Annotated in this window: 52 protein-coding genes (1 of these 52 cut by a window edge); 36 read left to right on the top strand and 16 right to left on the bottom strand. The window is 70.6% G+C overall.

The annotated features are described in order from the left end of the window. Window positions 1–219 precede the first annotated feature (219 nt). The 8 genes from RGI145_RS19055 to RGI145_RS19090 all read left to right on the top strand — a co-directional run bounded on the left by RGI145_RS19055 (window position 220) and on the right by RGI145_RS19090 (window position 7,334). Window positions 220–1,305, top strand: coding sequence for a flagellar motor protein MotB (locus RGI145_RS19055; protein WP_075799618.1), 1,086 nt, complete (start codon window positions 220–222; stop codon window positions 1,303–1,305). Then, window positions 1,302–2,168, top strand: a complete 867-nt coding sequence (gene motA / locus RGI145_RS19060; protein WP_075799619.1) for a flagellar motor stator protein MotA — start codon at window positions 1,302–1,304, stop codon at window positions 2,166–2,168. The genes RGI145_RS19055 and motA overlap by 4 nt, the downstream gene beginning before the upstream one ends. 67 nt (window positions 2,169–2,235) lie before the next feature. Next, the gene (locus tag RGI145_RS19065) at window positions 2,236–2,670 is read left to right on the top strand and encodes a PaaI family thioesterase (RefSeq protein ID WP_075799620.1); all 435 of its coding nucleotides are present in this window, start codon (window positions 2,236–2,238) and stop codon (window positions 2,668–2,670) included. A 404-nt stretch (window positions 2,671–3,074) separates the two neighbouring features. Next, a complete protein-coding gene (locus RGI145_RS19070; RefSeq protein WP_075799621.1) occupies window positions 3,075–4,142 on the top strand; it encodes a methionine ABC transporter ATP-binding protein in 1,068 nt (355 codons plus the stop codon). Further along, window positions 4,142–4,816, top strand: coding sequence for a methionine ABC transporter permease (locus tag RGI145_RS19075; RefSeq protein ID WP_037225605.1), 675 nt, complete (start codon window positions 4,142–4,144; stop codon window positions 4,814–4,816). Before RGI145_RS19070 ends, RGI145_RS19075 begins: the two co-directional genes overlap by 1 nt. A 35-nt stretch (window positions 4,817–4,851) precedes the next feature. Further along, a complete protein-coding gene (locus RGI145_RS19080; RefSeq protein ID WP_156878606.1) occupies window positions 4,852–5,667 on the top strand; it encodes a MetQ/NlpA family ABC transporter substrate-binding protein in 816 nt (271 codons plus the stop codon). Window positions 5,668–5,677: 10 nt separating this feature from the next. Next, window positions 5,678–6,508: a MetQ/NlpA family ABC transporter substrate-binding protein gene (locus RGI145_RS19085; RefSeq protein ID WP_075799622.1), complete on the top strand. Its 831-nt coding sequence runs from the start codon at window positions 5,678–5,680 to the stop codon at window positions 6,506–6,508. Between the two features lie 13 nt (window positions 6,509–6,521). After that, on the top strand, window positions 6,522–7,334 hold the full coding sequence (locus tag RGI145_RS19090; protein ID WP_075799623.1) for a MetQ/NlpA family ABC transporter substrate-binding protein: 813 nt from the start codon (window positions 6,522–6,524) through the stop codon (window positions 7,332–7,334). Between the two features lie 301 nt (window positions 7,335–7,635). Here the strand turns inward: RGI145_RS19090 and RGI145_RS19095 are convergent, their stop codons facing one another. After that, on the bottom strand, window positions 7,636–7,836 hold the full coding sequence (locus RGI145_RS19095) for a DUF1674 domain-containing protein (protein WP_083670965.1): 201 nt from the start codon (window positions 7,834–7,836) through the stop codon (window positions 7,636–7,638). 41 nt (window positions 7,837–7,877) lie between these two features. On the opposite strand from RGI145_RS19095, the gene htpX reads away from it, so the two are divergent. From htpX to RGI145_RS19150, 11 genes are all read left to right on the top strand, one after another. Further along, window positions 7,878–8,864: a zinc metalloprotease HtpX gene (gene htpX / locus RGI145_RS19100; RefSeq protein WP_075799625.1), complete on the top strand. Its 987-nt coding sequence runs from the start codon at window positions 7,878–7,880 to the stop codon at window positions 8,862–8,864. A gap of 320 nt (window positions 8,865–9,184) precedes the next feature. After that, window positions 9,185–10,735, top strand: a complete 1,551-nt coding sequence (locus RGI145_RS19105) for an ABC transporter substrate-binding protein (RefSeq protein ID WP_075799626.1) — start codon at window positions 9,185–9,187, stop codon at window positions 10,733–10,735. Next, window positions 10,735–11,685, top strand: a complete 951-nt coding sequence (locus RGI145_RS19110; protein WP_075799627.1) for an ABC transporter permease — start codon at window positions 10,735–10,737, stop codon at window positions 11,683–11,685. The genes RGI145_RS19105 and RGI145_RS19110 overlap by 1 nt, the downstream gene beginning before the upstream one ends. 4 nt (window positions 11,686–11,689) lie before the next feature. Then, entirely contained in the window at window positions 11,690–13,552 is a 1,863-nt protein-coding gene (locus RGI145_RS19115; RefSeq protein ID WP_237183137.1) for a dipeptide/oligopeptide/nickel ABC transporter permease/ATP-binding protein, read from the top strand. Continuing rightward, the gene (locus RGI145_RS19120; RefSeq protein WP_075799628.1) at window positions 13,549–14,532 is read left to right on the top strand and encodes an ABC transporter ATP-binding protein; all 984 of its coding nucleotides are present in this window, start codon (window positions 13,549–13,551) and stop codon (window positions 14,530–14,532) included. Before RGI145_RS19115 ends, RGI145_RS19120 begins: the two co-directional genes overlap by 4 nt. 61 nt (window positions 14,533–14,593) lie before the next feature. Further along, window positions 14,594–15,418 (top strand): creatininase family protein, encoded by an 825-nt coding sequence (locus RGI145_RS19125; RefSeq protein WP_083670967.1) that lies wholly within the window; start codon window positions 14,594–14,596, stop codon window positions 15,416–15,418. A 253-nt stretch (window positions 15,419–15,671) separates the two neighbouring features. Next, window positions 15,672–17,126, top strand: a complete 1,455-nt coding sequence (hydA, locus tag RGI145_RS19130) for a dihydropyrimidinase (protein ID WP_075799629.1) — start codon at window positions 15,672–15,674, stop codon at window positions 17,124–17,126. A gap of 142 nt (window positions 17,127–17,268) precedes the next feature. After that, window positions 17,269–18,231 carry a GAF domain-containing protein gene (locus RGI145_RS19135; RefSeq protein WP_075799630.1) on the top strand — a complete coding sequence of 321 codons (963 nt, stop codon included), beginning with the start codon at window positions 17,269–17,271 and terminating at the stop codon, window positions 18,229–18,231. Window positions 18,232–18,363: 132 nt separating this feature from the next. Continuing rightward, on the top strand, window positions 18,364–19,881 hold the full coding sequence (adh, locus tag RGI145_RS19140; RefSeq protein WP_075799631.1) for an aldehyde dehydrogenase: 1,518 nt from the start codon (window positions 18,364–18,366) through the stop codon (window positions 19,879–19,881). Between the two features lie 87 nt (window positions 19,882–19,968). Further along, window positions 19,969–21,000, top strand: coding sequence for an alcohol dehydrogenase AdhP (gene adhP, locus RGI145_RS19145; RefSeq protein WP_075799632.1), 1,032 nt, complete (start codon window positions 19,969–19,971; stop codon window positions 20,998–21,000). Window positions 21,001–21,052: 52 nt separating this feature from the next. Beyond that, window positions 21,053–21,415 carry a DUF779 domain-containing protein gene (locus tag RGI145_RS19150; protein ID WP_075799633.1) on the top strand — a complete coding sequence of 121 codons (363 nt, stop codon included), beginning with the start codon at window positions 21,053–21,055 and terminating at the stop codon, window positions 21,413–21,415. Between the two features lie 376 nt (window positions 21,416–21,791). On the opposite strand, the gene RGI145_RS19155 is transcribed toward RGI145_RS19150, so the two are convergent. The 7 genes from RGI145_RS19155 to RGI145_RS19185 form a co-directional block, all read right to left on the bottom strand. Beyond that, window positions 21,792–23,306 carry an MBOAT family O-acyltransferase gene (locus tag RGI145_RS19155; RefSeq protein WP_075799634.1) on the bottom strand — a complete coding sequence of 505 codons (1,515 nt, stop codon included), beginning with the start codon at window positions 23,304–23,306 and terminating at the stop codon, window positions 21,792–21,794. A 6-nt stretch (window positions 23,307–23,312) separates the two neighbouring features. Then, window positions 23,313–24,350 carry a hypothetical protein gene (locus RGI145_RS19160; protein ID WP_156878607.1) on the bottom strand — a complete coding sequence of 346 codons (1,038 nt, stop codon included), beginning with the start codon at window positions 24,348–24,350 and terminating at the stop codon, window positions 23,313–23,315. A 353-nt stretch (window positions 24,351–24,703) separates the two neighbouring features. Next, window positions 24,704–25,654: a LysR family transcriptional regulator gene (locus tag RGI145_RS19165; protein WP_075799636.1), complete on the bottom strand. Its 951-nt coding sequence runs from the start codon at window positions 25,652–25,654 to the stop codon at window positions 24,704–24,706. A gap of 129 nt (window positions 25,655–25,783) precedes the next feature. Then, the gene (locus RGI145_RS19170) at window positions 25,784–26,167 is read right to left on the bottom strand and encodes a hypothetical protein (protein ID WP_075799637.1); all 384 of its coding nucleotides are present in this window, start codon (window positions 26,165–26,167) and stop codon (window positions 25,784–25,786) included. An 8-nt stretch (window positions 26,168–26,175) separates the two neighbouring features. Continuing rightward, window positions 26,176–26,973: a GNAT family N-acetyltransferase gene (locus tag RGI145_RS19175; protein ID WP_075800216.1), complete on the bottom strand. Its 798-nt coding sequence runs from the start codon at window positions 26,971–26,973 to the stop codon at window positions 26,176–26,178. A 47-nt stretch (window positions 26,974–27,020) separates the two neighbouring features. Beyond that, window positions 27,021–27,488, bottom strand: a complete 468-nt coding sequence (locus tag RGI145_RS19180; RefSeq protein WP_051004856.1) for a Fur family transcriptional regulator — start codon at window positions 27,486–27,488, stop codon at window positions 27,021–27,023. Between the two features lie 120 nt (window positions 27,489–27,608). Beyond that, window positions 27,609–28,052 (bottom strand): Ros/MucR family transcriptional regulator, encoded by a 444-nt coding sequence (locus tag RGI145_RS19185; protein WP_027282479.1) that lies wholly within the window; start codon window positions 28,050–28,052, stop codon window positions 27,609–27,611. Between the two features lie 116 nt (window positions 28,053–28,168). Here RGI145_RS19185 and RGI145_RS19190 point away from each other — a divergent pair, with 116 nt between their 5' ends. Next, on the top strand, window positions 28,169–28,429 hold the full coding sequence (locus RGI145_RS19190; protein ID WP_075799638.1) for a sulfurtransferase TusA family protein: 261 nt from the start codon (window positions 28,169–28,171) through the stop codon (window positions 28,427–28,429). A gap of 413 nt (window positions 28,430–28,842) precedes the next feature. On the opposite strand, the gene trpA is transcribed toward RGI145_RS19190, so the two are convergent. The 4 genes from trpA to RGI145_RS19210 all read right to left on the bottom strand — a co-directional run bounded on the left by trpA (window position 28,843) and on the right by RGI145_RS19210 (window position 33,038). Then, window positions 28,843–29,718 (bottom strand): tryptophan synthase subunit alpha, encoded by an 876-nt coding sequence (trpA, locus tag RGI145_RS19195; protein WP_075799639.1) that lies wholly within the window; start codon window positions 29,716–29,718, stop codon window positions 28,843–28,845. Beyond that, entirely contained in the window at window positions 29,718–30,935 is a 1,218-nt protein-coding gene (trpB, locus tag RGI145_RS19200) for a tryptophan synthase subunit beta (RefSeq protein WP_075799640.1), read from the bottom strand. Before trpB ends, trpA begins: the two co-directional genes overlap by 1 nt. A 523-nt stretch (window positions 30,936–31,458) precedes the next feature. Beyond that, window positions 31,459–32,148 (bottom strand): TVP38/TMEM64 family protein, encoded by a 690-nt coding sequence (locus RGI145_RS19205; RefSeq protein WP_075799641.1) that lies wholly within the window; start codon window positions 32,146–32,148, stop codon window positions 31,459–31,461. Beyond that, window positions 32,145–33,038 (bottom strand): glycosyltransferase family 2 protein, encoded by an 894-nt coding sequence (locus tag RGI145_RS19210; protein WP_472509237.1) that lies wholly within the window; start codon window positions 33,036–33,038, stop codon window positions 32,145–32,147. The genes RGI145_RS19205 and RGI145_RS19210 overlap by 4 nt, the downstream gene beginning before the upstream one ends. A gap of 51 nt (window positions 33,039–33,089) precedes the next feature. On the opposite strand from RGI145_RS19210, the gene RGI145_RS19215 reads away from it, so the two are divergent. The 6 genes from RGI145_RS19215 (at window position 33,090) to RGI145_RS19240 (ending at window position 42,319) form a co-directional block, all read left to right on the top strand. Further along, window positions 33,090–34,223 carry a COX15/CtaA family protein gene (locus tag RGI145_RS19215; RefSeq protein WP_075799643.1) on the top strand — a complete coding sequence of 378 codons (1,134 nt, stop codon included), beginning with the start codon at window positions 33,090–33,092 and terminating at the stop codon, window positions 34,221–34,223. A 26-nt stretch (window positions 34,224–34,249) separates the two neighbouring features. Beyond that, window positions 34,250–36,712, top strand: a complete 2,463-nt coding sequence (locus RGI145_RS26135; protein ID WP_167668314.1) for a sensor histidine kinase — start codon at window positions 34,250–34,252, stop codon at window positions 36,710–36,712. Further along, window positions 36,709–38,148: a metalloprotease TldD gene (gene tldD / locus RGI145_RS19225; protein ID WP_075799645.1), complete on the top strand. Its 1,440-nt coding sequence runs from the start codon at window positions 36,709–36,711 to the stop codon at window positions 38,146–38,148. The genes RGI145_RS26135 and tldD overlap by 4 nt, the downstream gene beginning before the upstream one ends. Window positions 38,149–38,589: 441 nt before the next feature. Beyond that, entirely contained in the window at window positions 38,590–40,920 is a 2,331-nt protein-coding gene (locus tag RGI145_RS19230) for an FdhF/YdeP family oxidoreductase (protein WP_075800217.1), read from the top strand. A 43-nt stretch (window positions 40,921–40,963) separates the two neighbouring features. Beyond that, window positions 40,964–41,425: a GNAT family N-acetyltransferase gene (locus RGI145_RS19235; protein WP_075799646.1), complete on the top strand. Its 462-nt coding sequence runs from the start codon at window positions 40,964–40,966 to the stop codon at window positions 41,423–41,425. A 69-nt stretch (window positions 41,426–41,494) separates the two neighbouring features. Beyond that, on the top strand, window positions 41,495–42,319 hold the full coding sequence (locus RGI145_RS19240) for an alpha/beta fold hydrolase (RefSeq protein ID WP_075799647.1): 825 nt from the start codon (window positions 41,495–41,497) through the stop codon (window positions 42,317–42,319). 154 nt (window positions 42,320–42,473) lie between these two features. On the opposite strand, the gene RGI145_RS19245 is transcribed toward RGI145_RS19240, so the two are convergent. Then, window positions 42,474–44,444 (bottom strand): AI-2E family transporter, encoded by a 1,971-nt coding sequence (locus RGI145_RS19245; RefSeq protein WP_075799648.1) that lies wholly within the window; start codon window positions 44,442–44,444, stop codon window positions 42,474–42,476. Between the two features lie 227 nt (window positions 44,445–44,671). Here RGI145_RS19245 and accD point away from each other — a divergent pair, with 227 nt between their 5' ends. Together accD and RGI145_RS19255 are read left to right on the top strand one after the other, a co-directional pair. Then, window positions 44,672–45,655 carry an acetyl-CoA carboxylase, carboxyltransferase subunit beta gene (gene accD / locus RGI145_RS19250; RefSeq protein WP_075799649.1) on the top strand — a complete coding sequence of 328 codons (984 nt, stop codon included), beginning with the start codon at window positions 44,672–44,674 and terminating at the stop codon, window positions 45,653–45,655. Between the two features lie 47 nt (window positions 45,656–45,702). Continuing rightward, on the top strand, window positions 45,703–47,046 hold the full coding sequence (locus tag RGI145_RS19255) for a bifunctional folylpolyglutamate synthase/dihydrofolate synthase (protein WP_156878687.1): 1,344 nt from the start codon (window positions 45,703–45,705) through the stop codon (window positions 47,044–47,046). 22 nt (window positions 47,047–47,068) lie between these two features. Here the strand turns inward: RGI145_RS19255 and RGI145_RS19260 are convergent, their stop codons facing one another. Next, window positions 47,069–47,281, bottom strand: a complete 213-nt coding sequence (locus tag RGI145_RS19260) for a hypothetical protein (protein ID WP_027282486.1) — start codon at window positions 47,279–47,281, stop codon at window positions 47,069–47,071. A 26-nt stretch (window positions 47,282–47,307) separates the two neighbouring features. Continuing rightward, window positions 47,308–47,637 (bottom strand): thioredoxin TrxA, encoded by a 330-nt coding sequence (trxA, locus tag RGI145_RS19265; protein WP_026033517.1) that lies wholly within the window; start codon window positions 47,635–47,637, stop codon window positions 47,308–47,310. Between the two features lie 203 nt (window positions 47,638–47,840). Between trxA and RGI145_RS19270 the strand changes: the two genes are divergently transcribed. The 5 genes from RGI145_RS19270 (at window position 47,841) to RGI145_RS25190 (ending at window position 52,024) form a co-directional block, all read left to right on the top strand. Continuing rightward, entirely contained in the window at window positions 47,841–48,194 is a 354-nt protein-coding gene (locus tag RGI145_RS19270; protein WP_037225985.1) for an ArsR/SmtB family transcription factor, read from the top strand. A gap of 169 nt (window positions 48,195–48,363) precedes the next feature. Beyond that, window positions 48,364–49,266 (top strand): cytochrome c oxidase subunit II, encoded by a 903-nt coding sequence (gene coxB / locus RGI145_RS19275; RefSeq protein ID WP_075799650.1) that lies wholly within the window; start codon window positions 48,364–48,366, stop codon window positions 49,264–49,266. Window positions 49,267–49,283: 17 nt separating this feature from the next. Further along, window positions 49,284–50,915: a cytochrome c oxidase subunit I gene (gene ctaD, locus RGI145_RS19280; RefSeq protein WP_075799651.1), complete on the top strand. Its 1,632-nt coding sequence runs from the start codon at window positions 49,284–49,286 to the stop codon at window positions 50,913–50,915. 10 nt (window positions 50,916–50,925) lie between these two features. Beyond that, window positions 50,926–51,876 (top strand): heme o synthase, encoded by a 951-nt coding sequence (locus RGI145_RS19285; protein ID WP_075799652.1) that lies wholly within the window; start codon window positions 50,926–50,928, stop codon window positions 51,874–51,876. After that, window positions 51,869–52,024 carry a hypothetical protein gene (locus RGI145_RS25190; protein ID WP_156878608.1) on the top strand — a complete coding sequence of 52 codons (156 nt, stop codon included), beginning with the start codon at window positions 51,869–51,871 and terminating at the stop codon, window positions 52,022–52,024. Before RGI145_RS19285 ends, RGI145_RS25190 begins: the two co-directional genes overlap by 8 nt. 322 nt (window positions 52,025–52,346) lie before the next feature. Here the strand turns inward: RGI145_RS25190 and RGI145_RS19290 are convergent, their stop codons facing one another. Next, entirely contained in the window at window positions 52,347–53,444 is a 1,098-nt protein-coding gene (locus RGI145_RS19290; protein ID WP_156878609.1) for an OmpA family protein, read from the bottom strand. Window positions 53,445–53,656: 212 nt separating this feature from the next. Here RGI145_RS19290 and RGI145_RS19295 point away from each other — a divergent pair, with 212 nt between their 5' ends. The 3 genes from RGI145_RS19295 to RGI145_RS19305 form a co-directional block, all read left to right on the top strand. Next, a complete protein-coding gene (locus RGI145_RS19295; protein WP_075799654.1) occupies window positions 53,657–54,304 on the top strand; it encodes a cytochrome c oxidase assembly protein in 648 nt (215 codons plus the stop codon). Window positions 54,305–54,430: 126 nt separating this feature from the next. After that, the gene (locus RGI145_RS19300; RefSeq protein ID WP_208863899.1) at window positions 54,431–55,303 is read left to right on the top strand and encodes a cytochrome c oxidase subunit 3; all 873 of its coding nucleotides are present in this window, start codon (window positions 54,431–54,433) and stop codon (window positions 55,301–55,303) included. Window positions 55,304–55,397: 94 nt separating this feature from the next. Continuing rightward, window positions 55,398–55,491: the 5' portion of a pyridoxamine 5'-phosphate oxidase family protein gene (locus tag RGI145_RS19305; RefSeq protein ID WP_075799655.1), read on the top strand. It continues 353 nt past the right edge of the window; only the first 94 of its 447 coding nucleotides appear in the window; the start codon lies at window positions 55,398–55,400; its stop codon lies off the right edge, out of view.

A 55,491-nucleotide genomic window follows, 5' to 3' on the forward strand; every position in this document is an offset into this window, starting at 1 on the left:
GCTGCCGGTGCGGCCCGATCCCTGGAAGTAGGTGGTAAATCCCTTGTCTGCGCTCGCGGCGACTGCCGGCGCCGACGGATGGGGCCAGGGCGTGGCATCCTGTGGATTGAGGGGCCAAAGGAAGTGCTGTGGGCGAGGGCGGAGGAACGCCCGCAGGTATTCCCGCGGCCTGACAAAGCCCCGGCCCACATAACCGCCGCTTAAGGAGTGCCGTGCAGGATGCGCGCCGACGGCAGCGCAGCATGGGGCACGGAGAGCGTGGCGAGAACCCGCAACCAGGGACCGACGATCGTCATCCGGCGGGAGGAAGGGGGCGAGGCGGGCCATCATGGCGGCGCCTGGAAGGTCGCCTATGCCGATTTCGTCACGGCCATGATGGCCTTCTTCCTGCTGATGTGGCTGCTCAACGCCACCACGGAGCAGCAGCGCAAGGGCATCGCCGACTACTTCGCGCCGACCAACCTGATGTCCCAGGCGACCTCCGGCAACGGCCAGCCCTTCGGCGGCAGCACGCCGCATTCCCCCGCCCAGCTTTCCACCGACACCAGCAGCCCGCGCATCGAGACCGGCCCCCGCCCGGTGCTGCAGGACATCGAGGTGGAGGACGAGACCGAGACCCCCGCCCAGCCGGTCGCGACGCGCGAGGCCCCGCCCGGCCCGGACGACGCTCCCGACGTGAAGCCCGGGCAGGCGGCGATCGCCGTTCCCGCCCCAGGAGATGGCGGGCCCGGCGCGGCCCGGCGCGATGCCGACCTCGCCGCCGCCTCGGAGGCCGCGCTGCGGCGGGAGCTGGAGAAGCGGGAGCGCGACGCGCTGGAGCAACTGGCCGGCCAGCTCCGCACCGCCGTGTCGGCCGACCCGGCCCTGGCGGAGCTGGCGCAGCAGTTCCGGGTGGAGCAGGTGGCGGAGGGGCTGCGGATCCAGCTCCTGGACTCGGAAGGCAAGCCGATGTTCATCTCCGGCGGCAACACGCTGAACGAGCGTTCCCGCGCCCTGGTCGCCAAGGTCGCCTCGGTGATCCGCCGCGTGCCCAACGCGGTGTCCATCACCGGCCACACCGACGCCACCCCCTTCCGCAACGATGCCCGCAGCAACTGGGACCTGTCGGCCGAGCGTGCCAATGCCACCCGCCGCCTGCTGGTGGAGAACGGGGTGGGCGAGAGCCGCCTGCGCAGCGTCGCCGGCCTGGCGGACCGCGAGCCGCTGTTGCCCGAGGCGCCGGAGGCCGCGGCCAACCGCCGCGTCTCCATCCTGCTGCTGCGCCAGGCGCCCCAGCCCCCCGCGACCGGAGTGACGCCGCGATGAACGCGATCCTGGGCCTCGTCGTGATGCTGGGCTGCGTCTTCGGCGGCTATGTGCTGGCTGGCGGCAAGTTCGACATCATCATGCATGCCCTGCCGCACGAGATGATGGTGATCGGCGGCGCCGCGCTGGGCACCTTCATCATGGCCAACAGCCTGAACGACATCAAGCACACGCTGGGCGGGCTGGTGAAGGTGCTCAAGGGCTCGCGCTTCCGCAAGGCACAGTATGTCAGCATGCTCAGCCTGCTGTTCTTCCTGGTGCGGCTGGCGCAGCAGAAGGGCAACATGGCGCTGGAGCCACATATCGAGAAGCCGGAGGAAAGCACCGCCTTCAACCACTTCCCCGACATCCAGAAGGACCACCACGCCGTCCTGCTGATCTGCGACTACCTGCGCATGGTTGGCATGAACGCCGACGATCCGCACCAGATCGAGGATGTGATGGCCCGCGAGCTGAAGAAGATGCGGGAGGAGGAGCTGCATCCCTCCCATGCCCTGCAGAGCATCGCGGACGCCCTGCCTGCGCTGGGCATCGTCGCGGCGGTGCTGGGCGTGATCAAGACCATGGCCAGCATCGACCAGCCCCCGACGGTGCTGGGCGGCATGATCGGCGGCGCGCTGGTCGGCACCTTCCTGGGCGTGCTGCTGGCCTATGGCATGGTGGCCCCCGTGGCCGCCCGGCTGAAAGGCGTGGTGGAGGAGGAGGCCAAGTTCTACGAGGTGATCCGCGCCGTGCTGATCGCCCATCTGCAGGGCAACGCCCCCCAGGTGGCGGTGGAGACCGGCCGCAAGATGGCGCCCAGCCAGCACATGCCGAGCTTCCAGGAGCTGGAGACGACCCTGCAGGAACTTCAGATCGCCTGAGGCCCCAGGGAAGCCGAGACTCCAGGGAACTTGACGCGAAGGCCGGGCTGCTGTCACCGCTTCCTGCATGAGCGAGATCCAAGAACGGGCCGGCGGCCTGCCCAACCACCTGGGCTTCGAGGTTGAGGAATGGCGCGACGGCTACGCCCGCGTCGGTTGCGAGGTGGTCCCGGAGCTCCTGAACTTTGCCGGGATCATGCATGGCGGGGCGATCATGGCCCTGGCCGACCAGGCGGCCGGCATGTCGGGCCTCTGGTGCTCGGTGCCGGGCAATGTCCGCTATGGCGTGACGGTGGACCTCAACTGCCGCTTCGCGAACCGGGTGCCCCCGGGGCGGGTGGTAGCGGAGGCCAAGGTGGTCTCGCAAGGCCGCAGCACCTATTTCGTGCAGTTCGAGATCTTCGACGCCCAGCGCAAGCTGGTGGCCTTCGGCTCCAGCACGCACCGGGTGCGCAAGGGCAGCGAGAGCCTGGAAGGTGTGCCTGGTCCGAGCCTGGAATAGCCTATAACACGTATTTTGATCGTGCATTCCTCTCATTTGCTTGACAGGGTGGGACAATCCACCTAACTCCGCCGCTGTCCCGCTGCCGGAACCATTCCGGGCGGGGCCGCGGGCGATTTGACGGATGCAGCTTGCGCCGCGTCACCAAGAGCTAAAGCGCCAGGAAGCGAATGCCGGCCTTTCCGGCCCTGCTTCGTGGGTCATCCGACGGTGTTGGAGGATCGCGATGCGCCGCATCATGCGTCTGGCCAGGACAGGCTGAGGCGGTCCGCCCCGGGCAGAGGGTCCGGCGGCGCAGATCGGATCTGCCGGATCGTCACGTGGCCCCCGTCGCCATTCATGCGACGCCGGGCCGGACCGGAGGCACGGACGCCTCCCAAGAAGCTTCCTGACCGGGTTTTCTCATGTCTTCACAAGAACAGGCACCGGCCGCCATCCGGCTCCGCGATCTGACACGCCGCTTCACCGCGCGCGGGGCGGAAACGCTGGCGCTGGATGGCGTGTCCCTCGATGTGGCGCCGGGCGAGGTCTATGGCATCGTCGGCCGCTCCGGCGCCGGCAAGTCCACGCTGATCCGCTGCGTCAACCTGCTGGAACGCCCGGATACGGGCCGGGTCGAGGTGCTGGGCCGCGACATGCTGGCACTGGACGAGGCCGGGCTGCGCCAGGCGCGGCGCGGCATCGGCATGGTCTTCCAGCATTTCAACCTGCTCTCCTCCGCCACGGTGGCGGAGAACATCGCCTTCCCCCTTTCCATCGCCGGCGCGGGGCGCGCGGAGCGCGAGGCGCGGGTGCGCGAGCTGCTGCCGCTGGTCGGGCTGGAGGGCAAGCGCGATGCCTATCCGGCGCAGCTCTCGGGCGGGCAGAAGCAGCGCGTGGGCATCGCCCGCGCCCTGGCTTCGGACCCGAAGGTGCTGCTCTGCGACGAGGCGACCAGCGCCCTCGACCCCGAGACCACCGCCGACATCCTGTCGCTGATCAAGTCGCTGCGCGACCGGCTGGACCTGACGGTGCTGCTGATCACCCATGAGATGGCGGTGGTGAAGGCGATCTGCGACCGCGTGGCGGTGATGCAGGCCGGGCGGATCGTGGAGCAGGGCCGGGTCTTCGATGTCTTCACCCGGCCGCAACAGCCCGTCACCCGCCTTTTCGTGGCGGAGGTGATCGGCCATGCCGTGCCGCCCGGCACGGTCGCCCGCCTGCCGGCGCCGCAGCCGGGTGAGGAGCGCCGGCTGCTCCAGGTGCTCTTCGCCGGGCCGCATTCCACCCGCGCCGTGGTCAGCGAGGCCTCGCGCCGCTTCGGGCTGGATCTCAACATCGTGTCCGGCCGCATCGACGAGATCGGCGGCGAGCCCTTCGGCCTGATGGCGCTGGCGGCCTATGGCGCGCCGGCGCAACTGGCCCAGGGCGTGGAATGGATGCGTTCGCTCGGCCTCGACGTGGCCGATGTGAAGGAAGGGGAGGACCACTGATGCCCAACCTGTTCCCCTGGCTGCCGCCCGCGCTGCAGGACCTGATGATCGACGCGGCCTGGGAGACCCTCGTGATGGTCTTCGTCTCCATCGCGGTGGCGGTGGCGATCGGCCTCCCCCTGGCGCTGCTGCTCTACAGCACGGGGCAGGGCGGGCTGCGTCCGAACGGCTGGATCAACCGGCCGCTCGGCCTGCTGATCAACGCGGTGCGCTCGACCCCCTTCATCATCCTGATGGTGGCCATCGTGCCCTTCACCCGCCTCGTCGCGGGCACCTCGATCGGCACCAGCGCCGCCATCGTGCCGCTGGCCCTGGCCGCCACCGCCTTCATCTCCCGCCTCTTCGAGGGCGCGCTGCGCGAGGTGGACCGGGGGGTGATCGAGGCCGCTCGCGCCATGGGCGCCACGCGGATGCAGATCCTGACCCGCGTCCTGGTGCCGGAGGCGATGCCCGGCATCATCGCCGCCATCACCGTCTCGCTGGTGAGCCTGGTGGGCTTCTCCGCCATGGCGGGCGCCATCGGTGGCGGCGGCCTCGGCGATCTCGGCATCCGCTTCGGCTACCAGCGCTTCATGCCGGAGGTGATGGCGACCGTGGTCGTCATCCTGATCCTCTTCGTCCAAGGGCTGCAATCGCTGGGCGACTGGCTGGTCCGCCGCGTCAGCCACCGCTGAACAACGAAACGCCACACAACACGGGAAAGAAGACCATGACCATCGCACGCCGCGCGACCCTCGCCGCCCTTCTCGCCACCCCGGCCCTCGCCACCGTGGCTCATGCCCAGGGCGCGGAGATCGGCACCGCCGCCCGCCCGCTGAAGATGGGCGTGACCGCCGGCCCGCATGCCCAGGTGATGGAGAAGGTGCGCGACATCGCCGCCAGGGACGGGCTGGTGATCCGCATCATCGAGTTCACCGACTACATCCAGCCCAACGTGGCGCTCGCCTCCGGCGACCTGGACGCGAACTCGTTCCAGACCCAGCCCTTCCTCGACCAGCAGGTGAAGGATCGCGGCCTCAAGCTGGTCTCGGTGGCCAAGACCCTGACCTTCCCGATGGGCATCTACTCCAAGAAGATCAAGTCGGTGGAGGCGCTGCCGCAGGGCGGCCGCATCGCCATCCCCAACGACCCGACCCAGGGCGGGCGCGGGCTGATGCTCTTCGCCCAGGCCGGCGCCATCAAGCTGCCGGCCAATGCCGATGTGCGCGTGACCGTCGCCGACATCACCGAGAACCCGAAGCGCCTGCGCATCGTGGAGCTGGAGGCGGCGCAGCTTCCCCGCGCGCTGGACGACGTGGACGCGGCGGCGATCAACACCAACTACGCCATCACCGCCGGGCTGCAACCGACCCGCGACGCCATCGCCATCGAGCGCAGCGATAGCCCGCATTCCAACCGCATCGTGGTGCGCCAGGGCGACGAGGAGAAGCCCTGGGTGAAGAAGCTGATCAATGCCTACCAGAACGACCAGGTGAAGGCCTTCGTGGCGGAGACCTTCTCCGGTTCCGTCATTCCGGCCTTCTGAGGACAGCGCCATGCAGCGTCGCCCCCTTCTTGCCGCCGGCCTTCTGGCCGGCGGCGCGCTTCTCCGCCCCGCCATCCTCCGCGCCCAAACGGGGAACCAGGCAGGGGAGATCGGCAGTGCCGCCCGCCCGCTGAAGATCGGCGTCACCGCCGGGCCGCATGCCCAGGTGACGGAGAAGGTGCGCGAGCTCGCTGCCCAGGACGGCTTCGCGCTCCGCATCGTCGAGTTCACGGACTTCATCCAGCCCAACGCGGCGCTCGCGGCGGGCGATCTCGACTGCAACTCCTACCAGCACCAGCCCTTCCTCGATCAGCAGGTGCGCGACCAGCGCCTGCCGCTGGTGGCCGTGGCCCGGACGCTGATCTTCCCGATGGGCGTCTATTCCCGGAAGCTGCGCGCGCTGTCCGACCTGCCACAGGGCGGGCGCATCGCCATTCCCAACGATCCCTCGAACGGCGGCCGCGCGCTGGTGCTGCTGGCGCAGGCCGGCCTGTTCAGGCTGACACCCGGCGCCGATTTCCGCGCCACCGTGGCCGATATCGTGGAGAACCCGAAGCGCCTGCGCATCGTGGAACTGGAAGCGGCGCAGGTTCCCCGCGCGTTGGACGACGTGGATGCGGCGGCGATCAACACCGACTATGCCATCATCGCCGGGCTGAACCCGGTGCGGGATTCGCTGGCGCGGGAAAGCGGCGAAAGCCCCTATGCCAATCTCATCGTGGTGCGGCAGCCCGACCGGGATGCTCCCTGGGTGAAGCGCCTCGTCGACACCTACCATCGCGACGAGATCCGCGACTTCGTGCGTGACACCTTCCATGGCAACGTCGTGGCGGCCTTCTGAGGAGACACGGAACATGCAGCGTCGCCCCCTCCTGCTGGCCGCGGCCGGCGGTCTCTTCCTCCCCGCCGTCCTGCGCGCGCAAGGCGCGGCGCAGATCGGCACGGCGGCGCGGCCCTGCCGCGTCGGCGTCACCAGCGGCGTGCACGCCCAGGTTCTGGAACAGGTGCGCGACGTGCTGGCGCGCGACGATTTCGCCGTGAGGATCACCGAGTTCGGCGACTTCATCCAGCCGAACGTGGCCCTGGCGGGCGGCGACATCGACGCCAACACCTACCAGCACCAGCCCTTCCTCGACGCGCAGAAGGCGCAGCGCGGCTACGACTTCGTGCCCGTGGGCAAGACCGTGCTGACGGTGATGGCGGTGTTCAGCCGCAAGCTGAAGTCGCTCGCCGACCTGCCGCAGGGCGGACGCGTGGCCATCCCCAACGATCCGACCAATGGCGGCCGCGCACTGCTGCTGCTGGCCCAGGGCGGCGCCATCAAGCTGGCCCCCGGCGTGGATTTCCGCGCCACCGTGGCGGATGTGGTGGAGAACCCCAAGCGCCTGCGCTTCGTGGAGCTGGAGGCGGCGCAGATCGCCCGCTCGCTGGACGACGTGGATGCCGCCGCCATCACCGGAAACTACGCCGTCCCCGCCGGGCTGAACCCGCTGAAGGACGGTCTGGTGAAGGAGGGCGCCGAGAGCGTCTATACCTGCCTCGTGGTGGTGCGGCGCCAGGATGCCGATGCCGCCTGGGCGAAGAAACTGGCCTCCGGCTATGCCACGCCGGAAGTCAGGCGCTTCGTCGAGGAGAAGTTCGGCGGCGCGGTGATCGTCGGCGCCTGAGACCAGGGGGTGGCGTCCGGCTCCTGGCCGGCCGTCGCCTCTGTCCGCGAAGGCGCCCGGAGAGCGACATGGTGGTGTGGCAGTCGTGCCGCACCACCCGTTTCCAAGCGCATTCGCGATTCGGTCCAGGAACCGATCAAGAACATCGGGGCAGGAAACCGGCGGGAAACAGCCGAATGGCCCGATTCGGCACCTGTCTCCGAAGCGCCAGGGACGACTCGGAGACCCTTCTAGATCTTGTGGCTCCCGTTCCGGGAAGCCCGGACACGGTTCGTGGCCTGTTCACCCCTTCGGGCGTGGCTCAGAAATCGCTGACCCGGCCCTTGCGCTCCCAGTCGCCATAGCGGGTCGGCTCCGGGCCGGTCGGCCCGCCGATCTCGGGCGGCAGGGCGCGCTCCTCCTGCTTCCCGCCATGGGGCGGGGGGCCGTCCGGCGCCGCAACCGGCGCCGGCTCGGCCGGCTTCTGCGTGACATTCGGGGGGGAGGCGGATTTTTCGCTCATATCCCCCATATGAGGCGGGACGGGGCCGGGAGAAATACCCGATGAACGGAACACTGCGGACGACGATCCTCCTGGCGGGGCTGATGGCCCTCTTTGCCGGGGTGGGCTTCTTGCTGGGGGGCAGGCAGGGAATGGTGGTCGCCCTGGTCATGGCCGGCGGCATGAACCTCTGGGCCTGGTGGAACAGCGACAAGGCCGTGCTCCGCATGCACAACGCCCAGCCCATCGGGCCGGGCGACGCGCCCCGCCTGCACGCCATGGTGCAGGAACTGGCCGCCCGCGCCGGCCTGCCCATGCCCGCCCTCTACCTGATTCACGAGGCCCAGCCCAACGCCTTTGCCACCGGCCGCGACCCACGGAACGCCGCGGTCGCCGTTACCTCCGGCCTGCTGGAGATGATGCCGGAGGAAGAGGTGGCCGGGGTGGTGGCGCATGAGCTGGCGCATATCCGCAACCGCGACACGCTGATCATGACCGTCACCGCCTGCCTCGCCGGCGCTATCGGATTCCTGGCGCATTTCGGTGGGCTGCTCGGGGGCGGGCGGGACAACCGCAACCCGCTGGGCTTCATCGGCGTGCTGGTGATGATCGTGGTGGCCCCGCTGATGGCCATGCTGGTGCAGATGGCCATCAGCCGTGCCCGGGAATACGAGGCCGACCGCCTCGGCGCCCAGATCGCCGGCGGGCCGCAGGGCCTGGCCCAGGCCCTGCTGCGGCTGGAGGGGGCCCGCCATGCCATCCTCAACCGTTCCGCCGAGGCGCATCCCGAAAGTGCCCCCCTCTTCATCGTGAACCCGCTCTCCGGGCAGGGGATGGACAACCTCTTCTCCACCCATCCCAGCACCGAGAACCGGGTCCGTGCCCTGATGGGCCACGACACCACGGCCGCGCCCCCGATGGGCGGGCCCCAAGGGGGAGGCCAAGGGAGAGGCCAGGGGAGAGTCCGGGGCGGCACCGCGTCCCGCGGGCCCTGGAGCGGCGGCTCGGTACCGCCGACCGCCGGGCGCCGCCGGGGTCCCTGGGGATAGCGCAACGCCGGGACCGGAGATGCGGACCGGTCCCCTGATGGCGAAAGAGGCGGCCGTTTCCGCGACAGGGGGCCGCCAGCCGGACAGGCTTTCCCGCCCGGGCTGCCTCATTCCCGGGCAGGCCGCGAGGGCCAGCGCTGCCACCGCCTGCGAAACTGCCATGGCACGGTGATTGCTCCCGTTCACCGCGCTGACGGGGTTGCTGTTGCGCTGCGATCAGGCCGAGCATGCGGGGTGGGGAGGACGATCGCCACGCCGCCCGGCCCGCCGGTCCGCGCGCGATGGGGCCTGCCACGACAGCCCGAGACGGAGGCCTGCCGATGACGACCACCCGCCGCACCCTTCTGGCCCGCAGCCTTGCGGCGCCTGCCCTGGCCTCGCTGGCCGCGGGCGGCGCCCTGCCTTTCCTGGCGCGCCCCGGCCATGCCCAGGCGGCCAATGGCATCCTCCGCTTCGGCCTTTCCACCTTCCCGCCGAACCTGCAGCCCTGGGCCAGCGCCGGCGCCTCCGCCGGCACGGTGAAGATGCTGGTCCATCGCCGCCTGATCGCCTTCGACGAGAAGGGCGAGCTGAAAGGGGAACTGGCGGAATCCTGGGCGCATGAGGACGGCGCCTGGGTCTTCCGCCTGCGCCGGGACGCCATCTTCCAGAATGGCGAGCCGGTGACGTCCGAGGACGTGAAGTGGACGATCGAGCAGATCGCCGGCGAGAAATCCACCGCCTATATGCGCGCGCAGTTCCAGCAGGTGACGCGCATCGAGACGCCGGACGCGCAGACGCTGAAGCTCTACACCAAGGAGCCCGTCGCCACCGTTCCGAGCTGGTTCAGCAACTACAACATGGCGATCGTCTGGCGGAAATCCTCGGCCAACGAGCCGGTCGGCGCCGGTCCCTTTCGCATCTCCGGGCAGGAGCGTGGCACCTCCATCGACCTCGTCCCCTTCGACAAGTACCCGCGCCCCGGCTTTCCGAAGCTGAAAGGCGTGAAGTTCACCGTCTATGCGGACGAGAACCTGCGCGTCGCGGCGCTGCAGTCGGGCGACGTGGACCTGATCGAATACGTACCCTGGCAGTCGATGAGCGCCATCGAGGGCGATCCGCGCCTGAAGATGGAGACGCAGTACGGTCCCTTCATGGACATCCTGTTCAACGGCGCCAAGGGCCCCTTCGCCGATGCCCGGGTGCGCCGCGCCGTCGCCCATGCCGTGCGGCGGGAGGACATCGTGAAGGCCGCTTTCTTCGGCCGGGGCAAGGTGCTGGAGGGCGTGCCGATCGCCGAGGGCACTCCCTGGTACGACGAGACGCTCGCCCATGGCTGGAACTACGACCCGGCGCGCTCAAAGGCGCTGCTGGCGGAGGCGGGCGTGCCGGACGGCTTCCAGTCCACGCTGCTCTCCACCGCGCAGTACGGCATGCACAAGGACACGGCGGAGGTCGTGCAGCAGCACCTCGCCGCCGTCGGCATCCAGTGCGAGCTGCGCCTGCCCGACTGGTCCACCCGCGTCGCCCAGGGCATGCGCGGCCAGTACGAGATCGCCATCCACGGCGTGTCCAGCGACAACAACGACCCGGACGGGCTGTCGGTGGTGATGGACACCTCGCTCTCGCCTACCCATGGCCGCTCCTACATGCTCAAGGCGCCGCGCACGGTGGAGGCGCTGGCGCGCGGCCGCGCCGAGTTCGACCAGGCCAAGCGGGTCGAGATCTACAAGGACATGCAGCGCGCGGCGCTGGAGGAGGTGCCGCTGGTCGGCCTCGCCTGGCGCGCCCAGGGCTATGCGATGGACAAGAACGTCCAGGGCTTCACCAACCTGCCCGGCGCGCTCACCCTGCTCTCCGGCGCGACGCTGGAAGAGGTGAGCTTCGCCTGATGCTCTGGATCCTGCGCCGCGTCGGCATCTCGCTCGCCCTGGTCTGGGTGGTGGCCAGCATCGTCTTCATGGCCCTGCACCTCGTGCCGGGCGATCCGGCGGAGCTGCTGCTTTCCACCGGCGGCGTCTCGCCCGACCCGGCGGCGGTGGCGGAGCTGCGCGAGCGCCTGGGCCTCGACCTGCCGCTGATGACGCAGTACGGCAGCTTCCTCGCCGGGCTGCTGCGCGGCGACCTGGGCTCCTCCCTGGTCGATGACTATCCGGTGGCGCAGGAGATCGCGCTGCGCCTGCCGCGCACGCTGGAGCTGATCCTCGCCGGCACGCTGCTCGCCGTCGTCTTCGGCATGCCCGCCGGCACCTGGGCCGCGCTGCACCGGGGCGGGACCTTCGACCGCATCAGCTCCGGCATCGCCGCCTTCCTGCTGGCCCTGCCGGTCTTCGTGGTCGGCACGCTGCTGGTGCTGGTCTTCGCGCAGATGCTGCGGATCATGCCGGCGGGCGGCTACGTGCCCTTCGCGCAAAGCCCCGGCCAGCACCTGCTGCTGCTCACCCTGCCGGCCGTCGCCATCGGCAAGGGGTTGGCCGCGGTGGTCTTCCGCATGACCCGCGCCTCGGTGCTCGACGCGCTGAGCAAGGATTTCGTCCGCACCGCCCGCGCCAAGGGCCTCAGCCCGCGCCGCATCCTGGTGCACCACGTGGTACGCAACGCGCTGACGCCGGTGCTGACCGTGCTGGCGCTGCACATGGGCTCGCTGCTCGGCGGCACGGTGCTGGTGGAATACGTCTTCAACTGGCCCGGCCTTTCCACGCCGCTGCTGCGCGCGGTGGAGGCGCGGGACTATCCCATGGTGGTCGGCATCGTGCTGGTGATCTCGGCGCTGTTCCTGCTGATCAACCTGCTGACCGACCTGCTCTACGCCGCGCTCGATCCGCGCATCCGGACGGCCTGAATCCATGACCCCGACCATGAAGAAGCTCTGGATTCCCGGCGCGGCCGTCGCCGTCATCATCCTGCTGGCCCTTGCCGCGCCGCTGCTCGGTCTGCCCGATCCGGTCCGGCAGGACATCGCCCACCGCCTTTCCGGCCCCCTGGCCGGCAGCCCGCTGGGGCGCGACGAATTCGGCCGCGACGTGCTGTCCCGCCTGATCTGGGGCGCCCGTACCAGCCTGTCCGTCGCCTTCGCCTCTGCCATCGTCGCGGGCATCCTGGGCACGCTGCTCGGCCTGGTCGGCGGCTGGTTCCGCGGGTTGGGGGAAATGCTGGCGGTGCGCAGCATGGACATCATCCTCTGCTTCCCGCCCGTGCTGCTGGCGCTGCTGGTCGTCACGCTGATGGGGCCGGGGGCGGGGACACTGATCCTGGTCCTGTCCGTCCTCTACCTCCCCGGCTTCGCCCGCGTGACCTATGCCGAGGTCCTTTCGGCGCGGGAGCACGACTATGTGGAGGCCGTCCGCGCCCTCGGCGCCCCCACCGGCCGCATCCTGCTGCGCACCGTGCTGCCCAATGTCGCCGGGCCGATCCTGGTGCAGTTCTCGCTCGCCGTGGCCGCCGCCGTGGTGCTGGAAAGCGGCCTGTCCTTCCTGGGCCTGGGCGTGGTGCCGCCGGCGCCCTCCTGGGGCCTGATGATCCGCGGCGCCCGCGCCACGATGGAACAGGCGCCGCTGCTGCTGCTCTGGCCCTGTCTGGCGCTGACGCTGACCATCCTGGCGATGAACCTGCTCTGCGACGGGCTGCGCGACGCGGTGGACCCGCGCACCGGCGCCGGGCGGATGCGCCTGCGTGCGGTGGACCGCGTGCTGCCGGGCCTGCTGCCGCGCCGCGAGGAAGCGGCGGGCGCGGTGCTGGAGGTGCGGGACCTGACCGTGGAGATCGCCACCCCGCGCGGCACGATCCGCCCGGTGGAGGGCGTCTCCTTCTCGGTGAAGCCCGGCGAGACCCTGGCCGTGGTGGGCGAGAGCGGTTCCGGCAAGTCGGTCACCGTCACGGCGGTGATGGGCCTGCTGCCGCCCGTCGCACGCATCGCCCAGGGTGCCGCTTGGTTTGGCGAGCGCGACCTGCTGCGCCTGCCGGAGGAGGAGCTCCGCAGGCTGCGCGGCGGCCCGATGGCGATGATCTTCCAGGACCCGATGAGCAGTCTGAACCCCGTCCACCGCGTGGGCGACCAGGTGGCCGAGGCGATCCTGGCGCACCAGCCGAAGCTGGGCGGTGCCGAGGCGCAGCGGCGCGCCCTGGAACTCTTCCGCCGTGTCGGCATCGCCGATCCGGAACGGCGCATGCGCGTCTTCCCGCACGAGATGTCGGGCGGCATGCGCCAGCGCGTGATGATCGCCATGGCGCTGGCCAACCGCCCGCGCCTGTTGATCGCCGACGAGCCCACTACGGCGCTGGACGTCACGGTGCAGGCGCAGATCCTCGACCTGCTGGCCGATCTCCAGCGCGAGACGGGCATGGGCATGGTCTTCATCACCCACAGCCTGGGCGTGGTGGCGGAGATCGCCGACAGCGTGGCCGTCATGTATGCCGGGCAGGTGGTGGAGCGCGGCAGCGTCGAGGCGGTCTTCCGCGGCCCGCTGCACCCCTATACCCGCGCCCTGCTGGCGGCGGTGCCGGAGGGCGAGCACCAACCCGCCGGCATCCCCGGCGTGGTGCCGCCGCCGCATGCCTTTCCCGTGGGCTGCCGCTTCGCCCCCCGCTGCCCGCATGCCATCGCCGCCTGCGAGGCCGGCCCACCCCCGCTGGAGGAGGCCCGCCCCGGCCGCAGCACGCGCTGCATCCGCTGGGCCGAACTCGGCGCCCTGGAGGACCAGGCGGCATGACATCCTCGCCCCTTCCGCTGATCGAGGCCGACGCCCTCTCCAAGACCTTCCCCGCCAAGGGCGTCTTCCGCCGCGGCAAGCCGGTGCAGGCGGTGCGCCAGATCCATGCGCGGGTCGCGCGCGGCGAGGCGCTGGGCGTGGTGGGAGAGAGCGGCTCCGGCAAGAGCACGCTCGGCCGCATGATGCTGGGCCTGCTGCCCGCCACCTCCGGCAGCCTGCGCTTCGATGGCAAGGAGATGGAGGGCATCTCCCGCGCCGAGTGGCGGCGCCTGCGCCGGCGCATGCAGATCGTCTTCCAGGACCCCTTCTCCAGCCTCGATCCACGCCGCCGCATCGGCCCGCAGATCGCCGACGGCATGGACATCCACGGCCTCGCCTCAGGGGCGGAGCAGGCGCAGCGCGTGGGCGAACTGCTGGCCCGCGTCGGCCTCGACCCCGCCCATGCGCAGCGCTTCCCGCACGAGTTCTCCGGTGGCCAGCGCCAGCGCATCGGCATCGCCCGCGCCCTGGCGACGAAGCCGGACTTCCTGGTGGCGGACGAGCCGGTGAGCGCGCTGGACGTCTCGATCCAGGCGCAGGTGGTGCAGCTTCTCTCCGACCTGCGGCGCGACCTCGGCCTGGCGATGCTCTTCATCAGCCACGACCTGCCCGTGGTGCGGCATCTCTGCGACCGGGTGATGGTGATGTATCTCGGCCGCGTCATGGAGGAAGGGCCGGCCGAGACCGTCTTCAGCCGCCCGGCGCATCCCTATACCCGCGCCCTGCTCTCGGCCACGCCGCGCCTCGACCCGAAGCACCGGGTCAAGCGCATCCTGCTGGCCGGCGACCCGCCCAGCCCGTCCAACCCCCCTTCCGGCTGCGTCTTCCGCACCCGCTGCGCCCATGCGGTCGCGGCCTGCGCGGGCGACGTGCCGGCGCTGCGGCCCTTCGGCAATCCGGGACAGGCCGTTGCCTGCATCCGGGCCGAGGCGCTCGCCTGACGGCGCCCCCGGCACGCGCCGGGGGCCGTCCCTACCCAGAACTGTCCAGGAGTGCGTGAGAGTGGCCACCAAGACGACGCCCAAGGTGCATATGGGCACGCTGACCGGCGGCGAGGGGCGCGAAGCCTACGCGAAGAACCCGGTCATCCTGCTGCCCATGGGCAGCCATGAGGACCAGGGGCCGCACGCCCCGATGGGCGACTACCTGCTGGCCGAGAAGATCGCGGAACTCGCCGCGCTTCGCGCCACCGAGCTCGGCACGCCCACCTATGTCGCCCCGGTCCTGCCCTTCGGCGGCTCCGACTGGTTCGCGCCGATGATCGGCGGCATCGCCATCACCCAGGCGACGCTGACCAGCGTCATCACCGACATGGTGGAGAGCCTGCACCGCAACGGGCTGACGCGCATCGTCGTCGTCAACGGCCATGGCGGCAATGTCGGCCCGATCGCCGAGGTGGCGCGCCGCCTCTACGAGAAGGACAGGACCATCCTGCCGAGCCTCTACCTCTGGCGCATCGGCTACGGGCTGCTGCCCGGCATCATCGGAGCGGAGAAGGCCAGGGCGGTGTCCGGCCATGGCGCTGACCCGCTGACCAGCATCGGCCTGCACCTCTTCCCGGAGCTGATCCGTAAGGACATGGTCCCCGCCGCCGCGCCGCTGAAGAGCGATAGCGTCCTGGGCCTGCCCTTCACCGGCCTGGGCACGGCCAGCTTCGACGGCGCCGAGATCGGCATGCCCAACTCCTACGACGAGGTCTACCACGACGGCGTCGCCAAGGGCGATCCGAACCTCTCCTCCGCCGAGACCGGCGCCGCCCTGTCCGAGACGCTCACCGACATCGTCGCCCGCTTCGCCGTCCATTTCGCGTCGCGTGTCCCGGCCTGATCCGGCCGGGGCCAGGGAGGGCTCTGCCCTCCCTGGAACCCACCCGCCCAGGGACGTTGGTCCCTGGGAACCCTGTGAGCGCTCCGCGAGGAGGGGGCTTCGACCGCCGTTGCACCAGAAGCGACCGGTTTCCCAATCCCCCTCCTCGCGGAGCGCTCATGGCGGGGTCTCGGGGGCACACTGTGCCCCTGAGCGGAGGGTCCGGGAGGCAGAGCCTCCCGGTTCCCAGGCCCAATCCTAAGGCAGAGGAACGATGGCGGGATACGAGCTGGTGGTCCGGGGCGGCATGGTCGCGGCCGGGGGTGGCGTGCGGCGCTGCGACGTGGGCGTGCGGGGCGGGCGGATCGCGGCGGTCGGCGAGGAGCTGCCCGTGGAAGGCGCGCGGATCGTCGAAGCGGACGGGCTGCTGGTGCTGCCGGGCGGGGTGGACACGCACTGCCATATCGAAGAGCCGCAATCCGACGGCAGCATCCACGAGGAGAGTTTCACCACCGCCAGCCACTCGGCCTTCGCCGGCGGCACGACGACGCTGGTCTGCTTCACGCCGCAGTTCAAGGGCGGCGGCATCCTGGAGCAGCACCGCGCGAACCGGGAGCGCGCGGCGCGTGGCATGATCGACCACGGCTTCCACCAGGTGATCACCGACCCGACCCCGGCGGTGATGGACACCGAGTTGCCGCAGGTGGTGGCCGACGGGGTGGCCAGCCTGAAGGCCTTCCTCACCTACGACCCGTTGCACCTGACGGATGCGGAGTTCCTGCGGGTCCTGCTCGCCGCGCGGCGGCACGGGCTGATGGTGCATGTGCATTGCGAGAACCACGACGCCATCCACTGGCGGCAGCAGGCGCTGCTGGCAGCGGGGATGACGGCGCCGAAATACCATGCCTGGGCCCGGCCGCCGGTGGTGGAGCGCGAGGCCACGCACCGTGCCATCGCGCTGGCGGAGCTGGTGGACCAGCCGGTCCAGGTCTTCCACGTCTCCTGCGCCGAGGTGGCGGAGGAGATCGCCCACGCCCAGGCGCGGGGCCTCAAGGTCTGGGGCGAGACCTGCCCGCAATACCTGGTCCTGACCGCGGAGGACATGGACCGCCCGGGCTTCGAGGGGGCCAAGTTCATCTGCAGCCCGGCCCCCCGCCAGGCCGGGGAGCATGCGGGCACCTGGGAGATGCTGCGCCGGGGCACCCTCTCTGTGGTGTCGTCGGACCATTGCGGCTTCTCCTTCGGGGGGGACCGGGGCAAGGCGCGGAACGGGCGCGACGCCTCCTTCGACGCCATCCCCAACGGCATCCCGGGCCTCGCCGCCCGCCTGCCGATCCTGTTCTCCGAAGGTGTCTCGAAGGGGCGCATCGACCTCGCCCGCTTCGTCGCCCTCACCGCCACCGAGCCCGCCCGGATCGCCGGCCTGTCCCACCGCAAGGGCGCCATCGCCCCCGGGCTGGATGCCGACCTCGTGCTCTGGGACCCGGCGAAGGAGGTCACCCTCACCAACGCCCTGATGCAGCATGCCATCGACTACACCCCCTATGAGGGGCTGGCGGTGAAGGGCTGGCCGGTCATGACCATCGCCCGGGGGGAGGTGGCGATGGAACAGGGCAGGATGCTGGCCCCGCCCGGCTCCGGCCGCTGGCTGCCCCGCGACGCGAGCGAGACCGCCCGCCCCCTGGGCCGCCTGCCGGATGGCTTCGAGGCCGCACCTCCGCTGCCCTGAGGCCGCTACCCTGGAGCCTCCGGCGGCAGGGCAGGGTGGCCAGCCGCGCGCCCTGACAGAAATTTGCCCTTTCCTTCCCCGGGCGCGGCCATGGTAGGGCTCTGGTTCCAGAGCAAGGCCCACTTGCCCTAGGGAGGGAAGCATGTCCGGTTCTCCGGCACGCGCACATGCCGATCAGGTCCGCGCCGTCCTGCAGGATGGCGCGGCGGCGGCGCGCTCCGTGGTGGCGGCCTCCTGGCGCCGCTCGATGACCCAGTACGGGCTGGACCCGGAAAACCACCGCGCCCCCTGGCGGGTGACGGAATCCGAGCTGCGCGAGGCACGCGAGCGCATGGAGCCCTTGATCCAGCTCGCCCAGCCGAGCATGGACCGGCTGTTCCAGGCCGTGGGCGGCATCGGCTGCTGCGTGCTGCTGACCGATCGCCACGGCGTGCCGGTGGAGCGCCGTGGCGCCTCGGCGGACGACACGCAATTCCGCGACTGGGGCCTCTGGACGGGCACGGTCTGGAGCGAGGCGCAGGAGGGGACCAACGGCATCGGCACCTGCATCGCCGAGCAGCGCGCGCTCACCATCCATCGCGACCAGCACTTCCACACCCGCAATGCCGGGCTGAGCTGCAGCACCGTACCGATCTTCGACGAGGAAGGCCGCCTCGCCGCCGCGCTCGACGTTTCCTCCTGCCGCGCCGATCTCACGGAGGGCTTCACCGGCCTGATCGCCACCGCCACCGGCGAGGCCGCGCGCCGCATCGAGGAGCGCAACTTCCGCCGAGCCTTCCCACGCGCGCGCATCGTCCTGGCCGATGACCGGGCGCCCGGCGCGCTGCTCGCCATTGATGCGGACGACTTGGTGATCGGTGCGACGCGCGCCGCCCGCCTGGCGCTGAACATCACCCCCGAGAAGCTGCGCCAGGCCCTGCCGGCGGCCGACCTGCTGGGTTCCGGCGGCCCGGCCACGGATCTCCTCCAGGCCGAGCGCAGCGCGGTGCAGCATGCCCTGGCGCGTGCCGGCGGCAATGTGTCCGCCGCCGCCGAAGCGCTCGGCATCAGCCGCGCCACGCTGCACCGCAAACTGCGCCGCCTCGGCCTGCGCGGCGCGAACTGAACGGACCCCTGTCGCAGTTCTGCGACAGGACGCGGCTTCCACGCTTTCCGGGCAGGTGACAGGACGGGGGCGAAGGTTCCAGCTTACCCTCGACGCGATCGACAACGACGACGGATCGCGACGGAGGGAACCATGACCAAGCTCGACGCCCTGCGCGTGACGGATTCCCCGTTCAAGCGCCGCTACGGCAACTTCATCGGCGGCCAGTGGGTCGAACCCGCCAGCGGCCGCACCTTCGCCAACACCTCGCCCGTCAACGGCCGCATCCTCTGCGAGGTCGCGCGTTCCGACGCCACCGACATCGACCGCGCTCTGGATGCCGCGCATGCCGCCAAGGACGCCTGGGGCCGCACCAGCGTCGCCGAGCGCGCGAAGCTGCTGAACGCGATCGCGCAGCGTATGGAGGACAACCTCGACCTCCTCGCCCGCGCCGAGACGCTCGACAACGGCAAGCCGATCCGCGAGACCACCGCCGCCGACCTGCCGCTCGCCATCGACCATTTCCGCTACTTCGCCGGCTGCATCCGTGCGCAGGAAGGCACGCTGAGCGAGATCGACCACGACACCGTGGCCTATCACTTCCACGAGCCGCTGGGCGTCGTCGGCCAGATCATCCCGTGGAACTTCCCGATCCTGATGGCGTGCTGGAAGCTCGCCCCCGCGCTCGCCGCCGGCAACTGCGTGGTGCTGAAGCCCGCCGAGCAGACGCCGGCCTCGATCCTCGTGCTGGCCGACCTGATCGCCGACATCCTGCCGCCCGGCGTGCTCAACATCGTCAACGGCTTCGGGCTGGAGGCCGGCAAGCCGCTGGCGCTCAGCCCGCGCATCGCCAAGATCGCCTTCACCGGCGAAACGACGACGGGCCGGCTGATCATGCAGTATGCCAGCCAGAACCTGATCCCCGTCACGCTGGAGCTCGGCGGCAAGTCGCCCAACATCTTCTTCCAGGATGTCGGCGCCGAGGATGACGACTTCCTCGACAAGGCGATCGAGGGCTTCGTGATGTTCGCGCTGAACCAGGGCGAGGTCTGCACCTGCCCGTCCCGCGCGCTGATCCATGAGAGCCTCTACGACCGCTTCATGGAGAAGGCGCTGAAGCGCGTCGGGGACATCAAGCAGGGCGATCCGCTCGATCCCTCCACCATGATCGGCGCCCAGGCCTCCAGCGAGCAACTGGAGAAGATCCTGAGCTACATCGACATCGGAAAGCAGGAAGGCGCCGAGGTGCTGATCGGCGGCGAGCGCAACATCCTGTCCGGCGACCTCGCGGAAGGCTTCTACATGAAGCCCACCGTCTTCCGCGGCCACAACGGCATGCGCGTCTTCCAGGAGGAGATCTTCGGCCCCGTCGTGTCCGTCACCACCTTCAAGGATGACGAGGAGGCTCTCTCCATCGCCAACGACACGCTCTACGGCCTGGGCGCCGGCGTCTGGACGCGGGACGTGAACCGCGCCTACCGCTTCGGCCGCGCCATCCAGGCCGGGCGGGTCTGGACCAACTGCTACCACGCCTATCCGGCCCATGCGGCCTTCGGCGGGTACAAGCAATCGGGCATCGGGCGCGAGACGCACAGCATGATGCTCGACCACTACCAGCAGACCAAGAACATGCTGGTCAGCTACAGCCCGAAGAAGCTCGGCTTCTTCTGAAGGGCTGTGGGGGGCGGCGCGGGATGTCCACCCCGCGCCGCCCGGGAGCCACAAAACCCCGAAAACCCTGAGATTCGGAGAACGTCCATGGCCAGGACCATGAAGGCGGCGGTCGTCCGCGAATTCGGCAAGCCACTCACCATCGACGAGGTGCCCATCCCCGAGGCCGGGCCGGGGCAGATACAGGTCGCCATCCGCGCTTCCGGCGTCTGCCACACCGACCTGCACGCGGCGGAAGGCGACTGGCCGGTGAAGCCCAACCCGCCCTTCATCCCGGGGCACGAGGGCGTGGGCTATGTCTCCGCCGTCGGCGCGGGCGTGAAGAACGTCAAGGAAGGCGATCGCGTCGGCGTGCCCTGGCTCTACACCTCCTGCGGCCATTGCAGGCACTGCCTGGGCGGCTGGGAGACGCTGTGCGAGGCGCAGCTCAACACGGGCTATTCGGTCAATGGCGGCTTCGCGGAATACGTCGTGGCCGACCCGAACTATGTCGGCCACCTGCCGAAGAACGTGTCCTTCACCGAGATCGCGCCCGTGCTCTGCGCCGGCGTCACGGTCTACAAGGGCCTGAAGATGACCGAAGCCAGGCCGGGCGACTGGGTGGTGATCTCCGGCATCGGCGGCCTCGGCCATATGGCGGTGCAATATGCCAAGGCGATGGGCATGCATGTCGCGGCGGTGGATATCGACGACGCCAAGCTCGACCTGGCCCGTCGCCTTGGCGCCAGCCTGACGGTGAATGCGAAGCACGAGGACCCGGCCACGGCGGTGAAGAAGCACACCGGCGGCGGCGCTCAGGGCGTGCTGGTCACCGCCGTCTCGCCCAAGGCCTTCGAGCAGGCCCTCGGCGTGGTCGGGCGCGGCGGCACGGTGGCGCTGAACGGCCTGCCGCCCGGCGACTTCCCGCTGCCCATCTTCGACATGGTGCTGAACGGCATCACCGTGCGCGGCTCCATCGTCGGCACGCGGCTCGATCTGCAGGAATCCCTCGACTTCGCCGGCGAGGGTCTGGTCAAGGCGACGGTCAGCACCGAGCCGCTGGAGAAGGTCAACGAGATCTTCGACCGGATGCACAAGGGCCAGATCGAGGGGCGCGTCGTGCTCGATCTCGCGTCATGATGGGCGGGGAGGGGGCTGTCGCTTCCTCCCCACAACCCCGGAGGACCCTGGCATGGCCGAGACAGACACGAGGCCGGACCGCGTGCGCGCCACGCCCGCCGCGCTGGAGCTCCTGGCCGAGATCCAGGCGGATCACGGCCCGGTGCTGTTCCACCAGTCCGGCGGCTGCTGCGACGGCTCCTCGCCCATGTGCTATCCGCAGGGCGACTTCGTGATCGGCGAGCGCGACGTGCTGCTGGGCGAGATCGGCGGCACGCCCTTCTACATCGGCGCGGCGCAGTACGAGGCCTGGAAGCACACCGACCTGTTGATCGACGTGGTGCCCGGCCGCGGCGGCATGTTCTCGCTCGACAACGGGCGGGAGAAGCGCTTCCTCGTCCGCTCGTCCTGCAGCGTCCCGCCACGGAGGGGGTAATCCTGGCTGTTCGCCGGCGTCGCCCTTCCGGCCCGGGGGAAAGGCCCTGCCTTTCCCCCGATACCCCCTATCCGCCAGGACCCTGAGGGTCCTGGACCTCCCATTCCCTGCTCCCTGCCGCGGGCCGGATCGCGCCGGAGAGCATGGCTCTCCGGCGGTGGCCGCTGCCACGCGCGTGGACAGGGTGTCTTGTCTCTTCTCCGGTGCTTCCGGATCCGTCCGCGCCATGGGATCGGCGCTTTGGGCTGACGGTTGCCGAGGGTGCCAGCTCATCGGGTCCAGGGCGCGCAGCGTCCTGGCGGAGAGGGGGCCGGGGCGAGAGGCAGGGCCTCTCCCCCGGGGCGGGACGCAAGGCGCCACGCCAGAACACCACGGATCAGAACTGGAAGTAGACGAACTCCCGGACATTCGCCATCAGCATCATGGCGAGCAGCAGGGCCACCGCCGCCAGCCCGCCGCTGACCGGCCCCGGCCGGAAGCGCGGCAGGCGCGCCGGGCGGCGGGCCTCCCGGCCATCCGGCGTGCCGTCCACGATCTCCTGGGAATTCGGCGCTGCCAGCACCAGCACGCTGCCGGCCACGAGCACCATCAGGCCCCAGCCGGTGGAGATCAGGGCGCCGATCCCGCCCAGATGGTCGCGCAGCGCGGCGATTCCGCCATCCCGCAGCACCTCCAGCGCCGCCAGGGTTTCCGGCCGGACGAGACCACGCGCGCCTGCCATGCCGGACAGCACCCAACCGGCCTCGGCCAGCCCGGGCGCGGCGAAGAAGACCCAGGCGAACATCACCGCCAGCAGCGTCAGCGCCCGCGCCGCCAGTAGGGGCAGGCGCCGCCCCGTGCCGCTCCAGAGGTGGTTGACGACGAGGTAGCCGCCATGCAGCGCGCCCCAGACGAGGAAGGTCCAGCCGGCGCCGTGCCACAGCCCGCCCAGCAGCATGGTCAGCACGAGGTTCAGGTGCCGTCGCGCCGGCCCCTGCCGGTTGCCGCCCAGCGGGATGTAGACGTAGTCGCGCAGGAAGCGCGACAGCGTCATGTGCCAGCGGCGCCAGAAATCGCTGATGGAGAGCGCCTTGTAGGGCGAGTTGAAGTTGTACGGGAAGCGGATGCCGAAGATCCGCGCCAGCCCGATGGCCATGTCGGAATAGGCCGAGAAATCGAAGTACAGGCCGAGCGAGAAGGCCAGCACCGCCATCCAGGCTTCCGCCATCGCCGGCTGCGCCGCCCCGGCGAAGACCGGCGTCGCCAGCGCGCTCACCGGATCGGCCAGCAGCATCTTCTTCACCAGCCCGGTGACGAAGAGCGCGAGACCCGCCGCCGCGTCCTCGCTGCGGAAGCGGAAGGTCCGGGGCGCGCGGAACTGCGGGATCAACTCGTGATGATGGACGATCGGCCCCGCGATGAGATGCGGGAAGAAGGTGACGAAGAGCGCGTAGTCGAGCAGGCCATAGGCTTCGCCGCGGCCGCACCCGCAATCCACCAGATAGGCGATCTGCACGAAGGTGTAGAAGGAGATGGCGAGCGGCAGCACCACCGCGTCCAAGGCGAGGTCCAGCCCCGTCAGCGCGCCCAGGTTCTGCGCCAGGAAGCCGGCATACTTGTACCAGCCGAGCAGCAGCAGGTTGCCGCCGACGCCGAGCGCCACGAGCCATCGTGCCAGCCTGGGCCGGCCCTGCCGCACCCGCAGAATGGTCCGGCCGAGCATATGGTTGACCAGGATCGAGAGCAGCAGCAGCCCGAGGAACTCCACGCTCCACCAGCCATAGAAGACCAGCGAGGCCAGCAGCATCCAGAGCCGCGCGCCCTGCATCCCGGCGAAGCGTGCGCAGAGGAAGAAGCCCGCCGCCGTGGCCGGCAGGAAGCCCAGGATGAAGACATGCGAGTTGAACAGCATGGCCGGCTACTCCGCCGATCCGCCGACCAGGCCGCGTTCCGCCATGCGGCGCGCCAGGTGATCGGTGAAGTCGCGGTGGTTCGGGTAGAGCAGGTGCGCCGCATCGGCGAAGCGCGCATCGGGCCAGGGCAGGGCGCGACCGTCGATCACGCGCCGGGCATCGCCGCCCAGCGCTTCGGTCACCGCCTGCGTCCAGTCCCGCACCAGCCGGCCCTGCGGATCGTAGAGCCGGCTCCATTCCGGCTTGGCCGGCAGCGTCGCCACCACCAGCGTCACGCCTCTGTCCGCCAGCATCGCATCGAAGCTCCGCAGCGCGGCGAAGCAGTCGGGATCGAGCACCGGCGCCGGCTGGTAGGAAGCAGGCCGCACCAGGATGCTGGAGCCCAGCGGGTCGGTCATCGCGTCCTCGGGGGACAGCGAGGTGCCGCGCCAGCGGGTAAGCGCCTCCCGCGCCAGGTAGAGCGGGCGGAAGCCGGTGAGATAGGGCAGCCAACTCGGCACCTGCCCGGCGAGGTAGGCGCGGGCGAGATCCTCGTCCACGAAGGCGGAGTCCTGCGGGCCGCAGCTCTCGAAGTCGCGTGGCGCCATCACCGTGAGCACGGTGCGCAGACGCGGCGTGCGCTCCAGCAGCAGCCCGGTGAGGAAGGCTGTCTGGTCCACGTGCAGGAAGCAGGGCGCGGCATTGTAGGCCCGCACCCCCGGCAGCCGCCGCTCTAGCAGCCCCATGTCGAGATTGCGCCAAGTGACGGAGGAGCCGACCGCGATCAGCGTACGGTCCCCCAGCGGCGCATCCCTCAGCAGGGCGAGCTTGCCGTCGATGCAGTCGGTGGCCGCCAGCGGCGGGGGTGGCAGCAGCGCCCGGCGGGCCAGCGCCATGTGCAACCCGGCCAGGGCACCGATCCCGCCCAGGAAGAGGCCCAGGAAGACCAGCAGGAAGCGGCGCGCCGGGCGGTGGGCCTCACGCTCCATCTGGGGCGGATGTGCGGCCTCCCGATCGGGGCGGCCAAGGGAAGGGGACGACGGGGCGTAGCTGGTGTCGGCCATGGAAGGCCTCCAGTCGAGCGCCATGCCAGGCCGGAAGAGCCGAAGCAGACGGAATCGATGACGGTATGGTGCTTGTTCCCAAGCCCAGGACGGTGACGGCTCCCGCAATGCCCGCTCGCGGTCCCGCATCCAGGCCGTGCCATCCCCTCCCGGGGTGGCGAAACGGCATGGGCGGCAACCGGTCGGTCGCGCGGGGAGGCGGCAGCGGTCTAGGGCGGGCTGGTCATCGAGTCGTCTTCAATTCCAGGAAACGGTTCAGAATTGAGATTAGTCTGACCGGATGAGGAAGTGCCGCCCAGCCCCCTTCCCATCACATCATCATTTTGTGATCGAGGGCCCGAAGGAGCGCATCCTCATTCCTCTGGCCCGGCCGCCTCGCCACCCCTCGCCGCGCCGACCTCCCGCGCCACCGCCAGCAGCAGCCGGCGCAGCCAGGCATGTCCGCCATCCGCCTCGAAGCGCCGGTGGAAGATCATCGACAGCCGTGTGTGCTGGATCTCCACCGGCACCGGCCGCAGCACCAGCCCATGCGCCTCCGCCATGCGATGCGCGAGGCGGGCGGACAGCGTCATCACCATCCCGGTGCGCTTCAGGATCTCCGGCACCGCCGCCAGATGCGCCACCACCGCCCCCAGGCGGCGGGGATGCCCCGCCTTGCGTAGCGGCTCGTCCAGCGCCCCGTCGCGCGATCCGTTGGGCGAGTGCAGCAGGTGCGGGAAGGCGGTGAAGCGCTCCACCGTCAGTTCCCCCTCGCAGAGCGGGTGGTCCGGCCGCAGCAGCACGCAGAACTCCTCCGGCAGCAGCCGCAACCGCGTATAGAGGCTCGGCGGTTCCGGCAGCACGCCGATGGCCAGGTGCACCGCGCCGGCTTCCAGCAGCGCCTCGGCATTGGTGCGGTCGCCATGGCGGATCGCGAGCAGGCAGCCCGGTGCCTCCCGCGCCATCCGTTCCAGCAGCGGCGGCGCCAGGATCGCCTCGGCATACTCGCTCATCGCCACGGGAAAGACCCGCTCGGAGGTGGCGGGCTCGAAGGGCGCCTGCGCCGCCAGGGTCTCGCGCAGCTTCTCCAGCGTCTCGGCCACCGGCCCGGCGAGCGACATGGCCAGCGCCGTCGGCTCCACCCCGCCCGGGGCGCGCAGGAAGAGCTCGTCGCCCAGCATCGTCCGCAGCCGCGCCAGGGCGTTGGAAACGGCGGGCTGCGACAGGTTCAGCCGCGCCGCCGCCCGGGTGACGTGCCGCTCCCGCGCCACGGCGTCGAAGACGCGCAGCAGGTTGAGGTCGAGATTGCAGGGATCCGCTGTCATGGCTCCGGGGAGGTTGGGCGCTCGGCGCCGCCAGGGGAAGGGGCCCCGCCGCCGGGCAGGCCCCCGGAGGCAGGCGGTGCCCCGGGCGTCTGGCACCGGGCGGAGTCGTCCCCGGGGGAGCGCCCGCCCTCAGCTCCGCCGCAGGGCGCTGCCGTAGAACACCAGGATGCTGCGGTTGAGCAGGAGGATCTGCGCGCGCGACAGGGGAAGGGAGCCGCAGCGCGGGTCGAAGAGAGCGTGGCGCAGGTCCTCGTAGAGGGGGCGAAGCTCCTGGCGCATGGGCGGGCGGCGATAGGCGGGGCGGACGGCCAGCACGCGGCCCGAGGCATCCACCTGGATCTCGAATTCCAGCACGGCATCCGGCGGCACGGGCACGTCGCCGCGGCAGGGGGCGATGTGACGGATCAGCGTTCCGACGAGCTGCGCCGAGGAATCGTGCGGGGCGTCCTGCGCCCGGGCGGCGGGTGGGAGGAAAGGAAGCAGCGCCAGCAGGGCAAGGGCGCGGCGGCGCATGGCCGGTGCTATTCCGAGTTCCAGCCCGCCTTGCGCTCGTAATGCTTGAAGTACTTCTCGGTGACCTGGTCGGTCTTCACCACGACGCAGACATCGGTGGTGTTGAACTGGTGATCCACCACGGCGCCGTCGCCGACGAAGCCGCCGAGACGCAGATAGCCCTTCACCAGCGGCGGCAGGTCCGCCAGCGCGTGGCGGCCGACCTGCGACGGATCGAGCCGCACCATGCTCTCGTAGCGGTCGGGCAGGGCGCGGGGCCGCAGGTGCGGCGGCGCCATATGGTTGAGGGCGAGATAGGTCAGCGGCTCCGCCAGCGCGTCCAGGTCCGTGCCGGGCAGGGAGGCGCAGCCGAACATCACCTCGACCCGGTGCTTGTGCACATAGGCGGCGATGCCGCGCCAGAGGAGCTGCAGGCTGCCGCGCGTGCGGTGGTTCTCCCCGACGCAGGAACGGCCCAGTTCGAGGATCTGCCCCGGCAGGTCGAGCAGCGGGGTGAGGTCGTACTCGTCGGCGGAGTAGAAGCGGCCGATCAGCGACGCGGCCTCGCGCCGGATGAGGCGGTAGGTGCCGACCACCGATTCCGGGCCTTCGCCGAGGCTGTGGTCCACCACCAGCAGGTGGTCCGCCACCGCGTCATAGGCATCGACATCGCGGCCGGGGCGCATGTCCGGCGTGGGACGCGCGCCCATCTCCTCGTAGAAGACCTTCCAGCGCAGGGCCTGGGCGGCCTCGATCTCCCAGTCCCGTGCCGCGATCCGCACACCGAGCTCGCCGGCGCGCAGCTCTCCGAAGCCGGCATCGGTCATGGGAGGGGGGCCATGGAATTTGTCACGGATCACCCCCTGGACCACGCTCATCCTTCGCCGTCCGTATCCCGTTGCCGCGCCAGGGCCTCGCCCTTGGGCTTGCGGCCGAAGAGTTCCAGCCGCTGGCCGATCAGGGAGAAGCCGAGCCGCGCGGCGATCTCCTGCACCAGGCGCTCATGCGCGGCGTCCTCGAACTCGATCACCTTGCCCGAGTCGACATCGATCAGGTGGTAATGATGGCCATGGTCCGTCGGCTCATAGCGGGCGCGGCCGCCGCCGAAGTCATGGCGCTCCAGGATGCCCTTTTCCTCCAGCAGCCGGACGGTGCGGTAGACGGTGGCGATGGAGACCTTGGAGTCGATGGCGAGCGCCCTGCGGTACACCTCCTCGACATCCGGGTGGTCCTGGGCCTCGCTCAGCACGCGCGCGATCAGCCGGCGCTGGCCGGTCATCTTGAGCCCGCGCTCGACGCAGAGGCGCTCGATGCGGGAGGGGTCTGGGCGTGCTGCGTCCATGCGTCCGTTCTAGTCTTGTCCCCGGCGGAGCGGGAAGGGCCGTCCAGGCGGCACATTACCCACCCCTGGCCCTCCACGGCAAACATGACGGGTCGGCGACACCCGTCATGCTGTGGCGTCTCAGCCGCCCGCGCGGCGGCTCCGGCCCCGCGGGCGCGTTCCCAGGCCGATGCTCTTGGCCAGGGAGGAGCGGTGCTGGGCATAGTTCGCGGCGACCATCGGATAGTCCGGCGGCAGGCCCCAGCGCTCGCGGTACTGCTCGGGCGTCAGGTTGTAGTGCGTCATCAGGTGCCGCTTGAGCATCTTGAGCTTCTTGCCGTCCTCGAGACAGACGAGATAGTCGGGCGTGATGCTCTTCTTCACCGGCACGGCAGGTTCCGGGCGGGTCACCGGCGCCGGCTCGGCCGGCTTGCCAAGACCGAGGAGCGCGCGGTGGACTTCCGTGATCAGCCCGGGCAAGTCATTGTGCTGGACACTGTTGTTGGAGACGTGTGCTGCGACGATCTGAGCCGTCAGAGCCAGTACGTCGCCACGTGTCTCTTCCTGGGCCGGCGCATCGGCCATGTTGACTCTCCTTGAGATCATAGTCCCGGATCACCCGCACAATATCTCTGGAATTTGGCGGGAACCTGCACGAACCTAAATAGACGTGGCCGGGCAGAAAAACAACAGGAGGTTTCATGATCAGTTCAGGTGAAGAAGAGTTGCTCGACTATGATTCGCGTATCGACATCACACGCGACACTTGCCCCATGACCTTCGTCCGGACACGCCTCGCCCTGGATCGCATGGCGCCGGGACAGGTTCTTCTGGTGGAGATGCGCGGCGCCGAACCGGTGCGGAACGTGCCCCGCACGGCGGTGGAGCAGGGCCATGAGGTCCTGTCGCAGGACGAGGCGGGGGACGGGCTGGTACGGCTCTGGCTTCGCCGCGGGGGCTGACGGAGCAGTTCCGGCTTCGTGCGGCGCTGGCCACGCATCACATCTGGCGTCGCGCTGCCCCCCGGGGGGACAAGGCTCCGCCTTTTCCCCCCGGACCCCCCTTATCCGCCAGGATCCTGCGGACCCTGGACCCCATTCGTTGGCGCCTGCTGACGCCGGATCGCGCCGGAGAGCCAGGCTCTCCGGCGACTGCCGGTGCCGCCAGCAAGGAAATGGTGATTTCTTCTTCGGGAGCCCCGCTGACGGTTGCCACAGGCACCAACGAAAGCCCCGGGACCCGGGGACCGGCTTTTCGGTCCCCCACCATGGTCATGGGCGGTGTGGGGGTCTCGGGGGCGAGGCGGAGCCTCGCCCTCGGGGGTTGAACACCAAGTGCGCGGGCAGGAACGGTGGCGAAAAGCCGCCATGCCGGATCAGGCCGGGACGCGAGCCTCGTGGACGGCTTCGGCCAGGGCGCGCACATGGTCGTGCACCCTGCGCACCGTCTCCGGCCCGGCGCGGCCCTCCGAATCGAGCGTGGAGGCCAGGGTTTCGACCAGCGCCGTGCCCACCACCGCCGCATCGGCCACGCGCGCCGCCTCGGCCGCCTGTTCCGGCGTGCGGATGCCGAAGCCGATGCCGATCGGCAGCGCCGTCGCGGCGCGGATACGGCCGACATTGCGGCGCAGCTCCTCCGCCGCGGCGGAGCGTGTGCCGGTGATGCCGGTGATGGAGACATGGTAGACGAAGCCGCCCGCGCCATCGAGGGCATAGGGCAGGCGGGCGTCGTCCGTGGTGGGGGCGATCAGCCGGATCAGGTCCAGCCCCTGCGCCGTGGCGAAGGGCGCCAGCTCGTCCGCTTCCTCGGGCGGCATGTCCACCACGATCAGCCCGTCCACCCCGGCTGCCGCGGCATCGGCGCAGAAGCGCTCGGCGCCATAGGCCAGGATCGGGTTCAGGTAGCCCATCAGCACCACGGGCACCGCGTCCTCGGCGGCGCGGAAGCCGCGCACCATCTCCAGGACCCCCGCCAGGGTGGCGCCGGCCTTCAGCGCGCGCAGCCCGGCGCGCTGGATCGCGGGGCCGTCGGCCGCCGGGTCGGTGAAGGGCACGCCGAGCTCGATCAGATCCGCGCCCGCCGCCGGCAGGCCGGCCAGCAGGGCGCGGGAGGTGTCCAGGTCGGGGTCGTAGGCCTGCAGGTAGGGGATCATCGCCGCTTTGCCCTGCGCCTTCAGCGCGGCAAAGCGGGCGGCGATGCGGCCCGCGCGGTGATGATCCTGGCGCTGGTGGTCCTTGTGCTGCGCGGTCATCAGATCTCGGCCCCCAGGTGATGCGCCACGGTGAAGATGTCCTTATCGCCACGCCCGCTGAGGTTCAGCACGATGGTCTGGTCCTGACGCATGGTAGGCGCCAGCTTCATGACATGCGCCAGCCCATGCGCGGATTCGAGGGCGGGGATGATGCCTTCCAGCCGCGAGCAGAGCTGGAAGGCCTCCAGCGCCTCCGCATCGGTGGCGGAGACGTATTGCACGCGCCCGATCTCGTGCAGCCAGGAATGCTCCGGCCCGATGCCGGGATAGTCCAGCCCGGCGGAGATGGAATGCGCCTCGGTGATCTGGCCTTCCGGCGTCTGCAACAGGTAGGTGCGGTTGCCATGCAGCACACCGGGCTGGCCGCCGTTGATGGTCGCCGCGTGCTCGCCGCTCTCGATGCCGCGCCCTGCCGCCTCGACGCCGTAGATCTGCACGGATTCATCGTCGAGGAAGGGGTGGAACAGGCCCATGGCCGAGGAGCCGCCGCCCACGGCGCAGACCAGCGCGTCCGGCAGGCGGCCTTCCAGCGCCATGTGTTGCTCCCGCACCTCGTCGCCGATCACGCACTGGAAGTCGCGCACCATCTCCGGATAGGGGGCGGGGCCGGCCACCGTGCCGATGCAGAAATAGGTGTCGTGCACATGCGCGACCCAGTGGCGCAGCGCCTCGTTCATCGCGTCCTTCAGCGTCGCGGCGCCGGAGGTCACGGATTCCACTTCCGCGCCCAGCAGCTTCATGCGGAAGACGTTGGGCTTCTGCCGCTCCACATCCGTGGCGCCCATGAAAACGGTGCAGGGCAGGTCGAACAGGGCGCAGGCCGTGGCGGTGGCCACGCCGTGCTGCCCGGCGCCGGTCTCGGCGATCACACGGGTCTTGCCCATGCGCCTGGCCAGCAGCATTTGCCCGAGCACGGCATTGATCTTGTGCGCGCCGGTGTGGTTCAGCTCCTCGCGCTTCAGATAGACCTTGGCGCCGCCCAGGTGCTTCGTCAGCCGTTCCGCGAACCAGAGGGGCGAGGGCCGGCCCACATAGTCCTTCAGCAGCAGGCGCCACTCCGCCTCGAAGGACGGGTCCTTGCGCGCCGCGTCATAGGCGGCCTGGACCTCCAGGATGTTCGGCATCAGCGTCTCGGCCACGAAACGGCCGCCGAAGCCGCCGAAGCGGCCGCGGCTGTCGGGGCCGGAGCGCAGGCTGTTGGGCAGGGTCTCGTTCATCGGGGGCGTCCTCTGGTCCAGAGAGCAGATAGCGCGCGCGAACGGATTGCGACAGGGCAGGAAAGGTGGGGCTGGTGTGGCACCAGCCGGCACGCTTGCCGTCCGGCGTTGCGCTGTCCCCGGGGGGAAGGCTCTGCCTTCGCCCCCGGACCCCCCCATCCGCCAGGACGCTGCGCGCCCTGGACCCCATTCGCTGGCACCGGCTGTGGCCAGGTCGCGCCGGAGAGCATGGCTCTCCGGCGACTGCGGTCGCCACCAGCGCGGATCATGTATTTTTCTTCTCTTCGGGAGCCCCGCTGATCCACCTGCTCTCCGGGATCGGGCCGCGGGCTACGGCTGCCGCGGGAACCAACTCAAGCCCGAGGTCCGGGGACCGGCTTCGGTCCCCAGCGGAGAGGGTTCGGGAGAGGCAGCGCCTCTCCCGGGGCCCGCGAAGGGCGAGGCCGGAACGGAAGCCGTGTCAGGCTCTGGCAAAACGGGCCGCGCCCTGGCCGGCCCGGCGGGGGCGCCGTGCCATGCGGGTTCAGCCCTCGATCGCCCGGCCGGCCCGGTGGCGCCGCAGCAGCCACCAGCCGAGCAGGGCGGAAAGCGCGAAGAGCCCCACGCCCAGGGCGATCTGGGTGCCCTGGTTCACCGCCACGCCCTCGCCCAGCAGCACGAAGACCGCCGTCTGCGGGACGTAGCCGATGGCCGAGCCAAGCAGGAAGGGGCCCGCCGCGACGCCGGACAGGCCGGCCAGCAGGTTGAGGGCGAGATTGTTGCCGACGGGCAGCAGGCGCAGCGCCAGGGTGGCACCGAAGGGCGAGCCCGCGAGCACGTCGTGCACCGGCTTGAGGCGCCGGCCGAAGCGCCCGGCCAGCCGCCGTGCCGCCCATTCCCGCCCGATCACCCGGGCCCAGCCATAGCCCAGGGCGCAGCCCAGCACCTGGGCCAGCATGGAGAGGCCGCCCCCCGCCAGGGCGCCGAAGGCACTGCCGCCGAGGAAGGCCACGGCCTGGCGCGGGGCGCCGACGGCGGTGGCGACGGCACCGACCAGCACGAAGAGGGTTTCCGCCCAGAGGCCGCCGCCGCGCATCTGGGCGCTCATGAAGGCGATGCCGTGGTCCTCGCCCAGCTCGCGCAGCACCCAGCCGGCCAAAGCGAGGCCCAGGGCCAGCAGCAGCAGGCGGAAGACGGAGCGCAGCGGGCCGCGCGAGCGGTCGGGCAGTGTCACGGCTGCGCGGGGGCGGCCGGAGGCGGCGCGGGTTCCGCCGGCGTGGCGGGCAGCGGTGCTGCATGGGCCACCTGAGGGCGCTTCCAGCGCCGCTGCAGCCACATCACGCCCAGCAGGTCCACGATCCCCACCGCCAGCCGGTCCAGCGTGCCGTAGTTGGAGACGCCGCGCGTCCGGGGGCGGTGGTTCACCGGCTCGCTCACCACGCGGCCGCCCTGGCGGATGGTCAGGGCGGGCAGGAAGCGGTGCATGTGGTCGAAGGGCGGCAGCTCCAGGAAAAGCGCACGGGGGAAGACCTTCAGCCCGCAGCCGGTGTCCGGGGTGGCGTCGCCCAGCAGGCGGGCGCGGACGCGGTTGGCGATGCGGCTGCTCAGCCGCTTCACCGCCGTGTCCTTGCGGGTGGTGCGCCAGCCGGCGACCAGCACCGCCTGTCCCGGCAGGCCTTCCGCCGGGTTCTCCTGCCGCGCCCTGGCCCAGAGCTTCGGGATGTCGGCCGGGTCGTTCTGGCCGTCGCCGTCCAGCGTGGCGATCCAGGGGGCGCGGGCGTGGCGCACGCCGGTCACCACCCCGGCGGACTGGCCGCAGGAGCGGGCATGACTGATCCGCCGCACCGCGAGGCCCGAGGCGGCGGCGGCGTCGATCCGGGCCGCCGTGTCGTCGGAGGAGCCGTCGTCCACGCAGAGGATCTCGTGCGGCACGCCGGCCAGGGCGGCCGCGATCTCGGCCGCCAGCGGGGCGACGTTCGGACCCTCGTTGCGCATGGGGACCACCACGGAAATGGCGGGGGCCGGGCCCGGCGGGAGGCCAATCGGGAAGCCGGTCGGCGCGGCGGAGGGGCTGGCGGTCATCGCGGGGGCGGCCCTGGGATTGGCGTTTTGAGCCGGGGACATGGGGGCTGCGGCCTAGCAGGGGGTCGGCACGCGGTCCAGGGGAAGACTATAATGGCCGCCATGCCCTTCGATCCGCACGCCCCGTCCCGCGAGGACGTCCTGGCCCGGAACCGCCGCGCCGTCGCCCTCTGGCTGATCCTGGTCGCCGCCATGGTCTGGGTCATGGTGGCGCTCGGCGGCGCCACGCGCCTGACCGGTTCCGGCCTGTCCATCATGGAATGGGCGCCGGTCCGCGGCATCCTGCCGCCGCTGAGCGAGGCGGAGTGGCAGCGCCTCTACGACCTCTACCGCACCATCCCCCAATACGAGCTGGTGAACCAGGGCTTCGGGCTGGCGGGGTTCAAGGGGATCTTCTGGCTGGAATGGACCCACCGCTTCTGGGGGCGGATGATCGGGCTGGTCTTCGCCGGCGGGCTGATCTGGTTCTGGGCGCGGGGGCGCATCCCCGCCGGGCTGGGCGGGCGGCTGCTGCTGCTGCTGGCGCTGGGCGGGCTGCAGGGGGCGGTGGGCTGGTTCATGGTGGCCTCGGGCTTCGAGGCCGACCGTACCGCCGTCTCCCCCTGGCGGCTGGTGATCCATCTGGCGCTGGCGCTGGTGCTCTATGCGGTGCTGGCCTGGACCGCGCTGGGGCTGCTGCATCCGGAACGCAAGGCGCCGGGGGGCGGGCGGGTGCTGCGGCGTCTCGCCCATGCCACGGCGGGGCTGGCCGGGCTGACCATGCTGGCCGGCGGCTTCGTGGCCGGGATCAAGGCGGGGTTCGACTACAACACCTTCCCGCTCATGGCGGGCCAGTGGGTGCCGGACGGCTACCTCTTTCTCTCGCCCGCCTGGAGGAACCTGTTCGAGAACGTGGCCTCGGTGCAGTTCAACCACCGGCTGCTGGCCACGTTCACCGGCCTGCTGGCCATCGCCACCGCCTGGTACGGGCTTTCCACCCTGCCGCGCGACACGGCCGGGGCGCGGCGCGCGCGCTGGTGGATCGGCGCCCTGGCCCTGGCCACGCTGGCGCAGTACGCGCTGGGGGTGGCGGCGCTGGTGAACGTGGTGCCGGCCTGGCTCGGCACGCTGCATCAGGCCATGGCGGTGGGGGTGCTGACCGCCGCGCTCGGCACGCTGCATGCCCTGCGCCGCCCGCCCGGCGGCGCGGCGGAAGGCGGGCCGACCCCTACGCGACAGGCGATGTGATGGCCCCGGGCCCGGGAGGCGTGCCGGTGGCCGACCCCGTGGCCACCCCCGTGGCGGCTCTGGCGCTGCTGGAGAACCTGGCGGTCGGCCTGCTGGTGGTCGATGCGCGGGACCGTCTGAGCTTCGTGAACCGGGCCTTCCTGGACCTGTCCGGCCTGCCGCCCGAGGCCCTCACCCCCGGCATGCCGGTGACCGGGATTCGCCGGGTGCTGGCCTATCGCGGCTTCTACGGTGCCGGCGATCCGGAGGAACGGGCCCGGGCGGTCGGACAGATCGACCATTCCCGCCCGCAACGGCGTCTGTTCCATACGATGTGGGGGCAGTGGCTGCAGATCTGCACCCATCCCCTGCCGGACGGGTCGCGGGTCAACATCGTCACGGACATGACCGCGGTCCGCCGCGCCGAGGCGATGGCGCAGGACCACAGCCGGGTGCTGGACGACCTGCTGCAGCATCTGGGGGCCGGGGTGGCGCTCTATGGCGCCGATGGGCGGCTGCGCTGGTCGAACCGGGCCTATGCGGCGCTGAACGGGCTCGTGCCCGGGGCAGTGCGGGAGGGGATGAGCTTCCTGGAGGTGCTGCGCCTGATGGAGGCGCAGGGCGAGTTCGAGAACCTGGAGGAGGACGACTACCCCGCCCGCTGCGTGGCCGGGGCCCGCCATCTGCCCTTCAGCGACCAGCGCGAGAGGCCGGGCGGGCAGGTGCTGCGCATCCGGCGCCGGCCCTTCGGCGATGGCGGCATGCTGGTGGAAGTGGACGACGTCACCGCCCTGCGCCGGGCCGAGGTCGTGGCGAGCCACCGGGCGGCCATGCTGGACGGCATCCTGTCCGCCCTGCCGCAGGGCGTGCTGGTCTATGGGCCGGACCAGCGCATCTCGCTGGTCAACGAATCCTTCCGTCAGGCCATGCCGGACATGGACTACCGGGTCGGGGACCCCTTGGCCGAGATCATCGCGCGCCACGGCGCGGCGGGGGACAGGAGCGAGCCTCCGGGGGCCATTATGCTGGCCTCCGCCGAGATCTGGCAGCAGAACCAGAGCAAGAGCTACACGCTGCACCGGCATGACGGGCGGGTCTTCGACATCCACGCCTCCACCCTGCCGGATCTGGGGCGGGTGGCGGTCTTCACCGACGTCACCAGGCGCCACCGGGCCGAGGCGGAGGCGCGGCAGCAGGAGGAACTGCTCCGCACCACGCTGGACCACCTGCGCTACGGCATGGCGATCTTCAACCGGCAGGGGCGGCTCGTCGCCTCGAACCCGCTGACGGCCCGGCTCTGTGGGCTGCGGCCCGAGCAGGTGGTGCTGGGCACCCATGTGGACGAGTTGCTGCACGACCAGATCGCGCGCGGCGAGTTCGGCCCGCCTGGGGCGGGGGCGGACGCGCTGATCCGCCGTGCCGCCGCCACGCCGCGATCCGGCCCTGGGCGCTATGTCCGCACCCGCGCGGACGGGACGGTGGTGGAGATCACCACGGACCTCACCCCCGATGGCGGCTTCGTGCGGACCTTCGTGGACATCACCGAGCGGCACCGCGCCAGCGCCGAGCTGGCCGCGGCGCGCGACGCCGCCGAGGCCGCGCACCGGGCCCAGGCAAGATTCCTGGCCAATATGAGCCATGAGCTGCGCACCCCGCTCAACGCGGTGATCGGCTTCTCGGAAGCGCTGCTGGACGGGTTGGGCAGCCAGGCGGGCAGGGATCGGGCAGACAGGGATCGGGCGGGCAGGGGCCCGGAGGCAGGTCCGCTGGAGCCCGGGGCGGGGCGGGAGCTGGAGGATCTGGCCACGCGGCATCTCTTCCTGGTCGCCATCCACGATGCCGGCCGGCACCTGCTGGGGCTGATCGACGATCTGCTGGACACCGCCCGCACCGATGCCGCCGAGCGGGCCGTGGAACTGCGGCCCGTGGAGCCGGGGCCGCTGCTGCGCGAGGCGCACCGCATCCTGCTGGGCGCCGCGCGGCGTGGCGGCACCGATCTGGTGCTGGACCTGCCCGATGCCTTGCCGCCGGTGCAGGCCGATGCCCGGCGGTTGCGCCAGGTGCTGCTGAACCTCATCTCCAATGCGGTGAAGTTCACCCCGGCGGGGGGGCGGATCACGCTGGCTGCCCGTCTCCTTCCCAGGGAACCGCTTTCCGGGAGGCTCCCGGCCGGTGGGGCGGCGGAAGGGGAGGCGGCGATGGAGATCAGCGTCACGGACACCGGCATCGGCATGGCGCAGGAGGACATCCCCCGCGCCTTTGAGCCCTTCACCCAGCTGGAGGACGGTCATGCCCGGCGCTATGGCGGCTCCGGGCTCGGCCTGCACCTCGCCCGCACGCTGAGCGAAAGCATGGGCATGCGGCTGCGGCTGGACAGCGCCGCCGGGCAGGGCACCACCGCCCGGCTGCTGATCCCCCTGTCCGGTGGGGAGGCGCCCCGCCCCCGGCCGGGCGGCGAGGCCGGGACCGCCACCGACCCCGCCGGACCCTTTTCGGAGACCACGCCATGAGCGCCGCCACCGATGCCATGGCCGCCACCGAGCGGCTGTTCTTCCGCGACCTCGACCCGAACCGGGCGGCGCGCATCGTCGCCGATGCCCTGGCCGGGGCGGAGGATGGGGAACTCTTCCTCGAATACCGGGAAAGCGAGGCGATCAGCCTCGACGACGGGCGCATCCGCGCGGCCAGCTTCGACACGTCCCAGGGCTTCGGCCTGCGCGCGGTGCGTGGGGAGGGGGCGGCCTATGCCCATGCCGGGGAGATCGGCGAGGCGGCACTGAAGCGGGCCGCCGAGGCGGTGCGCGGCCTGCCGGGGGAGGGCATGGCCGCGCTGTCGGAGGCGCCGCGCCGCACCAATGCCCGGCTCTACGATAGCGCCAACCCGCTTGCCGCCATGGGCTTCGCCGAAAAGACCGCGCTGCTGGCCGCCATCGACGCCTATGCCCGCGGCCGCGACGCGCGGGTGCGGCAGGTGATGGCAACGATCAGCGGCGAATGGCAGGCGGTGCGCATCCTGCGCCCCGGCGGGCCAGGCGTGGCGGACCTGCGGCCGCTGGTGCGGCTGAGCGTCGCCGTGGTGGTGGAGGATGGCGGGCGGCGCGAGACGGGCTCCTTCGGCACCGGCGGCCGCTTCGCCTATGACCGCGTGCTGAACGAGGCGACGTGGAAGGCCGCCGTGGACGAGGCGTTGCGCCAGGCGCTCGTGAACCTCGACAGCCGTCCGGCGCCGGCCGGGGAAACGACCGTGGTGCTCGGCCCCGGCTGGCCCGGCATCCTGCTGCACGAGGCGATCGGCCATGGGCTGGAGGGCGATTTCAATCGCAAGGGCACCTCCGCCTTCGCCGGGCTGATGGGGCAGCGGATCGCGGCGCCCGGCGTGACAGTGGTGGATGACGGCACCATCCCGGACCGGCGCGGCTCGCTGACCGTGGACGACGAGGGCACGCCGACCTCCCGCACCGTGATGATCGAGGACGGCATCCTGGTGGGCTTCATTCAGGACCGGCAGAATGCCCGGCTGATGGGCGTGGCGCCGACCGGCAACGGGCGCCGCGAATCCCACGCCCATATCCCCATGCCGCGCATGACCAACACGGTGATGACGGGCGGGGCGCATGCGCCGGAGGACATCATCCGCTCGGTGAAGCGCGGGCTCTACGCGGTGAATTTCGGCGGCGGGCAGGTGGACATCACCTCGGGCAAGTTCGTCTTCTCCGCCTCCGAGGCCTATCTGATCGAGGATGGGCGCATCACTGCCCCGGTGAAGGGCGCCACGCTGATCGGCAGCGGCGCCGATGCGCTGACCCGCATCAGCATGGTCGGCAACGACTTCGGCATGGACCCGGGGATCGGCACCTGCGGCAAGGAAGGGCAGGGCGTGCCGGTGGGCGTCGGCCAGCCGACGCTGCGCCTCGACGGGCTGACGGTGGGCGGCACGGCGGTGTGATGTTTGCGCCCGTGGCCCGGGGGGAAGGCTCCGCCTTCGCCCCCGTAGCCCCCCATCCGCCAGGACGCTGCGCGCCCTGGACCCCGTTCGCTGGCCCCCGCTGACGCCGGATCGCGCCGGAGAGCCATGCTCTCCGGCGACCGCGGGTGCCGACAGCGCAGACAGGTGTCTTTTCTTCATTTCGGGAGCCCTGCCGATCCACCTGCTCCCAGAGATGGGGCGTCAGGCTGACGGCCACCACGCGGAGCCAACTCAAGCCCGGGGTCCGGGGACCGGCTTCGGTCCCCGGCGGAGAGGGTGTGGGAGAGGCGGCGCCTCTCCCACGAAGGGGGCCACGAGGAACGCCATCCCCGGATGAAGCAGCTGTCATCGCGCCCGGCGGCAACCGCGCCCCGGCTCCACCGGTTCTTCTGTCACCGGCTGGGCGCGGAGGGCTTTCTCATGGGTGATGACGTCACGATCGGCCCTTATGACGGTCCCTCGGGCGGCTGGGGTTCGGCGAAGTCGCTGGGCGAGATCATGCTGCGCGAGAAGGTCACGCCCGGGATCGGCGAGGCGCTGCTGCGGCAGAACAAGGCGGATGGCTTCGCCTGCGTGTCCTGCGCCTGGGCCAAGCCCGCTTCTGCGCATCCCTTCGAGTTCTGCGAGAACGGCGCCAAGGCCACGGCCTGGGAGCTGACCTCGCTCCGCACCCCGCCGGATTTCTTCGCGCAGCACACGGTGACGGAGTTGCTCGGCTGGTCCGACTACGCGCTGGAGCAGCAGGGGCGGCTGACGCATCCGATGCGCTACGACGCCGCCAGCGACCACTATGTGCCCGTGGCGTGGGAGGAAGCCTTCCGCATCATCGGGGAGGAGCTGAAGGCGCTCGATCCGAAATCCGTGGTCTTCTATGCCTCGGGGCGAGCCTCGCTGGAAACATCCTACATGTACAGCCTGCTGGCGCGGATGTACGGCTGCAACAACCTGCCCGACAGTTCCAACATGTGCCACGAGACGACCTCGGTGGCACTGAAGGAAGTGCTGGGATCGCCGGTCGGCACCATCACCCTGGCCGATTTCGACCATTGCGACTGCATCTTCTCCTTCGGGCAGAATGTCGGTTCCAACGCGCCGCGCATGCTGCATCAGTTGCAGGAGGCGGTGCGGCGCGGCGTGCGGATCGTCACCTTCAACCCCCTGCGCGAGCGTGGCTGGGAGCGCTTCACCAACCCGCAGAGCCCGCTGGAGATGGGCACGGGGGCGGAAACGCGGATCAGCGAGCAGTACCACCAGGTGAAGGCGGGCGGCGACATGGCCGCGCTGATGGGCCTGTGCAAATGGCTGATCGAGGCGGATGACCGGGCGCGGGAGAGTGGCGGCGCACCGGTGCTGGACCACGACTTCATCCGCGAGCACACCAAAGGCTTCGAGGAATTCGCGAAGGCCGCGCGCGAGACGGGGTGGGAGCGGATCACCGGGGAATCCGGCCTGACGCGCGTGGCGCTGGAAGCGGCGGCGGAGCTCTACAGCCAGTCGAAGGCCGCGATGTTCATCTACGGCATGGGTCTGACGCAGCAGGTGCTGGGCGAGCAGAATCTGCACATGCTGGTCAACCTGCTGCTGCTGCGCGGCAATATCGGGCGGCCGGGCGCGGGCATCTCGCCGGTGCGGGGGCATTCCAACGTGCAGGGACAGCGCACCGTCGGGATCTCGGAGAAGCCGGAACTCGTGCCGCTCGACCGGCTGGCGGAGCTCTACGGCTTCGAGCCGCCGCGCAAGAAGGGGCTGAACACGGTGGAGGCCTGCGAAGGCATCCTCAAGGGCGAGGTGCGGGCTTTCATCGGCCTGGGCGGCAATTTCGTGCGCGCCATCCCGGACCGGGACCGGATGGAGCCCGCCTGGCGCAAGATGCGGCTGACGGTGCAGATCGCGACGAAGCTGAACCGCTCGCATCTGGTGAATGGCGAGGTCGCGCTGCTGTTGCCTTGCAAGGGACGCATCGAGCGCGACAGCCAGGCAACGGGCGACCAGACGGTATCCATGGAGGACAGCACCGCCACCATCCATGCCTCCTTCGGAAAGCGCGAGCCGGCGAGCCCGGACCTGCTGTCCGAGCCGAGCATCGTCGCCGGCATCGCCAGGGCCACGCTGCCGCCGAACCCCAGGCTGGACTGGGATGCCTGGCTCGCCGACTACGGATTGATCCGCGATGCGATCGAGCGGACCTATCCGGAGGATTTCCGGGGCTTCAACGACCGGATGGCGATCCCCGGCGGCTTCCACCGGCCGATCCCGGCACGCGACCGGGTGTGGAAGACGAAGAGCGGCAAGGCGGAGTTCCGCGTGCCGGGGAAGCTGACGGCCACGGGCTTCGAGGACCGGCCGGAGCAGTACCGGCTGATCACGCTGCGTTCCAACGACCAGTTCAACACCACCGTCTATGGCTATCATGACCGCTTCCGCGGCGTGAAAGGCACGCGCATGGTGGTCTTCATGAATCCGGAGGACATCGTGGCGGCGGAACTGTCCGACGGTGACGAGGTGACGCTCGCGACCGTCTATGGCGACGGTGTGCGGCGGGAATTCGGTGGTCTGCGCGTCACCGGCTTCGACATCCCGCGCGGCTGCCTCGCGGCCTATTATCCGGAATGCAACACGCTGATCCCCGTCTCGCACCATGCGGAGGAAAGCAAGACGCCGGCGGCAAAGGCCGTGCCCGTGCGCATCAGCGCGCGCGTGCCGCATCATTCCGGGCGCAGCGTGCCGGCGGAGGGGTTGCCGCCCGGTTGATCGCCGCTTTCCCTGCCGCGGCGGGGCAGGCAGGATGCGGAGCATGTCCGGCTCCGCTCCTGTCCTTCGCCCCGCCCAGACCGGGGAGGCACCGCTCCTCGCCGCCCTCGTGGAGCGTGCCTATGCCCATTACGTCCCGGTGATCGGGCGACGCCCGGCGCCGATGGACGACGACTATGCCGCCCGCATCGTGGCGGGGCAGGCGCATGTGCTGGAGTGCGATGGGCGCATCCTGGGCCTCGTGGTGATCGAGGACCAACCCGGTCATCTCTGGCTCGACAACATCGCCGTGGAGCCGGAAGCCAGGGGGCAGGGCCTCGGCGGCCTGTTGCTCGACTTCGTGGAGGCGGAAGCGCGGCGGCGGGGGTTCCGGGAGCTGCGCCTGCTGACCAACGAGAGGATGGAGGCGAACCTCGTCCTCTACCGGAATCGCGGCTTCGCGGAGGTCGAGAGGCGCGAGGAGAAGGGCTTCCGGCGCGTCTTCCTGCGCAAGGCGCTGATGTGAACGGGGCGCGGGGCAAACCGGGCCCGCCGCCATTCGTTTCCAGGAGCATCCATCGACAGCGAGAATGCGATGTCCTTCATCGAGGCCCGTGACGGAACGCCCCTGTTCTACAAGGACTGGGGCGCCGGCAAGCCGGTCGTGCTGGTCCATGGCTGGCCGCTGAACGCGGATATGTGGGAATACCAGGCGCCTTTCCTCGCGGAGAACGGCTGCCGCGTCATCGCCTATGACCGGCGCGGCTTCGGGCGTTCCGGCCAGCCCTGGTCCGGCTATGACTATGACACCATGGCCGACGACCTCGCTGCCCTCTTCGACGCGCTGGATTTGCGCGACGCGACGCTGGTGGGCTTCTCCATGGGTGGCGGCGAGGTCGCGCGCTACCTCTCGCGCCATGGCGGGTCTGGCCGGGTGAGCCGGGCCGTGCTCGTTTCTGCCGTCACGCCCTTCCTGCTGCGGACAGAGAACAATCCCGATGGCGTGGACCGTTCCGTCTTCGACGACATGGTCGTCAACCTGCAGGCGGACCGTCCGGCCTTCCTGGCGAGCTTCGGCAAACAGTTCTTCGGCGCCGGGCTGCTGAACTTCTCCATCAGCAGCGAGCTGCTGCAATGGGCGGGCAACCTTGCCCTCATGGCCTCGCCCAAGGCGACGCTGGACTGCGTGCGCGCCTTCTCGGAAACCGACTTCCGCGCCGACCTGCCGCAGATCCGCGTGCCGGTGCTGGTGATCCATGGCGATGCCGACGGCACCGTCCCGATCGATGCCGCAGGACGCCGTGCCGCCGCGATGATCCCTGGCGCACGGCTGCTGGAATACAAGGGCGCACCGCATGGGCTGTTCTTTACCGAGAAAGACCGGCTGAACCAGGATCTGTTGCGCTTCATCGGCGGATAGGCGCACCGGTCCCACGCTCCAGCGTCAGCAGGAGCCAACCCACCGGGTCCAGGGTGCGCAGCATCCGGGGGTTCCAGGGGAACAGGGTGGAGCCTTGTCCCCCTGGAAGCGCAACGCCGGACGCGACGCGCGGATGGTGGCAACCCTCGCCCGGTCAAGGCTTCGCGGCCTGGATCTCTTCTGCTTCCGTTGGGCCTCGCGCCGCCGGGCCGGCCTGCATCAGGGTGTCCACCGCCTCCTGCAGTCGCCGCGCAAAATGCAGCGTGCCGTCGCCGAGGCTTTCCGGCGGCAGGACATCGCGCAGCACCTGTTCCGGCGATGCCTCAACCTCGCCCCAGATGCCGACCACCAGCGGCACCGAAGGGAAGTCCCGCCGCAGACGCAGCACCGCATAGCGCAGGCTGGCGCCGCTGGTGCCGCCGGCCACCACCGAGAGGCACAGCGCCCGCACCGTGCCGTCAGGGGCGGTGGCCATCGGCTCCGGCTTCCGCAGCGCGGCATTGGGCACCATCCCGGCGCCGAAGCCGCGCTGCCGCAGGGCCTGGACCAGCATGCAGGCCGCCTGGCCATCGAAGCGGCCGCGCCCGGGGATACAAAGGACGCTGCCGGGCGCCTCCCAGCCCTCCGCCACGGGGGCCGGCACGGAAGGGGGTGGTTCCGCCAGGGGCTTGTCGCCGCTCTCCCCGGCGGGGGCCACGGGCCCTTCCATGAGGGGCGCCTCGTCCTCCACGGCGTCCTCGTAGTCCGCCAGATCCTCCAGCAGCGCGTCCACCTTATCGCGTACCCAGTCGATACGCCGTCGGCTCAGGGCACCGCGCGCGGCATCGGCCTGGGCCAGCGCCAGGCCGGGCAGAGCCACCTCGTCGTAATAGGTGCGCAGGGAAGTGCCGTTGAGGCGCAGCTCGGCCTGCTCGATCAGCCCATCCGCGTCCCCGGCCAGGGCGCGCTGATAGAAGGCCTCGGGCGGCGCCAGGGCTTCCCGGTCCCCCAGCAGGACGTCGAGGAATTCGAGCTGCTTCACATGCCGGCCGAGCACCACGAGGCAGAGCGTCAGCGGCATCGCCATCAGCAGGCCGAGGGGCCCCCAGAGCCAGGTCCAGAAGGCCGTGGCCAGCAGCACCGCGATCGGGGTGAGGCCGGTGCTGTGGCCATAGACCAGGGGTTCCACCGCCTGGGCCTGCAGCCCCTCGGCCACGGCGAAGAGCGCCACGGTCCAGAGCAGGGTGGCCCAGCCCGGGTCCACCGCCAGGGCGAGCAGGGCCGGGAAGGCGACGGAGATGATCACACCCACGAAGGGGACGAAGCGCATCAGCCCCGCCACCACGCCCCAGAGCGCCGGATTCGGGATGCCGATGGCCCAGAGGCCTAGGCCGATGACCAGGCCGAAGCAGGCATTCAGCATCACCTGGGCCAGGAAGAAGCGGCTGAGCCGCGTCGTCGCCTCGTCCAGCGCCGCGGTGGTGCGTTGCAGGTCGCCGGAGCCGACCAGCTTGATGACGCGGTCGCGCATGTCCTCCCGGTACAGCAGCAGGAAGACCACGAAGACCGCGACGATGCCAGTAGTGGCGACCGGGCCGACCAGAGGGGCGATCACGCTCTGGATCAGCTCCAGCGCCCCCGGCTCCGGCGTGTGGACCTCGACCGGCAGGGGGCGGATGGGGGTTCCCGCCTCGGCGGCGGGGCTGGGCGAGGCCGGGGCGGAAGCACGGGGCACGACATTCTCGCCCAGGCGCTGGAGCAGGCCGGAGATGCGTTCCAGGATGCCGCCGCTGGACAGGTGACCGACCTTCTCCATCACTGCGGCCTGGTAGCGGGGCAGGTCGGAGGCGAGTTCGGCCATCTGCCGTCCCATCATCACGCCGCCCGTGGTCAGCAGGCCGAAGGCCAGGAAGGCGGTCAGCAGCACGGCGGGGATGCGTGGCACCCGCCAGTGCCGCAGGCCCCGCACCACGGGCGCCAGGACGAAGGCCAGCAGCGTCGCCAGCACCAGCGGCACCAGCAGCTCCCGCGCGATGTAGAGGATGCCGACCACCGCCACGATGGCATAGAGCGTGCCGATGCCGCCGTTGGGCAGGCCGGCGGCGCGGATGCGGGCTCGGGCGCCGGAGCTTTCGGGTAGGCGCATGCTGCTCCGTCTCGGCCGGGCCAAGGGGGACGGGCGGCCCCGGCCTGTCATGGCGCGCCCGGCCCTTCGCCAACGCCAGGGGGAGAAGGGGGTTTTCGCTTTCTGCGACGTTTCTCCGCCGGTGAGTTCGGGGGGCGGAGGCGGGCGGAAGGCAGACCCGCCGCACTCGCCTCTTGCACATGGCGCTGGGAGATGCCTACTCCCGCCCCGCGCGGAGGAGTTGAGCGATGAACTGGATTTCCGACTGGGCTCTGCCGAAGATCCAGACCCTGTTCGGCAGCAAGCGGGACGTGCCGGAGAACCTCTGGCACAAGTGCCCGTCCTGCGAGCAGATGATCTTCCACCGCGACCTGGAGCGCGGGCTGCATGTCTGCCCGCATTGCGGCCATCACCTGCGCATCGGCGCGCTGCGGCGGCTGGACTACACGCTGGATGCCGGCTGGCAGCGCATCGAGCTGCCCAAGGCGCCGCTCGACCCGCTGCGCTTCCGCGACCAGCGCCGCTATGTGGACCGGCTGAAGGAGGCCCAGGCCAAGACCGGGCTGGACGAGGCCGTGGTGGTCGCCCATGGCACGATCGAGGGCAAGGCGGCGGTGGTCGCGGCCTTCGACTTCAACTTCCTCGCCGGATCGATGAGCGCCGGGGTGGGCGAGGCGCTGGTGGCCGCCGCCCGCCTCGCGGTGCTGCAGGACGCGCCGCTGATCATCTTCAGCGCCTCCGGCGGGGCGCGGATGCAGGAAGGCGCGATCAGCCTGATGCAGATGCCGCGCACGATCATCGCCTCCCGCATGGTGAAGGAGGCCGGGCTGCCCTTCATCACCGTGCTCTGCGACCCGACCACGGGCGGCGTCACCGCCTCCTTCGCCATGCTGGGCGACGTCCAGATCGCCGAGCCCAAGGCGCTGATCGGCTTTGCCGGGGCACGGGTGATCGAGCAGACGGTGCGCGAGAAGCTGCCGGAGGGCTTCCAGCGGGCGGAATACCTGCTGGAGCACGGCATCCTCGACATGGTGGTCAGGCGCGGCGAGATGAAGGCCACGCTGGCGCGGCTGATCTCCCTGCTGCGCGAGCGCCTGCCGCCCGGGCTGGAGGTGGAGGAGGCGGACCTGCCGATGCCGCCGCCGCCCGATATCGCCGCACCCAAGCCGCAGGCGCGCCCCGTCGCGGTGGCCCGCACGGCGCCGGCCGAGAATCCGGCGAACGGCGACTGAGGCCACCGCCCATGCCCGGCTCCACGCCCTCCTCCGGGGTTCCCTCCATGGCTCCGGGCCAGCTCGACCCGTCGCTGCGCCTGCCGACCGGCATCGAGCCGGGGCGGGCGGAGCGGATCGTGGACCGGCTGCATGCCCTGCATCCGAAGCTGATGGACCTCAGCACCGGGCGGATCGAGCGCTGCCTGGCGGCGCTCGGCCATCCGGAGCGGCACCTGCCGCCGGTGATCCATGTGGCCGGCACCAATGGCAAGGGCAGCACCTGCGCCTTCGCCCGCGCCATCGCCGAGGCGGCGGGGAAGCGCGTCCATGCCTATACCTCGCCGCATCTGGTGCGCTTCCACGAGCGCATCCGGCTGGCGGGGACGCTGGTGGAGGAGGAGGCGCTGGCCGCCGCGCTGGAGGAGGTCGAGCAGGCCAATGCCGGGGAGGGGATCAGCGTCTTCGAGATCACCACGGCCACGGCCTTCCTGCTCTTCGCCCGGGTGCCGGCGGACCTGCTGGTGCTGGAGGTCGGGCTCGGCGGACGATTCGACGCGACCAACGTGGTGCCGCGTCCGGCGGCCTGCGCCGTGTCCTCGGTCTCGATGGACCATGTGGAGTTCCTGGGGAACAGCCTGGCCGGGATCGCGGCGGAGAAGGCGGGTATCGCCCGCCCCGGCGTGCCGCTGGTGACAGGCTTCCAGGCGCCCGAGGCGATGGCGGCGATCGAGCGCGTCGCGGGCGAAGCCGGAGCGGTGCTGCTGCGCCGGGGCCGGGACTGGGAGATCGGGCCGGAGGGGGAGGGGCTGCTCTACCGCGACGCCGCCGGCGTGCTGCGCCTGCCGCGCCCCGGCCTGCCGGGGCCGCACCAGATCGACAATGCCGGGCTTGCCCTGGCGGCGCTGCGCGCCTGGAACCCGGACTGGCTGGATGAGGCCGCCGCCGCCGGGGGCTTCCGCGAGGCGCGCTGGCCGGCCCGGCTGCAACGCCTCGACAGCGGGCCGCTGGCGGCGATGCTGCCGCCGGGCTGGGAGCTCTGGCTGGATGGCGGCCACAATGCCGGGGCCGGAGAAGTCCTGGCCGAGCACCTGGAGGGCTGGGGCGACCGGCCGGCGCATCTGCTGGTCGGGATCAAGAAGTCCAAGGCCGCCGACGACTTCCTGCGGCCGCTGCTGCCGCGGGCTGCCTCGGTCTGGGCGGTGGCGGAGCCGGGCCAGCATCTGGCGATGACGCCGGAGGAGATCGTGGCGGCCAGCGGCGGCATCGCCCGCATCGGCCCACGCGTGACGGATGCGCTGGAGGCCCTGCTGCGCGGGGCGGTTCCGGGCCAGCCGGCGCGGGTGCTGATCTGCGGCAGCCTCTATCTGGCGGGCGAGATCCTCAAGGCGAACGGCACCCCGCCGGCCTGAGGGCGCGGGGTGGCCACCCGCTTCAACAGCCGGTGATCCGGCCGGAGCCAATGCAGTCGCCGTAGTTCACGATCCGCATCAGGACCGGAAAGACCCACCAGGCGGCGAAGATGGCCGCGACCACCCCCAGCAGCACGCCCATGCCCAGATAGTCCGGCCCGTGCCGCCGCGCCGGCCCATGGGCCCCGGCGGGTGGCGGCGCGGGGGGCGCCGGAGGGCCTGGGGCCTCGTCCATGCCGCTCCTGTCCCCCCGTCCCGGGGTCAGCCCAGGTTGCTGTCCAGCCATTCACGCAGCTTGCTGCGCGGCTGCGCCCCGACCAGCGTGCCCACGGGCTTGCCGTCGCGGAACAGGATCATGGTGGGGATGCCGCGCACCGCGTAGTCGTTCGGCGAGCCCGGATTCTCGTCGATGTTCACCTTGGCCACGGTGAGCTTGCCGGCATAGTCCCGCGCCACCTCGTCGAGAATCGGGGCCACCTGCCGGCAGGGGCCGCACCATTCGGCCCAGAAATCCACCAGCACGGGGCCCGGCGCCTTCAGCACGTCGGCCTGGAAGGTCTCGTCGCTCACAGCCTTGGTCAGCTCGCTCATGGCCGCCATCATCTCCAGAGATACTGCCGGAAAAGGTCGTGGCGCCGCTGCCCCGGGTCAAGGCCGCCGGCGCGGTGGCATGGACGACGCGGCCGCATGGGTGCCGCGGGCGGGCCGCGTGCCTGTCGGACGGGCAGCTCGCCGAAGGGGGACGAGCCTGCCGGTGCTTGCGCGAAAGCCCGGCGCGGACGAAGCTGTGCCCCATGCGACAATTTCGTGGACGGATCGGCGAGGACCAGGTGGTGGAGCTCGCCGAGACCTTCCGGCTGATGAGCGACCCCACGCGTCTGAGGATCATCCTCTCCTGCCTCGATTCGGCCGTCGCGGTGGGGGATATCGCGGACCGCCTGGGGATCTCCGGCAGCCTCGTCTCCCATCACCTGCGCCTGCTGCGCGCCGCGCGGCTGCTGCAGGCCGAGCGGCGGGGGCGGCAGGTCTTCTATGCCGTGGGGGACGAGCATGTGCGCTCGATGCTCACCGACATGACGGACCATGTGAGCGAGGAGGTGGAGACCGAGGTGGAGGGGGAGCCGGCAGGGCCCGATCTGCCCGGCTGACGCCACCGCACCTTGTCACTCCCGCTGGCGCGTGATTTACCCAAGGTTCAAGGACCGGTCACCGGTCCGGAAACAAAAGCGCGGCGCCGCCCCCCGTGGCGGCAGCGGCGCAAGGGACCGGAACGGCGGCCGGCATAAAGAACCGGCAATGGGATCATCGGGGCGGGGCATGCGGCGGACAATCGCGACGGCACTGGCCGGAGGGTTCACGGGGGCCGTGCTGGCCCCCTTCGTGACCTCCGGTGCCACGGCATGGGCACAGGGAACAGGTGCTGCCTCCCCGGCCACGGGGGCGCCGACCCCCTGGGGCCTCGGCCTCCAGGCCGCCGCGGGGCCGGTGAAGGAAGCGATCCACGACTTCAACAACCTGGTGCTGTGGATCATCATCATCATCACCGCCTTCGTGGCGGGGCTGCTGGGCTGGGTGATCTTCCGCTACCGCGCCTCGGCCAATCCGACCCCGTCCCGCACCAGCCACCATACGGTGCTGGAGATCGCCTGGACGGTGATCCCCGTGCTGATCCTGCTGGTGATCGCCATCCCGTCCTTCCGCCTGATCTATTACGAGGACCGGGCGGTGGACCCCGACGTCACCATCGGCGTGCAGGGGCGGCAGTGGTACTGGCACTACAGCTACCCCGACAACGGCAACTTCGCCTTCGACAGCTACCCCATCGCCGAATCCGACCTGAAGCCCGGCCAGCTCCGCAACCTCGCGGTGGACAATCCGCTGGTGGTGCCGGTGGGCGCCAAGGTGCGGGTCCTGGCCACGGGGCACGACGTGATCCATTCCTTCTTCGTGCCCTCGCTGGGCGTGCAGAAATACACCATCCCCGGCCGCGCCATGGAGACCTGGTTCGAGGCCGATCGGGAGGGCACCTTCTACGGCCAGTGCAACCAGATCTGCGGCACCAACCACTGGTTCATGCCGATCGCCGTGCGCGTGGTGCCCCGGGCCGAGTTCGATGCCTGGGTGGAACAGGCGAAGACGAAGTTCGCCGAGGGCAAAGGCCCCGGCTGGCCTGACGAGATGAAGACCGAAGTCGCGGAGGTCCGCCCCCAGGGGCGGTAAGGACGGGAAGAGAAGCCATGGCCACCGTCACGGACGCCCATACCGACCCCCATGCCCCCAGGAATCATCAGGGGGATCATCAGGGGGAGCATCACGGCCACAAGCCCGGCTTCGTGTCGCGCTGGTTCTTCAGCACCAACCACAAGGATATCGGCACCCTCTATATCGGCTTCGCCCTGCTTTCGGCGATCGTCGGCATCGGGCTGTCGATGATCATGCGGCTGGAGCTGCTGGAGCCCGGGCTGCAGTACTTCGCCGACGGGCAGAGCTGGAACATCGCCGTCACCGCCCACGGCGTGCTGATGGTGTTCTACGTGGTCATGCCCGCGCTGATCGGCGGCTTCGGCAACTGGTTCGTGCCGATCATGATCGGCGCGCCGGACATGGCCTTTCCGCGGCTGAACAACATCTCCTTCTGGCTGCTGGTGCCAGCGCTGGCGCTGACGGTCGCCAGCCTCTTCGTCGGCGGCGCCGGCACGGGCTGGACGCTGTACCCGCCGCTTTCCGACAGCCAGTACCAGCCCAGCATGGGCGTGGACATGGCGTTGTTCGGCCTGCACCTGGCGGGCGCCTCCTCGATCCTGGGGGCGGCCAACTTCATCACCACCATCTTCAACATGCGCGCCCCGGGCATGACGCTGCACAAGATGCCGCTCTTCGTCTGGTCGATGCTGGTGACGGCCTTCCTGCTGCTGCTCTCGGTGCCCGTGCTGGGCGGCGCGATCACCATGCTGATCACCGACCGGAACTTCGGCACCTCCTTCTTCAAGCCGGAGGGTGGCGGCGACCCGGTGCTGTTCCAGCACCTGTTCTGGTTCTTCGGCCACCCCGAGGTCTACATCATGATCCTGCCGGCCTTCGGGATCGTGTCGCACGTCCTCTCCACCTTCAGCCGCAAGCCGATCTTCGGCTATCTCGGCATGGCCTATGCCATGGTGGCGATCGGGGTGGTGGGCTTCGTGGTCTGGGCGCACCACATGTTCACCTCCGGCATCTCGGTGGACACGCGGGCCTATTTCATGGCGGCCACAATGATCATCGCGGTGCCGACCGGCATCAAGATCTTCTCCTGGATCGCCACGATGTGGGGCGGCTCCATCGAGTTCAAGACGCCGATGCTCTTCGCGGTCGGCTTCATCTTCCTCTTCACCGTCGGTGGCGTGTCCGGCGTGAAGCTGTCCAATGCCTCGGTGGATGTGATCCTGCACAACACCTATTATGTCGTGGCGCACTTCCATTATGTTCTTTCGCTGGGCGCCGTCTTCGGAATCTATGCCGGCTTCTACTACTGGATCGGCAAGATGAGCGGCTACCAGTACCCCGAGTTCTGGGGGAAGGTGCATTTCTGGATGACCTTCATCGGGGTGAACCTGACCTTCTTCCCGATGCACTTCCTGGGCGCCCAGGGCATGCCGCGCCGCTATCCGGACTATCCGGATGCCTTCTGGGGCTGGAACGCGGTTGCCTCGGTCGGCGCCTTCATTTCCGGCATCTCGCTGCTGCTGTTCTTCTACGTGATCTACCTGACCTTCGCGCGGAAGGAGCAGGCGGCGGCCAATCCCTGGGGCGAGGGGGCCACGACTTTGGAATGGCAGGTCAGCAGCCCGCCCCCCTTCCATACCTTCGACGAACTGCCGAGGATCCGCTAAGGAGCCCGGCATGAGCCAGAGCGCCGTCGGCGAGAAGGGGGCTGCGGCCCCCTTCGACGCGTCCACCCCAGATTTTTCCGAGATCCGCGACTGGTTCGCCCTGCTCAAGCCGCGGGTGATGACCCTGGTCGTCTTCACCGGCTTCATCGGGATGCTGGTGGCGCCGGGCTCCATCAATCCGCTGCTGGGCTCGGTCGCGGTGCTGTGCATCGCCGTCGCGGCCGGGGCGGCGGGCGCCATCAACATGTGGTACGACCGCGACATCGACGCGGTGATGCGCCGGACGGCCAACCGGCCCATCCCCGCCGGGCGCATCCGGGCGGAGGAGGCGCTGGCCTTCGGCGTGGTGCTGGCCATTGCCTCGGTCGTGGTGATGGGGCTGGCCACCAACTGGATGGCTGCCGGCTGGCTCGCCGGCTCGATCCTCTTCTACGTCTTCATCTATACCATGTGGCTGAAGCGCCGGACGCCGCAGAACATCGTCATCGGCGGTGCCGCCGGGGCCTTCCCCCCCGTGATCGGCTGGGCCGCCGTGACCGGCTCGGTGGACCTGCTGCCGCTGCTGCTCTTCGCCATCGTCTTCGCCTGGACGCCGCCGCATTTCTGGTCGCTCTCGCTCTGGGCACATGGCGACTACCAGCGCGCCGGGGTGCCGATGCTGCCGGTGGTGGCGGGGGCGAAGGAGACGCGGCGCCAGATCATGCTCTACACGCTGGTGCTCTTCCCGCTGGCGGTGTCGCCCTGGCCGCTGGGCCTCGCCGGGCCGATCTACGGGGTGATGGCGGTGCTGCTCGGGCTGGGCTTCGCCTGGTGTGCCTGGAAGGTGCTGCGCGACGAGCAGGACCCGCAGGGGCGCAGCCTGACCAAGGATGCCCCGGCCAAGCGCTGCTTCCGCTTCTCCCTGCTGCACCTCGCTTTGCTCTTCGCCGCCCTGGCGGCCGACCGGCTGATCCTTGGCTGAGCTCGAACCCATCCGCATGACGCCGGAGGAGAAGGTGGATTTCCACCGCCGCCGCCGCGCGCGGAACTGGGCCATCCTGGCGGCCCTGCTGGGGCTGGTGGTGCTGTTCTACCTCATCGCCATCGCCCGGATGTCGCAGACGTCGTGATGACCCCCGGGGGAAAGGCGCCGCCTTTCCCCCGGACCCCCTATCCGCCAGGACGCTGCGCGCCCTGGACCCGGTTCGTTGGCTCTTGCTGACGCCGGATCACGCCGGAGCATATCGCTCTCCGGTGACTGCGGGTGCCGCCAGTGCGGCCAGGTCTTTGTTTTTCAAGAGCCCTGCTGACCAAACTGTGCCCAGGGATCAGGCGCCAGTCTGACGGTTATCACAGGTGTCAACTCAGGCCCGGGGTCCGGGGACCGGCTTCGGTCCCCGGCGGAGAGGGTCCGGGAGAGGCGGCGCCTTTCCCGGGGGGTGGGGCCCGGTGCTACCCGCCCACCCGGTACTCGATGCGGCGGTTGCGGAAGCGGCCATCCTCGGTCGCGTTGTCCGCCACCGGCTGGTCGCTGCCATAGCCCCTGGCCACAAGCTGGTCCGCCGGCACGCCATCGGCGACCAGGGCGGCGCGCACGGCCTCGGCCCGGCGCTGGGAAAGGGTCCGGTTGATCTCCGGATCGCCCGTGTTGTCCGTATGGCCGCTGACCTCGATCACCGTGCCGGGCGGCAACTGCCGCAGGCGGGCGGCGGCCTCGCGGATCAGGGGCAGGCTGTCCGGCGGGATCTCGGCGCCGGCGGTGGGGAAGTTCACGATGGACAGGTTCAGCGCCTGGACCAGCATGGCGGGACTGAAGCTGGCCGGCAGGGTGGACAGGGCGCGCATCGATGCCGCCGTCGCATCCTCGACCCGCAGCCCCGTCGCATCCGGCAGGGGCGCGATGCGGAGGCTGTCCGGCAGTTGCGCGCGCAGGGTGGCGATGACCCTGTCGCGCTCGGCATCGGGCAGGCTGCCGCCGATGCGCAACTGACCGGGCTGGAACAGGGCCCGCAGGCCGGGCAGGCGCAGGGCGGAAAGGGTCTGGCCGAACCAGCCCATCCAGGGCGCGGGCCCTGCGGCGGGATCGATCACCAGATCGGTGCGGACCGCCGCCGTGCCGAAGGCGGCGTTCAGCGTCTCGGCCACGCGGTGCAGGCTGGCCTCGTCGGGCAGGCGGCCGGTGGCCCGCCAGACCGTGCCGTCATAGTCCAGGAACAGCCGGGCCAGCGGCGCCAGGGCGGGATTCGCGGCCGGGGGCGTCGCGGGAACCACGGCCACGCCGGGCGCCACCGGCACGGTGGCGGGCGGAATGGCGGCGGAGGGCGCGGGCGCCGGGCCGACAGTTGGTGGGAGAGGTGCCGCGACGGGCGGAGCGGAGGGCGGATGCGCGGGCCGGGCGGCGACCGGGACGGGCGCCTCGTGCTCCGCCGGACCACGCGACATGAGCCAGGCGCCCAGCAGGCCGAAGAACAGGATCGCCGCCGCGGCAGGCCAGCCGGTCCGGTCGGCGCTGTCCTCAGTGGTCCTGATTCGGGGATGGTCTGCCACCATGTACATCTTTCCCTGGTTGCTGGCCTGGCCACTGGCCTGATCGCCGGGACATCCTCGGCCGGCCGGCGGGCCGGAACAATTCCGGGCGGCGCCCCAGGAGGAACACATCTGCGGGACGAATCCACCTTTCCGTCCGGGGCGCCGGTGCGGGACGGAGGGCGTGCCGGAAATGTGCCGCTTGAGCGGGATGCACCAGGAGCGCTACTGCTCACATGGTCATGCCGAGCGATCGCGACCTTTCCCCCCGCCCCACCACGGAGCTCGCGCGCCGCAACCGCCGCCTCGGCCTCGCGGCGCTGGGCGCGGCGGCGGCCATGATCGGTGTCTCCTTCGCCGCGGTGCCGCTCTACACGCTGTTCTGCCAGGTCACCGGCTATAACGGCACGCCGCGGATCGGCGGGCCGGCGGCCCCCGGGGCGCCGCAGGGGGAGCGTGACATCACCGTGCGATTCGATGCCCAGACCCATCCCGGCCTGCCCTGGCGCTTCGAAGCCGCGCAGCGCAGCATGGCGCTGAAACCCGGGGAGCAGGGGCTGGCCTTCTACGAGGCCGAGAACAGGGCCACGACTCCGGTGGAGGGCATCGCCCTCTACAACGTCACGCCGGAGGTGATGGGGCCTTATTTCCACAAGACGGCCTGCTTCTGCTTCGACGCGCAGACCCTCCAGCCCGGGCAGAAGGTGGAGATGCCGGTGACCTTCTGGGTCGATCCGGCGATGCTTCAGGACCCCAACACCCGCGACATCCGCACGGTGACGCTCAGCTACACCTTCTTCCGCACGCTGGAGGACGCGCAGCGTGCCGGGGCGCTGGCCCATGCCGGGCCGCATGTGGGCAAGGCAGCCTCCGCCACGCCGTGAGGGGGTGTCGCCTTCCGGCGCCGCGCCTTACCCTCTCCCGACTTGATCGGGGGCGGATTTCGCGGGATTGATGGCGTAACCAAAAGCTGCGGCGCCCGGCCGTGGTGAATCCGAACGGGATGCGTAATGGCCAGCACGGAAACGACCATGGGGACCCTCGGCACCGACATTCCCGACGCCCCGCCGCTCCACAAGCATCCCTATCATCTCGTCGATCCCTCGCCCTGGCCGATGATCGCCTCCTTCTCGGCGGGCACCATGCTGCTGGGGATCATCCTCTTCGCGCACAGCAACATCCACTGGGTGCTGGGCCTCGGCATCCTGGGCGTGCTGTTCAGCATGGCCGGCTGGTGGCGCGACGTGATCCGCGAATCGCGCACCCCGGGGGTCTATACGCCGATCGTCCAGATCGGCCTGCGCTATGGCATGGTGCTGTTCATCGCCTCCGAGGTGATGTTCTTCGTGGCCTTCTTCTGGGCCTATTTCCACTTCGCGCTGTTCCCGGAGCATGTGTCCGGCGCCGCGGCGCCCGCCGTCTGGCCGCCGCACGGGGTGCACACCTTCGACCCCTTCGGCCTGCCCTTCCTGAACACCATGATCCTGCTGCTGTCCGGCACCACGGTGACCTGGGCGCACCATGCGATGCTGGAGGGCGACCGGAAGTCGGTGCTGCAGGGGCTGGGGATCACCGTGCTGCTGGGCCTCAGCTTCTCCTTCTTCCAGTTCTGGGAATATGGCGAGGCGCCCTTCGCCTTCGTGAACGGCGGCATCTATCCCTCGGTCTTCTTCCTGGCGACCGGCTTCCACGGCTTCCACGTCATCGTCGGCACCATCTTCCTGGCGGTCTGCTGGTTCCGCGCCTATGCCGGCCAGTTCACGCCCAAGCGCCATTTCGGCTTCGAGGCCGCCGCCTGGTACTGGCACTTCGTGGACGTGGTGTGGCTGTTCCTGTTCGTCTTCATCTACTGGTGGGGCGCCGGGCCGATCGCCGCGCACTGACCGCGCCCGGCTGAGCCTGGGGGCACGGAAACAGGGCACGGCAAACAAGGGCATCGGCGCGCGTTCATTCCGGATGGATTGCGGGAGCGCGACGATGAACCAGACGTCCAGCGGGATGAGCCTGTCCGATCTGTCCAGGCTCATGCGCAAGATCGACTACTGCATGTTCTCGACCCATGCCGGGAACG

This window comes from Roseomonas gilardii (assembly GCF_001941945.1).
Lineage (GTDB): Bacteria > Pseudomonadota > Alphaproteobacteria > Acetobacterales > Acetobacteraceae > Roseomonas.

What these genes read in the sequence shown, in the direction of transcription:
- RGI145_RS19085 (WP_075799622.1), top strand. Translation starts at nt 5,678, where the DNA reads ATGCAGCGTCGCCCCCTTCTTGCCGCCGGCCTTCTGGCCGGCGGCGCG.
- RGI145_RS19260 (WP_027282486.1), bottom strand. Translation starts at nt 47,281, where the DNA reads ATGGACGAGGCCCCAGGCCCTCCGGCGCCCCCCGCGCCGCCACCCGCC.
- ctaD (WP_075799651.1), top strand. Translation starts at nt 49,284, where the DNA reads ATGGCCACCGTCACGGACGCCCATACCGACCCCCATGCCCCCAGGAAT.
- RGI145_RS19240 (WP_075799647.1), top strand. Translation starts at nt 41,495, where the DNA reads ATGTCCTTCATCGAGGCCCGTGACGGAACGCCCCTGTTCTACAAGGAC.
- accD (WP_075799649.1), top strand. Translation starts at nt 44,672, where the DNA reads ATGAACTGGATTTCCGACTGGGCTCTGCCGAAGATCCAGACCCTGTTC.
- RGI145_RS19210 (WP_472509237.1), bottom strand. Translation starts at nt 33,038, where the DNA reads ATGTCCCCGGCTCAAAACGCCAATCCCAGGGCCGCCCCCGCGATGACC.
- RGI145_RS19170 (WP_075799637.1), bottom strand. Translation starts at nt 26,167, where the DNA reads ATGCGCCGCCGCGCCCTTGCCCTGCTGGCGCTGCTTCCTTTCCTCCCA.
- coxB (WP_075799650.1), top strand. Translation starts at nt 48,364, where the DNA reads ATGCGGCGGACAATCGCGACGGCACTGGCCGGAGGGTTCACGGGGGCC.
- RGI145_RS19255 (WP_156878687.1), top strand. Translation starts at nt 45,703, where the DNA reads ATGGCTCCGGGCCAGCTCGACCCGTCGCTGCGCCTGCCGACCGGCATC.
- RGI145_RS19245 (WP_075799648.1), bottom strand. Translation starts at nt 44,444, where the DNA reads ATGCGCCTACCCGAAAGCTCCGGCGCCCGAGCCCGCATCCGCGCCGCC.
- trxA (WP_026033517.1), bottom strand. Translation starts at nt 47,637, where the DNA reads ATGAGCGAGCTGACCAAGGCTGTGAGCGACGAGACCTTCCAGGCCGAC.
- RGI145_RS19270 (WP_037225985.1), top strand. Translation starts at nt 47,841, where the DNA reads ATGCGACAATTTCGTGGACGGATCGGCGAGGACCAGGTGGTGGAGCTC.
- motA (WP_075799619.1), top strand. Translation starts at nt 1,302, where the DNA reads ATGAACGCGATCCTGGGCCTCGTCGTGATGCTGGGCTGCGTCTTCGGC.
- adh (WP_075799631.1), top strand. Translation starts at nt 18,364, where the DNA reads ATGACCAAGCTCGACGCCCTGCGCGTGACGGATTCCCCGTTCAAGCGC.
- RGI145_RS19090 (WP_075799623.1), top strand. Translation starts at nt 6,522, where the DNA reads ATGCAGCGTCGCCCCCTCCTGCTGGCCGCGGCCGGCGGTCTCTTCCTC.
- RGI145_RS19115 (WP_237183137.1), top strand. Translation starts at nt 11,690, where the DNA reads ATGACCCCGACCATGAAGAAGCTCTGGATTCCCGGCGCGGCCGTCGCC.
- RGI145_RS19150 (WP_075799633.1), top strand. Translation starts at nt 21,053, where the DNA reads ATGGCCGAGACAGACACGAGGCCGGACCGCGTGCGCGCCACGCCCGCC.
- RGI145_RS19295 (WP_075799654.1), top strand. Translation starts at nt 53,657, where the DNA reads ATGGTCATGCCGAGCGATCGCGACCTTTCCCCCCGCCCCACCACGGAG.
- htpX (WP_075799625.1), top strand. Translation starts at nt 7,878, where the DNA reads ATGAACGGAACACTGCGGACGACGATCCTCCTGGCGGGGCTGATGGCC.
- RGI145_RS19175 (WP_075800216.1), bottom strand. Translation starts at nt 26,973, where the DNA reads ATGACCGATGCCGGCTTCGGAGAGCTGCGCGCCGGCGAGCTCGGTGTG.
- RGI145_RS19055 (WP_075799618.1), top strand. Translation starts at nt 220, where the DNA reads ATGCGCGCCGACGGCAGCGCAGCATGGGGCACGGAGAGCGTGGCGAGA.
- RGI145_RS19105 (WP_075799626.1), top strand. Translation starts at nt 9,185, where the DNA reads ATGACGACCACCCGCCGCACCCTTCTGGCCCGCAGCCTTGCGGCGCCT.
- RGI145_RS19095 (WP_083670965.1), bottom strand. Translation starts at nt 7,836, where the DNA reads ATGAGCGAAAAATCCGCCTCCCCCCCGAATGTCACGCAGAAGCCGGCC.
- RGI145_RS19075 (WP_037225605.1), top strand. Translation starts at nt 4,142, where the DNA reads ATGCCCAACCTGTTCCCCTGGCTGCCGCCCGCGCTGCAGGACCTGATG.
- RGI145_RS19235 (WP_075799646.1), top strand. Translation starts at nt 40,964, where the DNA reads ATGTCCGGCTCCGCTCCTGTCCTTCGCCCCGCCCAGACCGGGGAGGCA.
- RGI145_RS19155 (WP_075799634.1), bottom strand. Translation starts at nt 23,306, where the DNA reads ATGCTGTTCAACTCGCATGTCTTCATCCTGGGCTTCCTGCCGGCCACG.
- RGI145_RS19230 (WP_075800217.1), top strand. Translation starts at nt 38,590, where the DNA reads ATGGGTGATGACGTCACGATCGGCCCTTATGACGGTCCCTCGGGCGGC.
- RGI145_RS19215 (WP_075799643.1), top strand. Translation starts at nt 33,090, where the DNA reads ATGGCCGCCATGCCCTTCGATCCGCACGCCCCGTCCCGCGAGGACGTC.
- RGI145_RS19290 (WP_156878609.1), bottom strand. Translation starts at nt 53,444, where the DNA reads ATGGTGGCAGACCATCCCCGAATCAGGACCACTGAGGACAGCGCCGAC.
- tldD (WP_075799645.1), top strand. Translation starts at nt 36,709, where the DNA reads ATGAGCGCCGCCACCGATGCCATGGCCGCCACCGAGCGGCTGTTCTTC.
- adhP (WP_075799632.1), top strand. Translation starts at nt 19,969, where the DNA reads ATGGCCAGGACCATGAAGGCGGCGGTCGTCCGCGAATTCGGCAAGCCA.
- RGI145_RS19070 (WP_075799621.1), top strand. Translation starts at nt 3,075, where the DNA reads ATGTCTTCACAAGAACAGGCACCGGCCGCCATCCGGCTCCGCGATCTG.
- RGI145_RS19120 (WP_075799628.1), top strand. Translation starts at nt 13,549, where the DNA reads ATGACATCCTCGCCCCTTCCGCTGATCGAGGCCGACGCCCTCTCCAAG.
- RGI145_RS19165 (WP_075799636.1), bottom strand. Translation starts at nt 25,654, where the DNA reads ATGACAGCGGATCCCTGCAATCTCGACCTCAACCTGCTGCGCGTCTTC.
- RGI145_RS19080 (WP_156878606.1), top strand. Translation starts at nt 4,852, where the DNA reads ATGACCATCGCACGCCGCGCGACCCTCGCCGCCCTTCTCGCCACCCCG.
- RGI145_RS19190 (WP_075799638.1), top strand. Translation starts at nt 28,169, where the DNA reads ATGATCAGTTCAGGTGAAGAAGAGTTGCTCGACTATGATTCGCGTATC.
- RGI145_RS19160 (WP_156878607.1), bottom strand. Translation starts at nt 24,350, where the DNA reads ATGGCCGACACCAGCTACGCCCCGTCGTCCCCTTCCCTTGGCCGCCCC.
- RGI145_RS19285 (WP_075799652.1), top strand. Translation starts at nt 50,926, where the DNA reads ATGAGCCAGAGCGCCGTCGGCGAGAAGGGGGCTGCGGCCCCCTTCGAC.
- RGI145_RS19065 (WP_075799620.1), top strand. Translation starts at nt 2,236, where the DNA reads ATGAGCGAGATCCAAGAACGGGCCGGCGGCCTGCCCAACCACCTGGGC.
- RGI145_RS19180 (WP_051004856.1), bottom strand. Translation starts at nt 27,488, where the DNA reads ATGGACGCAGCACGCCCAGACCCCTCCCGCATCGAGCGCCTCTGCGTC.
- RGI145_RS19300 (WP_208863899.1), top strand. Translation starts at nt 54,431, where the DNA reads ATGGCCAGCACGGAAACGACCATGGGGACCCTCGGCACCGACATTCCC.
- trpB (WP_075799640.1), bottom strand. Translation starts at nt 30,935, where the DNA reads ATGAACGAGACCCTGCCCAACAGCCTGCGCTCCGGCCCCGACAGCCGC.
- RGI145_RS19185 (WP_027282479.1), bottom strand. Translation starts at nt 28,052, where the DNA reads ATGGCCGATGCGCCGGCCCAGGAAGAGACACGTGGCGACGTACTGGCT.
- trpA (WP_075799639.1), bottom strand. Translation starts at nt 29,718, where the DNA reads ATGACCGCGCAGCACAAGGACCACCAGCGCCAGGATCATCACCGCGCG.
- hydA (WP_075799629.1), top strand. Translation starts at nt 15,672, where the DNA reads ATGGCGGGATACGAGCTGGTGGTCCGGGGCGGCATGGTCGCGGCCGGG.
- RGI145_RS19135 (WP_075799630.1), top strand. Translation starts at nt 17,269, where the DNA reads ATGTCCGGTTCTCCGGCACGCGCACATGCCGATCAGGTCCGCGCCGTC.
- RGI145_RS19110 (WP_075799627.1), top strand. Translation starts at nt 10,735, where the DNA reads ATGCTCTGGATCCTGCGCCGCGTCGGCATCTCGCTCGCCCTGGTCTGG.